Origin of the sequence: Shinella sp. WSC3-e (assembly GCF_945994535.1) — a bacterium.
Taxonomy (GTDB): Bacteria; Pseudomonadota; Alphaproteobacteria; order Rhizobiales; family Rhizobiaceae; genus Shinella; species Shinella yambaruensis.
Genome location: NZ_OZ000530.1, coordinates 1566766 through 1621164, shown reverse-complemented (window position 1 = coordinate 1621164; position 54399 = coordinate 1566766). Strand labels below are relative to the sequence as shown.

At 65.1% G+C, this 54399-nt stretch carries 57 protein-coding genes and 1 tRNA gene (2 of these 58 cut by a window edge); 34 read left to right on the top strand and 24 right to left on the bottom strand.

Annotated elements, in window-relative coordinates; translation table 11 throughout:
- From AABF56_RS08220 to AABF56_RS08200, 5 genes are all read left to right on the top strand, one after another.
- A protein-coding gene (locus tag AABF56_RS08220) for an ABC transporter ATP-binding protein (RefSeq protein WP_272805556.1) crosses the window boundary here: on the top strand, nucleotides 1-503 show its 3' end. The gene continues 1069 nt to the left of window position 1, outside the view; 503 of the gene's 1572 nt are visible here — the last part of the coding sequence; its start codon lies beyond the left edge, outside the window; its stop codon occupies nucleotides 501-503.
- A complete protein-coding gene (locus AABF56_RS08215) occupies nucleotides 493-1587 on the top strand; it encodes an ABC transporter permease (RefSeq protein ID WP_272805555.1) in 1095 nt (364 codons plus the stop codon). Before AABF56_RS08220 ends, AABF56_RS08215 begins: the two co-directional genes overlap by 11 nt.
- Nucleotides 1587-2507, top strand: coding sequence for an ABC transporter permease (locus AABF56_RS08210; protein WP_272805554.1), 921 nt, complete (start codon nucleotides 1587-1589; stop codon nucleotides 2505-2507). The genes AABF56_RS08215 and AABF56_RS08210 overlap by 1 nt, the downstream gene beginning before the upstream one ends.
- A 51-nt stretch (nucleotides 2508-2558) precedes the next feature.
- Nucleotides 2559-3629, top strand: coding sequence for a BMP family ABC transporter substrate-binding protein (locus AABF56_RS08205; RefSeq protein WP_244765362.1), 1071 nt, complete (start codon nucleotides 2559-2561; stop codon nucleotides 3627-3629).
- 302 nt (nucleotides 3630-3931) lie between these two features.
- Entirely contained in the window at nucleotides 3932-4639 is a 708-nt protein-coding gene (locus AABF56_RS08200) for a FadR/GntR family transcriptional regulator (RefSeq protein ID WP_348538647.1), read from the top strand.
- 39 nt (nucleotides 4640-4678) lie between these two features.
- Here the strand turns inward: AABF56_RS08200 and ybaL are convergent, their stop codons facing one another.
- The 5 genes from ybaL to AABF56_RS08175 all read right to left on the bottom strand — a co-directional run bounded on the left by ybaL (nucleotide 4679) and on the right by AABF56_RS08175 (nucleotide 8185).
- Nucleotides 4679-6463 carry a YbaL family putative K(+) efflux transporter gene (ybaL, locus tag AABF56_RS08195; protein ID WP_272805553.1) on the bottom strand — a complete coding sequence of 595 codons (1785 nt, stop codon included), beginning with the start codon at nucleotides 6461-6463 and terminating at the stop codon, nucleotides 4679-4681.
- Nucleotides 6464-6537: 74 nt separating this feature from the next.
- The gene (locus tag AABF56_RS08190) at nucleotides 6538-6885 is read right to left on the bottom strand and encodes a hypothetical protein (RefSeq protein ID WP_272805552.1); all 348 of its coding nucleotides are present in this window, start codon (nucleotides 6883-6885) and stop codon (nucleotides 6538-6540) included.
- A gap of 25 nt (nucleotides 6886-6910) precedes the next feature.
- Entirely contained in the window at nucleotides 6911-7174 is a 264-nt protein-coding gene (locus tag AABF56_RS08185; protein ID WP_272805551.1) for a hypothetical protein, read from the bottom strand.
- Between the two features lie 82 nt (nucleotides 7175-7256).
- Complete coding sequence (locus tag AABF56_RS08180; protein WP_244765367.1) at nucleotides 7257-7781, bottom strand: DUF992 domain-containing protein; 525 nt, start codon at nucleotides 7779-7781, stop codon at nucleotides 7257-7259.
- 191 nt (nucleotides 7782-7972) lie between these two features.
- Nucleotides 7973-8185, bottom strand: coding sequence for a hypothetical protein (locus AABF56_RS08175; protein ID WP_272805550.1), 213 nt, complete (start codon nucleotides 8183-8185; stop codon nucleotides 7973-7975).
- A gap of 392 nt (nucleotides 8186-8577) precedes the next feature.
- On the opposite strand from AABF56_RS08175, the gene AABF56_RS08170 reads away from it, so the two are divergent.
- A tRNA-Ser gene (locus AABF56_RS08170) sits at nucleotides 8578-8667 on the top strand.
- A gap of 188 nt (nucleotides 8668-8855) precedes the next feature.
- Here AABF56_RS08170 and katE read toward each other — a convergent pair.
- Entirely contained in the window at nucleotides 8856-10973 is a 2118-nt protein-coding gene (katE, locus tag AABF56_RS08165) for a catalase (RefSeq protein WP_272805549.1), read from the bottom strand.
- Nucleotides 10974-11303: 330 nt separating this feature from the next.
- Between katE and AABF56_RS08160 the strand changes: the two genes are divergently transcribed.
- Nucleotides 11304-12101, top strand: a complete 798-nt coding sequence (locus tag AABF56_RS08160; protein WP_272805548.1) for a hypothetical protein — start codon at nucleotides 11304-11306, stop codon at nucleotides 12099-12101.
- A 140-nt stretch (nucleotides 12102-12241) separates the two neighbouring features.
- Here the strand turns inward: AABF56_RS08160 and AABF56_RS08155 are convergent, their stop codons facing one another.
- On the bottom strand, nucleotides 12242-13327 hold the full coding sequence (locus AABF56_RS08155; RefSeq protein ID WP_272805547.1) for a sensor histidine kinase: 1086 nt from the start codon (nucleotides 13325-13327) through the stop codon (nucleotides 12242-12244).
- Between the two features lie 289 nt (nucleotides 13328-13616).
- Here AABF56_RS08155 and AABF56_RS08150 point away from each other — a divergent pair, with 289 nt between their 5' ends.
- From AABF56_RS08150 to AABF56_RS08135, 4 genes are all read left to right on the top strand, one after another.
- Nucleotides 13617-14582, top strand: a complete 966-nt coding sequence (locus AABF56_RS08150) for a YihY/virulence factor BrkB family protein (protein WP_272805546.1) — start codon at nucleotides 13617-13619, stop codon at nucleotides 14580-14582.
- Between the two features lie 339 nt (nucleotides 14583-14921).
- The gene (locus AABF56_RS08145) at nucleotides 14922-15134 is read left to right on the top strand and encodes a hypothetical protein (RefSeq protein WP_244765373.1); all 213 of its coding nucleotides are present in this window, start codon (nucleotides 14922-14924) and stop codon (nucleotides 15132-15134) included.
- A gap of 70 nt (nucleotides 15135-15204) precedes the next feature.
- On the top strand, nucleotides 15205-16182 hold the full coding sequence (locus AABF56_RS08140) for an HWE histidine kinase domain-containing protein (protein WP_272805545.1): 978 nt from the start codon (nucleotides 15205-15207) through the stop codon (nucleotides 16180-16182).
- An 8-nt stretch (nucleotides 16183-16190) separates the two neighbouring features.
- Entirely contained in the window at nucleotides 16191-16565 is a 375-nt protein-coding gene (locus AABF56_RS08135) for a response regulator (RefSeq protein WP_272805544.1), read from the top strand.
- 11 nt (nucleotides 16566-16576) lie between these two features.
- On the opposite strand, the gene AABF56_RS08130 is transcribed toward AABF56_RS08135, so the two are convergent.
- Entirely contained in the window at nucleotides 16577-16780 is a 204-nt protein-coding gene (locus AABF56_RS08130; protein WP_244765376.1) for a cold-shock protein, read from the bottom strand.
- A 233-nt stretch (nucleotides 16781-17013) separates the two neighbouring features.
- Here AABF56_RS08130 and AABF56_RS08125 point away from each other — a divergent pair, with 233 nt between their 5' ends.
- The 4 genes from AABF56_RS08125 to AABF56_RS08110 all read left to right on the top strand — a co-directional run bounded on the left by AABF56_RS08125 (nucleotide 17014) and on the right by AABF56_RS08110 (nucleotide 22569).
- The gene (locus AABF56_RS08125) at nucleotides 17014-17874 is read left to right on the top strand and encodes an endonuclease III domain-containing protein (protein ID WP_272805543.1); all 861 of its coding nucleotides are present in this window, start codon (nucleotides 17014-17016) and stop codon (nucleotides 17872-17874) included.
- A 176-nt stretch (nucleotides 17875-18050) separates the two neighbouring features.
- A complete protein-coding gene (locus AABF56_RS08120) occupies nucleotides 18051-21170 on the top strand; it encodes a UvrD-helicase domain-containing protein (protein ID WP_338341907.1) in 3120 nt (1039 codons plus the stop codon).
- Nucleotides 21171-21307: 137 nt separating this feature from the next.
- The gene (locus AABF56_RS08115) at nucleotides 21308-21649 is read left to right on the top strand and encodes an ArsR/SmtB family transcription factor (protein WP_272805541.1); all 342 of its coding nucleotides are present in this window, start codon (nucleotides 21308-21310) and stop codon (nucleotides 21647-21649) included.
- The gene (locus AABF56_RS08110; RefSeq protein WP_272805540.1) at nucleotides 21646-22569 is read left to right on the top strand and encodes an SRPBCC family protein; all 924 of its coding nucleotides are present in this window, start codon (nucleotides 21646-21648) and stop codon (nucleotides 22567-22569) included. The genes AABF56_RS08115 and AABF56_RS08110 overlap by 4 nt, the downstream gene beginning before the upstream one ends.
- Nucleotides 22570-22729: 160 nt before the next feature.
- Here AABF56_RS08110 and AABF56_RS08105 read toward each other — a convergent pair whose 3' ends face one another.
- Nucleotides 22730-23170 carry a BA14K family protein gene (locus AABF56_RS08105; RefSeq protein WP_244765381.1) on the bottom strand — a complete coding sequence of 147 codons (441 nt, stop codon included), beginning with the start codon at nucleotides 23168-23170 and terminating at the stop codon, nucleotides 22730-22732.
- On the opposite strand from AABF56_RS08105, the gene AABF56_RS08100 reads away from it, so the two are divergent.
- Nucleotides 23169-23426, top strand: coding sequence for a hypothetical protein (locus tag AABF56_RS08100; RefSeq protein WP_272805539.1), 258 nt, complete (start codon nucleotides 23169-23171; stop codon nucleotides 23424-23426). The genes AABF56_RS08105 and AABF56_RS08100 overlap by 2 nt on opposite strands.
- Nucleotides 23427-23457: 31 nt before the next feature.
- Nucleotides 23458-24432 carry a GlxA family transcriptional regulator gene (locus AABF56_RS08095; RefSeq protein WP_244765382.1) on the top strand — a complete coding sequence of 325 codons (975 nt, stop codon included), beginning with the start codon at nucleotides 23458-23460 and terminating at the stop codon, nucleotides 24430-24432.
- 141 nt (nucleotides 24433-24573) lie between these two features.
- Here AABF56_RS08095 and AABF56_RS08090 read toward each other — a convergent pair whose 3' ends face one another.
- The 3 genes from AABF56_RS08090 to AABF56_RS08080 form a co-directional block, all read right to left on the bottom strand.
- Entirely contained in the window at nucleotides 24574-25173 is a 600-nt protein-coding gene (locus tag AABF56_RS08090) for a transglutaminase-like cysteine peptidase (protein WP_244765383.1), read from the bottom strand.
- Between the two features lie 484 nt (nucleotides 25174-25657).
- Nucleotides 25658-26269 carry a PilZ domain-containing protein gene (locus tag AABF56_RS08085; protein WP_244765384.1) on the bottom strand — a complete coding sequence of 204 codons (612 nt, stop codon included), beginning with the start codon at nucleotides 26267-26269 and terminating at the stop codon, nucleotides 25658-25660.
- Between the two features lie 145 nt (nucleotides 26270-26414).
- Nucleotides 26415-27050: a PAS domain-containing protein gene (locus AABF56_RS08080; protein ID WP_272805538.1), complete on the bottom strand. Its 636-nt coding sequence runs from the start codon at nucleotides 27048-27050 to the stop codon at nucleotides 26415-26417.
- A 292-nt stretch (nucleotides 27051-27342) separates the two neighbouring features.
- On the opposite strand from AABF56_RS08080, the gene AABF56_RS08075 reads away from it, so the two are divergent.
- Both AABF56_RS08075 and AABF56_RS08070 read left to right on the top strand, forming a co-directional pair.
- A complete protein-coding gene (locus tag AABF56_RS08075; protein WP_272805537.1) occupies nucleotides 27343-28083 on the top strand; it encodes a rhomboid family intramembrane serine protease in 741 nt (246 codons plus the stop codon).
- Nucleotides 28084-28269: 186 nt separating this feature from the next.
- The gene (locus AABF56_RS08070) at nucleotides 28270-28698 is read left to right on the top strand and encodes a CBS domain-containing protein (RefSeq protein WP_244765387.1); all 429 of its coding nucleotides are present in this window, start codon (nucleotides 28270-28272) and stop codon (nucleotides 28696-28698) included.
- Nucleotides 28699-28777: 79 nt separating this feature from the next.
- Here the strand turns inward: AABF56_RS08070 and AABF56_RS08065 are convergent, their stop codons facing one another.
- The 3 genes from AABF56_RS08065 to folE form a co-directional block, all read right to left on the bottom strand.
- Nucleotides 28778-29740 (bottom strand): patatin-like phospholipase family protein, encoded by a 963-nt coding sequence (locus AABF56_RS08065; protein WP_244765388.1) that lies wholly within the window; start codon nucleotides 29738-29740, stop codon nucleotides 28778-28780.
- Nucleotides 29741-30101: 361 nt separating this feature from the next.
- Entirely contained in the window at nucleotides 30102-30554 is a 453-nt protein-coding gene (gene hisI / locus AABF56_RS08060; protein WP_336314378.1) for a phosphoribosyl-AMP cyclohydrolase, read from the bottom strand.
- A 139-nt stretch (nucleotides 30555-30693) separates the two neighbouring features.
- Entirely contained in the window at nucleotides 30694-31305 is a 612-nt protein-coding gene (gene folE / locus AABF56_RS08055; protein WP_272805536.1) for a GTP cyclohydrolase I FolE, read from the bottom strand.
- Between the two features lie 394 nt (nucleotides 31306-31699).
- On the opposite strand from folE, the gene AABF56_RS08050 reads away from it, so the two are divergent.
- Genes AABF56_RS08050 through AABF56_RS08035 form a run of 4 tightly spaced genes read left to right on the top strand, consistent with a single transcriptional unit; the run spans nucleotide 31700 to nucleotide 33466 of the window.
- Entirely contained in the window at nucleotides 31700-32146 is a 447-nt protein-coding gene (locus tag AABF56_RS08050; RefSeq protein ID WP_133035393.1) for an iron-sulfur cluster assembly scaffold protein, read from the top strand.
- Between the two features lie 6 nt (nucleotides 32147-32152).
- Complete coding sequence (yidD, locus tag AABF56_RS08045; protein WP_272805535.1) at nucleotides 32153-32518, top strand: membrane protein insertion efficiency factor YidD; 366 nt, start codon at nucleotides 32153-32155, stop codon at nucleotides 32516-32518.
- 4 nt (nucleotides 32519-32522) lie between these two features.
- The gene (locus AABF56_RS08040; protein ID WP_272805534.1) at nucleotides 32523-32942 is read left to right on the top strand and encodes a DUF2267 domain-containing protein; all 420 of its coding nucleotides are present in this window, start codon (nucleotides 32523-32525) and stop codon (nucleotides 32940-32942) included.
- The gene (locus tag AABF56_RS08035; RefSeq protein ID WP_272805533.1) at nucleotides 32939-33466 is read left to right on the top strand and encodes a DUF1697 domain-containing protein; all 528 of its coding nucleotides are present in this window, start codon (nucleotides 32939-32941) and stop codon (nucleotides 33464-33466) included. The genes AABF56_RS08040 and AABF56_RS08035 overlap by 4 nt, the downstream gene beginning before the upstream one ends.
- A 2-nt stretch (nucleotides 33467-33468) precedes the next feature.
- Here AABF56_RS08035 and AABF56_RS08030 read toward each other — a convergent pair whose 3' ends face one another.
- Nucleotides 33469-34053, bottom strand: a complete 585-nt coding sequence (locus AABF56_RS08030) for a methyltransferase family protein (protein WP_272805532.1) — start codon at nucleotides 34051-34053, stop codon at nucleotides 33469-33471.
- A 120-nt stretch (nucleotides 34054-34173) separates the two neighbouring features.
- Nucleotides 34174-35001, bottom strand: a complete 828-nt coding sequence (locus AABF56_RS08025) for a pseudouridine synthase (protein WP_272805531.1) — start codon at nucleotides 34999-35001, stop codon at nucleotides 34174-34176.
- 198 nt (nucleotides 35002-35199) lie between these two features.
- On the opposite strand from AABF56_RS08025, the gene prmB reads away from it, so the two are divergent.
- Entirely contained in the window at nucleotides 35200-36117 is a 918-nt protein-coding gene (gene prmB, locus AABF56_RS08020; RefSeq protein WP_272805530.1) for a 50S ribosomal protein L3 N(5)-glutamine methyltransferase, read from the top strand.
- Nucleotides 36118-36124: 7 nt separating this feature from the next.
- On the opposite strand, the gene AABF56_RS08015 is transcribed toward prmB, so the two are convergent.
- Entirely contained in the window at nucleotides 36125-36535 is a 411-nt protein-coding gene (locus AABF56_RS08015) for a hypothetical protein (RefSeq protein ID WP_272805529.1), read from the bottom strand.
- A 578-nt stretch (nucleotides 36536-37113) separates the two neighbouring features.
- Here AABF56_RS08015 and AABF56_RS08010 point away from each other — a divergent pair.
- The 3 genes from AABF56_RS08010 to AABF56_RS08000 all read left to right on the top strand — a co-directional run bounded on the left by AABF56_RS08010 (nucleotide 37114) and on the right by AABF56_RS08000 (nucleotide 41276).
- Complete coding sequence (locus AABF56_RS08010; protein ID WP_272805528.1) at nucleotides 37114-38106, top strand: exonuclease domain-containing protein; 993 nt, start codon at nucleotides 37114-37116, stop codon at nucleotides 38104-38106.
- Between the two features lie 121 nt (nucleotides 38107-38227).
- Entirely contained in the window at nucleotides 38228-40201 is a 1974-nt protein-coding gene (gene thrS, locus AABF56_RS08005; protein ID WP_272805527.1) for a threonine--tRNA ligase, read from the top strand.
- 238 nt (nucleotides 40202-40439) lie between these two features.
- Entirely contained in the window at nucleotides 40440-41276 is an 837-nt protein-coding gene (locus tag AABF56_RS08000) for a lysophospholipid acyltransferase family protein (protein ID WP_272805526.1), read from the top strand.
- Nucleotides 41277-41357: 81 nt separating this feature from the next.
- Here AABF56_RS08000 and AABF56_RS07995 read toward each other — a convergent pair whose 3' ends face one another.
- Complete coding sequence (locus tag AABF56_RS07995; protein ID WP_398430749.1) at nucleotides 41358-42320, bottom strand: hypothetical protein; 963 nt, start codon at nucleotides 42318-42320, stop codon at nucleotides 41358-41360.
- Nucleotides 42321-42451: 131 nt separating this feature from the next.
- Here AABF56_RS07995 and AABF56_RS07990 point away from each other — a divergent pair, with 131 nt between their 5' ends.
- Nucleotides 42452-43036 carry a nitroreductase family protein gene (locus tag AABF56_RS07990; protein ID WP_272805525.1) on the top strand — a complete coding sequence of 195 codons (585 nt, stop codon included), beginning with the start codon at nucleotides 42452-42454 and terminating at the stop codon, nucleotides 43034-43036.
- 4 nt (nucleotides 43037-43040) lie between these two features.
- Nucleotides 43041-43649, top strand: coding sequence for a flavin reductase family protein (locus tag AABF56_RS07985; protein ID WP_272807465.1), 609 nt, complete (start codon nucleotides 43041-43043; stop codon nucleotides 43647-43649).
- Nucleotides 43650-43687: 38 nt separating this feature from the next.
- Here the strand turns inward: AABF56_RS07985 and AABF56_RS07980 are convergent, their stop codons facing one another.
- Nucleotides 43688-44332 (bottom strand): hypothetical protein, encoded by a 645-nt coding sequence (locus AABF56_RS07980; RefSeq protein WP_272805524.1) that lies wholly within the window; start codon nucleotides 44330-44332, stop codon nucleotides 43688-43690.
- 128 nt (nucleotides 44333-44460) lie between these two features.
- Between AABF56_RS07980 and AABF56_RS07975 the strand changes: the two genes are divergently transcribed.
- The gene (locus tag AABF56_RS07975) at nucleotides 44461-45588 is read left to right on the top strand and encodes a DUF2336 domain-containing protein (RefSeq protein ID WP_272805523.1); all 1128 of its coding nucleotides are present in this window, start codon (nucleotides 44461-44463) and stop codon (nucleotides 45586-45588) included.
- Nucleotides 45589-45728: 140 nt separating this feature from the next.
- Here the strand turns inward: AABF56_RS07975 and AABF56_RS07970 are convergent, their stop codons facing one another.
- Complete coding sequence (locus AABF56_RS07970; protein WP_272805522.1) at nucleotides 45729-46154, bottom strand: hypothetical protein; 426 nt, start codon at nucleotides 46152-46154, stop codon at nucleotides 45729-45731.
- Between the two features lie 152 nt (nucleotides 46155-46306).
- On the bottom strand, nucleotides 46307-48364 hold the full coding sequence (gene parE, locus AABF56_RS07965; RefSeq protein WP_272805521.1) for a DNA topoisomerase IV subunit B: 2058 nt from the start codon (nucleotides 48362-48364) through the stop codon (nucleotides 46307-46309).
- Nucleotides 48365-48642: 278 nt separating this feature from the next.
- On the opposite strand from parE, the gene AABF56_RS07960 reads away from it, so the two are divergent.
- Nucleotides 48643-49527, top strand: coding sequence for an alpha/beta hydrolase (locus tag AABF56_RS07960; protein WP_272805520.1), 885 nt, complete (start codon nucleotides 48643-48645; stop codon nucleotides 49525-49527).
- A gap of 104 nt (nucleotides 49528-49631) precedes the next feature.
- Here AABF56_RS07960 and AABF56_RS07955 read toward each other — a convergent pair whose 3' ends face one another.
- Nucleotides 49632-50228 (bottom strand): hypothetical protein, encoded by a 597-nt coding sequence (locus AABF56_RS07955; protein WP_244765404.1) that lies wholly within the window; start codon nucleotides 50226-50228, stop codon nucleotides 49632-49634.
- 25 nt (nucleotides 50229-50253) lie between these two features.
- The gene (locus AABF56_RS07950) at nucleotides 50254-51840 is read right to left on the bottom strand and encodes a caspase family protein (protein ID WP_272805519.1); all 1587 of its coding nucleotides are present in this window, start codon (nucleotides 51838-51840) and stop codon (nucleotides 50254-50256) included.
- A gap of 150 nt (nucleotides 51841-51990) precedes the next feature.
- Between AABF56_RS07950 and tpiA the strand changes: the two genes are divergently transcribed.
- The 3 genes from tpiA to AABF56_RS07935 form a co-directional block, all read left to right on the top strand.
- Nucleotides 51991-52761 carry a triose-phosphate isomerase gene (gene tpiA, locus AABF56_RS07945; protein WP_272805518.1) on the top strand — a complete coding sequence of 257 codons (771 nt, stop codon included), beginning with the start codon at nucleotides 51991-51993 and terminating at the stop codon, nucleotides 52759-52761.
- Between the two features lie 265 nt (nucleotides 52762-53026).
- Nucleotides 53027-53512 carry a preprotein translocase subunit SecG gene (gene secG, locus AABF56_RS07940; protein ID WP_272805517.1) on the top strand — a complete coding sequence of 162 codons (486 nt, stop codon included), beginning with the start codon at nucleotides 53027-53029 and terminating at the stop codon, nucleotides 53510-53512.
- A gap of 147 nt (nucleotides 53513-53659) precedes the next feature.
- On the top strand, nucleotides 53660-54399 hold the start of the coding sequence (locus tag AABF56_RS07935; protein WP_244765408.1) for a CTP synthase. It continues 889 nt past the right edge of the window; only the first 740 of its 1629 coding nucleotides appear in the window; its start codon is at nucleotides 53660-53662; its stop codon lies off the right edge, out of view.

Here is a 54399-nt window from a genome sequence, read left to right as displayed (position 1 = left end):
CGCTCTCCGACAATCTCGTCCTGGCGCGCAACCAGTCGGACCGCAAGACGTTCCTTGCCGGCGGCGTGCTCGGCGTCATCCGCCATGCGGTCGTGCGCATCGCCTCGAAGCGCATTTCCGAGACGATGGACGTGCGCAAGAGCGGCGAGAACCCGGCGGCCGGCTCGCTCTCCGGCGGTAACCTTCAGAAATACATCGTCGGGCGCGAACTCGACCGCCAGCCGGCCGTGCTGATCGTCAACCAGCCGACCTGGGGCGTCGATGCGGGCGCGGCAAGCCGCATCCGCCAGGCGCTCGTCGATCTCGCGAAGGCGGGCTCGGCCGTGCTGGTCATCAGCCAGGACCTCGACGAGATCTTCGAGGTCGCGACCGAGATCGCGGTCATCAGCGAGGGGCGGCTGTCCGATGCCTATCCGGCGCACGAACTGACCCGCGAGAAGATCGGCCTCCTGATGGGCGGCATGTACGGCAAGACGGACGGCGAGGTGGCCCATGCGCATTGAACTGGAAAAGCGCGCCAATCCCTCGACGCTCTACTCCATCCTCTCGCCCTTCCTTGCGCTCGGCCTGACGGTGATCGCCGGCGGCATCATGTTCGCGCTGATCGGCAAGGATCCGGTTTCGGCGCTCTACAGCTTCTTCATCGAGCCGCTGCTCGACATCTGGTCGCTGCACGAGATCGCCATCAAGGCCGCACCGCTGATCCTCATCGGCGCCGGCCTTTCGATCTGCTACCGCTCGAACAACTGGAACATCGGCGCCGAGGGCCAGTTCATCATGGGCGCCATTGCCGGCGCCATCGTGCCCGTCGTCTTCCATGACTGGCATTCGCCGCTCGTCCTGCCGCTGATGCTGGTCTTCGGCATGATCGGCGGTGCGCTCTATGCCGCCATTCCCGCCTTCCTCAAGGCGCATATGAACACCAACGAGATCCTGACGAGCCTGATGCTGGTCTATATCGCCCAGCTCTTCCTCGACTGGCTGGTGCGCGGCCCCTGGCGCAGCCCGGACGCCTACAATTTCCCGGTGACGCGCGATTTCGCGCCGGAAGCGATCCTTCCCGAGCTCATCGCCTCGGGAAGAGCCAATCTCGGCTTTGCCTTCGCCATCATTGCGGCCGTCGGCCTCTGGCTCATGATGCGCTACACGCTGAAGGGGTTCGAGATCACCGTGCTCGGCCAGTCGGAGCGGGCAGGGCGCTTCGCCGGCTTCTCGTCGAAGCGCATGATCTGGTTCTCGATGCTGCTGTCCGGCGCGCTCGCCGGTCTTGCCGGCATTTCCGAGGTCAGCGGCACGATCGGCAAGCTGCAGCCGATCATCTCGCCCGGCTACGGCTTCACCGCGATCATCGTCGCCTTCCTCGGCCGCCTCAATCCGCTCGGCATCATCGCCGCCGGCCTCTTCCTGGCGCTCACCTATGTGGGCGGCGAGGCGGTGCAGCTCACGCTCAGCGTCTCCGACAAGGTGACGCGCGTCTTCCAGGGGCTGCTCCTGTTCTTCGTGCTCTCCTGCGACACGCTCATCCAGTACAAGATCCGGCTGGTCTTCTCCCGGCTTGGGCAGTCCAGCGAAGGGGGAGCGCACTGATGGGTATCATCGAAGCGATCCTTCTCACCGTCATCACCGCGGCAACGCCGCTGGTGCTGGCCTCCCTCGGCGAGCTCGTCAGCGAGCGGGCGGGCGTGCTCAATCTCGGCGTCGAGGGCATGATGGTCATGGGGGCGGTGCTCGCCTTCGCCGTGACGCAGGCGACCGGCTCGCCCTATATCGGCGTCCTCGCCGGCATTGCCTGCGGCGCGCTGTTCTCGCTGCTCTTCGGCTTCCTCACTTTGACGCTCGTCGCCAACCAGGTGGCGACCGGCCTTGCGCTCACCATTCTCGGCCTCGGCATTTCCGGCCAGATCGGCGAGCCCTATGTCGGCATGTCGGGCATCAAGCTCCAGCCGATCGCGATCCCGCTGCTGTCCGACATTCCCTTTTTCGGTCCGCTGCTCTTCAAGCAGGACATCATCTTCTACCTGTCGATCGCGCTCGTCTTCGGCGTCAACTGGTTCCTGTTCCGCAGCCGCGCCGGCCTGAAGGTGCGGGCGATCGGCGACAGCCACGCCTCCGCCCATGCGCTCGGCATCCATGTCATCCGCACGCGCTACCTCGCCGTCATGGTCGGGGGCGCCTGCGCGGGCCTTGCCGGCGCGCAGCTCTCGCTGGTCTATACGCCGCAATGGGTGGAGAACATGTCCGCCGGGCGCGGCTGGATCGCGCTCGCGCTCGTCGTCTTCGCCTCCTGGCGGCCCTGGCGGCTGCTGGCGGGCGGCTATCTCTTCGGCGCGGTCTCGATCAGCCAGCTGCACGCCCAGGCGCTCGGCATCGGCATCCCCTCGCAGTTCCTGTCGGCGCTTCCCTACATCGCCACGGTTGTCGTCCTCATCCTGATATCGCACAATCGGCGGATGACGCTGATCAATACGCCTGCCTCGCTCGGAAAACCGTTCGTGCCCGACCGGTGAGCAAGAACAAGAAGACGGGAAAACCACTCCTGATAACCTACAGAGGATAAAATGAAGAAAATCATTCTCGCTCTCGCAACCTCGGCAGCCGTCCTCGGCTTTGCCGCTGCCGCCAGCGCCCAGGACAAGACGAAGATCTGCTTCATCTATGTCGGCTCCAAGACCGATGGCGGCTGGACCCAGGCGCACGATATCGGCCGCCAGGCGCTCCAGGACCATTTCGGCGACAAGATCGAAACGCCCTTCCTCGAAAACGTGCCGGAAGGCCCGGACGCCGAGCGTGCGATCGAGCGCATGGCCCGTTCCGGCTGCGCGCTGGTCTTCACCACCTCGTTCGGCTTCATGGACGCCACGGTCAAGGTCGCCGCAAAGTTCCCGGACGTGAAGTTCGAGCATGCGACCGGCTTCAAGTCGGCCGAAAACGTCGCCACCTACAATGCGCGCTTCTATGAAGGCCGCTACATCCAGGGCCTGATCGCCGCGAAGATCTCGGAAAAGGGCGTCGCCGGCTACATCGCCTCCTTCCCGATCCCGGAAGTGGTGATGGGCATCAATTCCTTCGTGCACGGCGCGCAGTCGATCAACCCGGACTTCAAGGTCAAGGTCATCTGGGCCAACACCTGGTTCGACCCGGGCAAGGAAGCCGACGCCGCCAAGGCGCTGATCGACCAGGGCGTCGACATCCTGACGCAGCACACGGACACGACCGCGCCGATGCAGGTCGCCTCCGAGCGCGGCATCAAGGCCTTCGGCCAGGCCTCCGACATGATCGCCGCCGGCCCGAACACCCAACTCACCGCCATCGTCGACACCTGGGGCGCCTACTACATCAAGCGCACCCAGGCGGTTCTTGACGGCACCTGGAAGTCGGAGCAGGTCTGGGACGGCCTCAAGGACGGCATCCTCACCATGGCGCCCTACACCAACATGCCCGACGACGTGAAGAAGCTGGCGGAAGAGGCGGAAGCCAAGATCCGCTCCGGCGAGCTGCACCCCTTCACCGGCCCGATCAAGAAGCAGGACGGTTCGGACTGGCTGGCGGACGGCGCCGTTTCCGACGACGGCACGCTGCTCGGCATGAACTTCTACATCGCCGGCGTCGACGACCAGCTGCCGAAGTAAGCCGGCAAGAGCAATTCCGGCAAAAGCGCGCAGCGGTTTTGCGTTCGCAATTGCGGCAAGACGAAAGGTGGGAGCGTTTTCGCTATTCGGAGAAAAACGGAGACCCTCCGGCCCATGACGGCACGAAAGGCGCCCCGCAAGGGGCGCCTTTTCGTTTGTGAAGACGTGATGACACGATCGGCCTTTGCGGAATCGGCGGCGCGCTCTATACCTGCCGGATGGCTTTGGACCAGAATGGGTGGTCCTTGGCGGAGGAGGGGACGTCGTTGCGCAGGGGTTTGCTTGAAACCGTCATCAGCGGGATGAACACGCGTACCAGCCACGCGCAGGTCGTCAACGAGCTGGGAAGGGCGATCATCGCGGGCGAGTATCCCGTCGGCGCCACCTTGCCGGGCGACGCCGAGCTTGCCGCCCGCTTCAAGGTCTCCCGCACGGTGCTGCGCGAGGCGATGAAGACGCTCGCCGCCAAGGGCCTTGTCGTGCCGCGCGCGCGCATCGGCACGCGCGTGACGCCGAACACCCAGTGGAACCTCTTCGACAGCGATATCCTCACCTGGTACTTCGCCGTCGGCGTCAACGAGGATTTCCTGCTGCACCTGTCCGAGGTGCGCCTTGCCTTCGAGCCGCAGGCGGCGGCGCTGGCGGCGCGTCATGCGACGGAGGCCGATATCAGCCAGATGATGCGCCTTGCCGTCGCCATGGGCGATCCGGAGCACACGGCGGAGACGCTGGCCATGGCCGATCTGAAGTTCCATCTCTCCGTGCTCGAGGCCTCCCGCAATCCCTTCCTGCGCACGCTGGGCAGCCTCATCGAGGCGGGCCTCGTGGGCGCCTTCAAGCTCTCGTCCCCGGCCGCCGACCGCGGCAAGATCGGCGATGTCTCGACGAGCCACATCCGCATCGTCGAGGAGATCGACAAGCGGGACGAGGACGGCGCGCGCCGGGCGATGGAGAATGTCATCAAGGTCGGGCGCGAGCGCGTCGTGCAGGCGCTGCGCGAGGGGAAATAGCGCCGTTCCAGCAGGGTGCTTCGTGAAGGCGTGCGCCCGTCAGATCGGCGATGGCGTGGCGAGGTTGAGCTCGCCTTGCGCGCCGTCCTCGTCCGGCGCCTTGCGCGCCTCCCCGGCGAGCAGCCGGTCGGCCATGGCCGCGGCGACCTCCTCCTTGGCGATGACGATGTGGTTGGCGCCGAACTGGCGAAGGTGCTCGGCCTCGGCCTCGGACGTCGCGCGCGCCACGATGCGGATCGCGCCATTGGCCGAGCGCGCCTGCTCGATCAGCGTGCCGGCCGCAAAGGCATCCGGTATGGCCGTCACGAACCAGCGCGCGCCGGTGATGTTTGCCTGCGCCAGCACGCCGCGCCCGCCCGCCGGTTCGCCGATCGCCTCGGCGCCGCTTTCCCGCAGGGCGGCGGCCACCCCGGCCCGCTCCTCGATGACCAGCACCGGCATGCCGGCGGCGCGCAGCCGCTCGACGATGCGTCTGCCGACCCGGCCGTAGCCGACGACGATCGCATGGTCGGTGAGTGTCGTCGGCTCCGGCCCGTCCTCGGCGGGATCCTCCGGCTGGGGCGCCGCATCGGGGCTGCCCTCCGGTTCCTGTGTTTCTGCGGCATCGAGCTTGGCGCCGTAGTGATCGACCGCCATGAAGAGCAGCGGATTGACCAGGATCGAGAACAGCGCGCCCGCCACGACGAGATCCTGCGCCACCGCCGGCAGGAGATCGAGGCCGACCCCGAGCACGACGAGGATGAAGGAGAATTCGCCGATCTGCGCGAGGCTTGCGGCAATGGCCAGCGCGATGGTGCGCGGATAGCCGAAGGCCTTGACGATGAGATAGGCGGCGGCCGACTTGATGAAGACGATGGTGACGAAGGTCGCGAGGATCGCCAGCGGCCGCTCGATCAGGTTGACCGGGTTGAACAGCATGCCGACGGAGACGAAGAAGAGCACCGCGAAGGCATCGCGCAGCGGCAGCGTCTCGCGCGCCGCCTGCTGGCTGAGCTGCGATTCGGCCAGCACCATGCCGGCAAAGAAGGCGCCGAGCGCGAAGGACACGCCGAACAGCTTGGCCGAGCCGTAGGCGACGCCGAGCGCGATGGCGAGCACGGACAGGCGGAACAGCTCGCGCGAGCCCGTATGCGCCACGTAATGAAGGATCATCGGAATGACCTTGCGGCCGACGACGAGCATCAGCGCGATGAAGGCCGAGACCTTCAGCGCCGTCACGCCCACCGCGGTCCAGACCGCGCCGATGCCGAGCGCCCGCGTCAAGTCCGGGTCGACATCGGCCGTCTGCGCCGTGCCGCCCAGCACGCCGGCGAGCGGCGGCAACAGCACGAGGGTGAGCACCATGACGAGATCCTCGACGATCAGCCAGCCGACCGCGATCCGGCCCCTTTCCGTCTCCACCATGCGGCGCTCCTGCAGGGCGCGCAGCAGCACCACGGTGCTGGCGACGGAGAGCGACAGGCCGAAGACGAAGCCGCTGCCGGCAGACCACCCCATGGCCAGCGCGACCAGCAGGCCGAACACGGTCGCAACGGCGATCTGGCCGATGGCGCCCGGTATGGCGATCGCCCGCACCGACAGGAGGTCCTTCAGCGAGAAATGCAGGCCCACGCCGAACATCAGCAGGATGACGCCGATTTCCGCCAGTTCGTTCGCCAGTTTCTGGTCGGCGACGAATCCGGGGGTGAAGGGGCCGATGAACACGCCGGCGAGGAGATAGCCGGCGATCGGCGGCAGACGGAAACGATGTGCGACCAGGCCCGCCAGGAAGGCGAGGGAGATACCGGCAACGAGGGTTGCGATCAGCGGCGTCGCATGGGGCAAGCGCGTCCATCCTTAATCCATGGGAATTCAAGAGGATAGGGTAGCCGGCCCCGTCGCGCAAGGCGGGAAAACTGTCAATCGTCGTTGCTGGCGTTCAGCTCTTCCGGCCGCTTGCCCTCGTCCGCCGCGCGGGTGGCAAGCTGGGCCGCCCCCATCGACTGGTAGAGGTTGAACAGGGCCTCGCTCGCGCGGGCGGCGAGGCGGAACCATTCGTCATTGCCGGCGATGGCGGGGTGATGGAGAAGCTGGTCGTCGACGAGGTCGAGCACGATGGACGCGGTATGCACCGCCTCATGGAAGCCGAAGGAGTCGGACGAATAGTGCGACAGAAGCTCCGCCGGCGTCATGGCGCGCTCCTGCGCCAGGATGTCGAGTTGCCTCAGCCGTTCGTCTTCCAGTTCGATATCGGTGCTTTCCAGCATTGTCGTCTCCATGGCCTGCGTCACCTCAGAAATACTCGATTCGCGTGTAGCGGTGGATGAGGAGGAGCGAGCGATCCGGCTGGATGCGGTAGGTCTCCACCACGGGGCGGCCATACCGGTCGATGAACGTGTGTTCGAACGTGCTGCCGATCGGCGCCTTGGTGAGTTTCGTGCGCGGCTGGCCGCCATAGGTGATGCTGCCGGGAATGGGTTCGACGGCCCGCGGCGTGCCGGTCGTGCAGGCGGCAAGGAAGAGCGCTGTGAAAGAGGCGAGGGCGATGCGGATCATGGAAGACTCCTCCCGTGCAATTCTAGCAGAAGGCCGGAACGGGGCAAAAGAAAAGGGCGGCCGAAGCCGCCCGTTTCCCGGATCAGCCTTGCGGCGTGAGGGTCACTGACGTGCCGGTGGCTGCAAGGTTCAGGCCGATCTGGCCGCTGACGCTGACCGTCTGCAGGTGGATCGAGCCGGAGGTGCCGCCGACGAGCACATTGGTGCCGACGCCGAAGCCGAGCGTCGCCTCCGCCGTCGCGCCCTGGTAGAGGCCGCCGAGCGAGCCCTGATGGTAGCCGGCCGTCGGTGCGAAGACCGCCCAGACGATGCGGCCCTGCGTGGTGAAGCCGACATCGACGCCCATCTTGCGGATGACGCCGCTATAGGCATCCTGCTCGCCGCGCGTGGAGGAGAAGACGCAATCGACGCTCTTGGCCGAGCCGAGCACATAGCCGACGCCGCCGCCGACATCGCAGGTCAGCATGCCGATCTTCACGCCATCGCGATCGCCGCGCTCGACATAGGCCGGCGCCTCCTCGCGGATAACCATGTCTGCCGCGCCAGCGGTCGTTGCAAAAGCCTGCGCAAGGCCCAGCGCAAGGACAGTTCCAAGCTTCTTGTTCATCTGTGCACTCCTTCTAACTGGCACGATAATGGCGAATCCGGTGCATTGGTTCCCGGCCGCAGGCCATCTCATGGAGAAGATCGTGGCGGAGTGTGGGCAGGTAACGGTTTGATAACACATTGCGCCGGCCGGCCCGCACGGTGCGCGCCGGGCGCGGCTTTTCGATCACAGGCAGGAGGGATGCAGGCGATCTATACGCGATTGATCGTCGGCAGGTGGGTGATCACCTCGTCGCGGCGCCTTTCGTCCAGCGGGGCGATATGTTCGTTCCAGAACGCTTCGGCTGCCGGCGTATCGTGTGTCCACTGACGCGTGCCGACGAGGTTGTCGTCGATCTTTGCGCGCCGGCCGCCGCCGAGGCGCAGATATTCGGCTGCCAGCCTTGCGGTGGGTGTCTGTTCCATGGCCAGTCTCCTCTGGTGTCGGAACGAAACCTCTCCCGCCGGGTATTGTTCCGGCAACAAAAAAGGCCGGGGCGAAAACGCACCGACCTTCCTCATCATCACCCTTTTCACCAGTGCCAGTACATCCGTGGTCAAAGGCATCAGGTGATGGCGGCAATTGCGAGCGGCAGAAGCTTTCCAGCGCTCATCAGCAATGCCGATGAGGGGTATATAGGCAGGCATTGTGTTCAAAACAAGGTGCCGTGACGAAGTCTTTTTCCGACCGCATGCTCGCACGTTGACGATGCGTCCAAAGCTGCTAAAAAGCCGGCATCGCCTGCAGGGGTGGCGAACCGGCTGAAAACCGGCTTTCGCAGCTTTTCCGACACCGGAAGGGCATCGCCGTTTCAGATGGAAGAGTGTCCGAGTGGTTTAAGGAACCGGTCTTGAAAACCGGCGTAGGTGAAAGCCTACCGTGGGTTCGAATCCCACCTCTTCCGCCAAGGCGCTTTGTTTTCATTGAGAATTTTTGATTTTCTATGCTGCCCTTCTCATGCGACCGTCGGTTATTTCCATCGCAGCGGCCACGGACACTAGCGCAAAGGCATAGGACAGACGATCGCGCGGCTACGTTTGTCGCCGCTGCCAGCAGATGAGAGAAGCCCCGGCAAAACCGGGGCTTCCTTCGCTTTCAGGGAAGCTTGACCGAAGGCTCTCTTGCCCAGACGCGCAGCGCGCCGAGACCTTTCAGGAAGCCGGCGACGGCATCGGCACCATCGATCTCGACAGTTCCTTCATCCGGCAAGTCGGCAGCGCCGGCCATTTCAAGGAGCGGAAAGGCGGCCTTGGTGTAGCCGATGAACTTGCAATGGGCGAAGGCGTCCGCAACGAAATCGCGTGCTGCCGCCTCCTTGAGGAGATCGCCTGCGCCTTCCTCCGATGCCAGCACGACCACCGCGTCGTAGAGCACGGAGGGACCGCCATCGATCATTTGCTGAGCGGCCAGCGGCTTGCCATCGGACAATGTAACGCCGCCGACCTTCGGGGCGATCACTTCGATCACCGCCTTCTCTTTCTCGATGCCCGCCTTGAGAGCCTGGAAAAGCGTGCTGTCCGCGCCATCGGTGACGAGCACGCCGAGCTTGCGACCCTCGAAGCGCTGAGGTCCGCGCTGGATGATGCTGAGGGCGGGAGAGGGCTCCAGGTCCTGGCGCGTCTCGACCGCCGCCGCGGCCGGCTTCGGCAGGGCGTCGATGCCGAGGGCGACCGCGACCTTGTTCGCCAGCGTCTCGTCGATGTTCAGGAGATGGGAGACCACGCGCTCGCGGATAACAGGCGTTTCGACCTTGCTCAGCTCGAAGGTCAGCGCCATGGCGATGTGCCGCTGTTCGGGCGGCGTCTGGCTGATGTAGAACTGGCGCGCCTGACTGTAGTGATCGGCAAAGCTCTCCGGCCGCAGGCGCACTTTCTCACCGCTCTCCTGCGCGTTGAAATGCCGGTATCCGGCGCGGGGAGATTCGCGCGGCCCTTCGCCAAAGGAGTTCGGCTGATAATTCACCCGGCCGACAGGATTGCGCATCGCCATGTGCCCGTCCTGCTGGAAATGCGCGAAGGGACACTTCGGCGCATTGATCGGCAGATGGGTGAAATTCGTGCTGCCGAGCCGCTTCAGCTGCGTGTCGAGATAGGAGAAGTTGCGGCCCTGGAGCAGCGGATCGTTGCTGAAGTCGATGCCGGGCGGCACGTTCTGCGTCATGAAGGCGACCTGCTCGGTTTCGGCGAAGAAGTTGTCGGGCATGCGGTCGAGAACGAGACGGCCGACGGGTTTCGGCGGAAGGACCTCTTCCGGAATGAGCTTGGTCGGGTCGAGCACGTCGAAATCGAAGCTGTCGGCGAAATCCTGATCGAAAAGCTGGACCTGCAATTCCCATTCCGGGAAGTTGCCGGACTGGATGGCCTGCCAGAGATCGCGCCGATGGAAGTCGGGGTCAGCGCCGTTGATCTTCACCGCCTCGTTCCAGGCGACGGACTGGAGGCCGAGCTTCGGCTTCCAGTGGAACTTCACGAAGGTCGACTCGTCCTTGGCGTTGACGAAGCGGAACGTGTGCACGCCGAACCCTTCCATGAAACGGAAGGAGCGGGGAATGGCCCGGTCCGACATGACCCACATGATCATGTGCATGCTTTCGGGCGTCAGGCTGATGAAGTCCCAGAAATTGTCATGCGCGGACTGGGCCTGCGGAAAGCCGCGGTCGGGCTCGGGTTTCACGGCATGGATGATGTCGGGGAACTTGATCGCATCCTGAATGAAGAAAACCGGGATGTTGTTGCCGACGAGGTCCCAGTTACCCTCCTTCGTATAGATCTTCACGGCAAAACCGCGCACGTCACGGGCAAGGTCGAATGATCCCTTGCTGCCGGCGACGGTGGAGAAGCGCACGAAGGCGGGCGTCTTCTCGCCGGCGCGCTGGAAGAGGTCGGCACGTGTATAGGCCGCGAGGGACTCATAGGTCTCGAAATAGCCGTGGGCGCCGTAGCCGCGGGCATGCACGACCCGCTCGGGAATGCGCTCGTGGTCGAAATGGAAGATCTTTTCGCGAAAGTGGAAGTCTTCGATGAGGGCGGGGCCGCGTGCGCCGACCCGAAGCGTGTTCTGGTCGTCCGCGACGGGGGCGCCCTGCGCCGTCGTCAGGACGGGATGACCGTCTTCGGCAATCTGATGCAGTTCGCCACCGTTGCCGCGCCGGAGCTTTTGATCATGCACGGAAGCCTCTTCCATCTTCGTGATGGGGCTCGCTTTCTTGGCCATGGAAATCTCCTGGGAAGTGTTGCAGTCCCCTAACCTGAAATATCCCGCCTTGTTCCGGGGCAGCGGCATGGAACATCCGATCGTAGCGGAAGTTGTTGTTTCCACGCGCTCGACGCGTTCACGACATGAAGGAGATTTCAAATGGGTCGCGGTATTCTTCTCTGGCTCCTGGGCATTCCCCTGCCGATCGTCATCCTGCTCGTCCTGTTCATGCGATAGGGGGCGGCGATGGCCAATTACACGACGGGCGTTTCCGACGTCGGCATCGAATCCAATGTTCCTGCACTGGCATGAGGCCCGGTCATCGGCGGCGCGACAGCGGCATGCGCGATGAGCCTCATTCTCCTTCTTCTCGGTTCCGGCGTCGGGCTCACCATGGTTTCGCCGTGGTCGGGAGAGAGCGCCTCGTTCACGACGGTCAGCGTGACGGCCGCCATCTGGTTCGTCGTCGTGCAGTGGCTGTCCTCGGCGCTGGGCGGCTATCTCACCGGACGGCTTCGCACGAAATGGGCAGGCATCCATACCGACGAAGTGTTCTTCCGGGATACCGCGCATGGGCTCCTGAGTTGGGCGCTGGCGACCGTCGTCGTCGCCGGGCTTGCCGGCTCGGCCTTCACTTCGCTGGTCGGAAGCGGTGTGCAGGCGGCATCGTCGGTTGCAACGACCGCGGCCGTCGGCGCCACGGCGACGGCAGCTGGAAGCAATGATACTCCCGATCTTGCGACAGGGTATTTCACGGACCTGCTTCTTCGTCCCCAGGATGCGGCGGCCAGAGCGCAGTCGGACGATGCGGCGGCGACCGCCGAGGTGTCGCGCATCCTGATGCAGGGTGCGGCAAACGGTGAAATTCCGGAAGCTGATCGCGCCTATGTCGCGACCATCGTCGCTGCCCGCGCCGGGATTCCCCAGGAAGAGGCCCGTGTGCGTGTCGACCAGGTGCTGCAGCAGGTTGAGGACGCGAAGAACGCAGCCCTTCAGGCCGCTGATGAGGCACGAAAGTCAGCCGCCACGGTGGCGTTGCTCGGTGCCCTGTCCTTGCTGGTCGGCGCCTTCGTCGCTTCCGCTGCTGCCGCCCTTGGCGGACGGCAACGCGACGACGAAGAGGCGGCTCTGATCGTGCGGGCTTAGGCCCGGCCGGTAACCAAGGGCTTCTGCAACCTTTCTCAAGGAACAACAGGCGCTGCATGGCGCCTGTTGTTCTGTCGTCCGAAGCTTGCCCGCGGGCATGTCTCGGTTCCCAATGGGGCATCGTTCTTGAAGGAACGTCGTCAGCGGTCTCCAGCGCCGCCGCTTGCGACCGATGGATCGCTCTGGGACGGGGTGCCGCCGATATGCCGCATCTCGGTTTGCAACTCGAACCGAATGCCGAGGGGATCGTGCGAAAGCACTGCCTTGCCGCCGAAATCGTGCGGCAATACCATTTGGATAATCCTTGAGCCGAACCCCCTGCGGGCTGGCGAGCGCACCGCCGGACCACCCTCTTCAACCCAGCGGAACACAAACGTCTCACCAGTCTCGGGCCGGCCGGCGGTCCATTCGACGCGAACTTTTCCCGCTTCGTTTGAAAGGGCGCCATACTTCACGGCATTCGTCGCCAGTTCGTGCAGCGCCAGGCTGAGGCTCAGCGCCTGCCTGGACGACAGCATGATCGGCGGACCACCGATGTGAAATCGTTCGTTGGTGGTCTCGAATGGCGCCATCGCCTGAAAGACGACATCGACCACACTGGCCTCCGTGGCGCCGGCGCGCGTCAGCAACGACTGTGCCTGTGCCATCGCCTGAATGCGCTCCAGCAGGCTCGATCGCGCCTCCGCATCGTTATCGTCGCCTCGCAATGTCTGGCTGACGATCGCCGCGACCACCGCAAGCGTGTTTTTTATGCGGTGTTCGAGTTCTGCGTTGAGCAGGTTCGCCTGCCGTCGGGCGTCGACCGTGGCCGTTGTCTCGATCACCGTGTCGATCATTCCCCGGACCACGCCGGTCTCGTCGCGGATCGGGCTGTAGCAAAAGGTAAAATGGGCTTTCTCGGGATAGCCATGCCGGTTGATCACGAGCGGGAAGTCCTCGATGAACGTCGCCTCGCCAGCGAACGCCCGCTCCGCGACCGGTCCGATCTCGTCCCAAGCCTCATGCCACACCTCGCTGAACGGCCTGCCGAGCGCGGGCGGTTTCTCGCCAAGGATGGGAAGGAACGCGTCGTTATGGATGGTGATGAGGTCCGGCCCCCAGACGATGCATTTGGGAAACTTCGAATTCACCATCATGCCGACGGCGATCTTGAGAGAGGAAGGCCAGCGTTCGAGGCCGCCAAGGACGGTGGAAGACCAGTCGTATGCCCGGATGGCGTCGGCCATCCTTCCCCCGCCATCGAGGAAATGCGCGGACTCACGCAATTTGACGCCCCTTTGCGGTTTTCACGGAGATCGATGCCAATCCGTGCTCCAGCCCTCGTTTCCGATGGTAACGAACATTCGATAACATGGTGTTTCCCAAGGCCTTTGCAACTTTGATCCTCCAATTGCAATGAACACGCAAGTGGTCAGCCGGTTGCGAACCGGCTGGCGCGGCGTCTTTCGCAAAACCGGCTGAACTCCTTTCGCTTCCATGCATTGTTGCTGCGTGGCGACAAGGAGAGGGAGAGGCATGGAGGGATTTTCTGCGACTTCGGATCCGAAGGGCCGGCGCGCGGACTCGCCGGGCGAGATTCCGGCGCTCGGCCTGCGGGATGTGGCGTGGCGCCTCTATGACAGCCTGACCACCGATCGCATCCTGCTCATCGCGGCGGGCGTCACCTTCTATCTTCTCCTGTCGATCTTTCCCGCCATCAGCGTGTTCGTGTCGCTCTACGGGCTCGTCGCCGATCCATCCTCGGTCGTCGACCGTCTCGCCTTCTTCGGTTCGGCGATGCCGGAACAGGCATTCGAGCTGATCCTCGGCCAGCTGCGCAGCCTCACATCCGCGCCGCAAGCGAGCCTTTCCGTCACACTGCTCGGCAGCCTGGCTATTGCGCTCTGGTCGGCCAATGCCGGCATGAAGGCGCTGTTCGAGGCGATGAACGTCGCCTATGGCGAGACCGAAAAGCGTGGTTTCATCCGGCTGAATCTGACCTCTCTTTCGTTCACCTTCGCCAGTCTGGTGCTGGTCGTGCTGATCATCACCCTGGCGGGGATCGTTCCGGCAATGCTGGATTATCTCTGGCTCGGCCGCTGGACGGAGCTGATCATCCGCCTGGCGCGTTGGCCGCTGCTGCTGGCGCTGATCGCGGTGGCGATCATGTCGCTCTACCGGCTCGGACCAAGCCGGGAGCCGGCGAAGCTGCGCTGGCTCAGTTGGGGCGCGGTCTTCTCCACCGGTGCGTGGCTTGCTGCGGCGCTGGCGATCACTTTCTATCTCGGTCACATCGCGGACTACAACGCGACCTACGGCGCGCTCGGCGCGTCGATCGGCTTCATGGTGTGGGTCTGGGTCTCCGTCATCATCGTCATCCTCGGCGCGGAACTGAACGCCGAGCTCGAACATCAGACGGCGCGCGACAGCACGACGGGACCACCGGAAGAGATGGGCCGCAGGGGAGCGTACATGGCCGACACGATCGGTGCGGACGCGTGACGTCCGCACCCGCGCATGGGCGATCGGTCGTGCTGCCACTGGCGCGGATGCGTGAAGGAAAGGTTTTGCCTGGAGGCGAAGAGGTCGCCGAGCGTCGGCCGTCCGTCAGGATACTTGTCGCATCCGGCCGGACGCTCCCGCAGCCCGCACAGCTGCCAGAGGGCGCGGTATTCATCCGGAAGCCTTTCAGCGCGACGGTGGTTTACCAGCGCCTGCTGAACGAACGTCCACGCAGATGGCGCAGCCATCCTGCCTTCTACGCAAGCGCGTACCGCTCATAACGGAACGGAACATTGCCGGGTCGGGGTCGTTGATTATTTTGAACCGTGAGATCGTCCAATGCCAGCGCTCGTACACTACATTCTGAGCCGCCTTTGCATCGGCTTTGCACTCGGTGCCCTAAGCGCCGTGGCGGTTCTGCAACTCGAACCGCCCGCATTCGGTGCGTCGCCCGGTCCCCTGGAAGCTTTGCTCGTGATCTATGGCATCGGTTCTGCCTTTGCCCTCGGCTACCTCGCGACCGCGCTCGGCTGGGAGAATATGGAAGTGTAGCAGTCGACGTCTCCGCCCGGTCGTATCGTCCGTTCGGCGGTCCCCTCAAACGGTCGCAGGAAGGCGAACGATGATCCTTGAAGATTTATATCGCCTGCTGCGCGCCGGTCACGTTCAGGCGCAAGGGATCGTCGATACGCTGACACAGCCCCTCGTCGTGCTCGACCAGGTCTTTTGTGTCACCAACGCCAACAACGCCTTCATCGACGCGTTCAAGGTGGACCGGGACGATATTCTCGGTCGCAGCCTGTTTTCGCTGGGCAACGGCGAATGGGATATCGCGGATCTGCGAACGTTGATGGCGGAGATCATTCCGAAGACAGCAGCGGTCGTCGGCTATGAGGTCACGCACAATTTTCAAACCATCGGAAAGCGCACATTCCTTGTCGATGCCCGGCGTCTTGTCCATCCCGACAACAACAGCACCAGCATTCTCGTCGTCTTCGAGGACGTCACCGAGAGCAATCGGGAGCGGGTGGAGAGCGATATCATTCTTGCCGAAACCCGCCATCGCATGAAGAACCTGTTTTCGGTGATCCGCGCACTCGCCATGCAGACGCAGACGGAGGGCTACACGGCGAAGGAGTATCGCGACGCCTTTCTGGGGCGTATCGACCTTGCCTTGCGCGCGCAGGAGATCGCGCCGGGAGAAACGAGCGCGGATCTCTCCGCGCTTCTCGACGCTGCGGTCACCGCCACGGGCGGTAACCGTATCCACATCGAAGCGGGACCCTCCACCACCCTTCCATCGTCGAAGGTCCTGCCAGTCAGCATGATGTTCCACGAGCTGACGACGAACGCGCTGAAATACGGCGCGCTCTCGGTTCCGGAGGGGCGGGTCCGGCTGTCGTGGCGGATCGAAGAGAGCGATGGCCTGACCATGCTGGTCTGCGAGTGGCGGGAGGAGCATGGGCCGACGGTTCGACCGCCTGTCCATCGCGGATACGGCACGGAGTTGATCACCGCGACCGCGAAACATCTCGGGGGATCGGCGGAACAAAGGTTCGATGCCCGCGGTTTGATCGCCAACATCAAACTGCCGGTATAGGGATGCGCATGTCTTCCGATGACGGACATAATCAAGCCGTAGCGCGCATCCTGGTCGTCGAGGATGAAATCTTCATCGCCATGGAGATCGAGCGAGCACTCACGAGCGGCGGTTTCGAGGTTCTGGGCCCGGTCGGAAGCATCGAGGATGCCTTGCAACTCCTCCATCGCGAGAAGCCGGACGCCGCGGTCCTCGATGTCACCCTGAGGGACGGCAGGGTGACTGCCGTGGCTGCGCTGCTCAGATCGCGAGGCGTGCCCTTCCTCCTGGCGTCCGCCGAAGGACGCCAGCTCACGGAATCCGGTTTTTTCCAGGGCGTTACCAATCTCGGCAAGCCGACCGACATGTCCCGGATGATTGGAGAGATCCGCCGCTTGCTCTAGACGCTGCCCTATCAGATGGCGCGAACGTCTTCCGCTTTCGACTTTCCGGTCTTGCGGTCCTGGCCGATCTCGTAACTGACCTTCGTGCCGTCCTTCAAAGGTCCACCCGACAGCACGGCGGAGACATGGACAAACACATCCTGCCCGCCATTGTCGGGCGTGATGAAACCAAAGCCCTTGTCCTGATTGAAAAACTTGACCGTACCGGTTGCCATGTCGACCTCGTGAACTACTGGGCGGCATAGGCGCCGCCGGCAGACCTTATTGATTGTCGGCGGTTCCCGCAACCATTCGTCCGCGCCGGCGCGGCTTCAGGGCAACAAACGTTGTGCACACGGGTTCTTCATCCCGACTGCAGCAAGGGATTTCACGATGAAGACGACCGTTTTCGTGCATGGCAGAACCCGAAGAGCTGGGAAAACTGGATCCGGTCCTTCAGCGAGCCAAGATGACCACGAGCCTGAGGGGAGGGCGCATCTTCTTCGACGGGTCGTCCAGCCTTGTATTGTTCCCTTTTTGTTCCTATAATAACAAAATGCAGATGGTATTCGATTTTGGCGCCGTCGCGGACATGGCGTGGGTGCGGGAACAACTGAGGTTCTTTTTCGGTCGCCCCGACCGGATCTGCGCGCGAACGCCGATCGGCCAGCTTGTGAAGTCGTCGATCAGCAACCGCACGCTGGACGAAGTCTCTCTGGCCGCCTATCAGCGGCTCGTGGAGGCCTATCCGGAATGGCCCGCTCTCGCAGCGGCGTCGACCGGCGATGTCGAGGCCCTGATCGGCGACGTCGCCTTTCCCGATGTCAAGGCGCGGCATCTCGGCGATTCGCTTCGCGTCATAGGAGCCTGTCATCCGGATTTCGACCTGGACTTCCTCGGCCGCCTCAGCGTTGCCGAGGCGCTCGCGTGGCTGGAGCGCCTGCCCGGCGTCGGCCGCAAGGTCTCGGCCTCCACGCTCAACTTCAGCACGTTGGACATGCCGGCATTCGTCGTGGACATGTACGTCTTGCGCGTGTTGGGCCGATACGGCTTCGTCCGGAACACGGCCGACACGCGGACCGCTTATGACGCGGTGATGGCGGCGGCGCCTCGATGGAGCGCGGCCGAACTGGCCGAGCTTCACATTCTGATGAAACGTCTTGGTCAGACCATCTGCCGGCACGGCCGTGCCCGCTGCCCCGATTGTCCGATCCGCCGGCGCTGCAAGGCGGCCGCAACCTCTGACCGAAAGCCGGTGGGCTTGAGAGGGCGTAATATGGATCATCGGCGAGGACCTGCGCGGGAACAGCGTGGCGGCTGGAAGGAATGAATCGGTGCGATCCGGACTTGGAAACCGAAGGATACGGGTCCGCCCATCGGCGACTTTCTTCCGCGTCGGCTGCATCAAACAACATATCGGCTCGAATGCTGTGATTTGTGCCGTTTATCCGTGATCCGCCTTGTCTGCGCGTGCTATCAAGCCGTGCCGGATGTATGCCCCACAAGATGAGTGCGCCTGTCATGACGTTCCTTGCCGATCTGCACATCCACTCGAAATATTCCCGGGCCACGAGCCGGGATCTCGATCTTGAGCGCTTGTTCTGGTGGGCGGCGCGCAAGGGGGTGCGGGTGGTCGGCACCGGCGACTGCGTGCATCCGGTGTGGCTCGCCGAGATCAAGGACAAGCTGGTGCCCGAGGGCAACGGGCTCTTTCGCCTGCGGCCCGAAATCGAGGCGGCGCTGTGGGAGACACTTCCGCCGGCTTGCCGGCGGCCGGTCTCCTTCATGATCTGCACCGAGATTTCGACCATCTACAAGAAGGGCGACAAGACCCGGAAGATCCATCACCTGATCTATGCGGCCGATCTCGACGCCACCGACCGGCTGGCGGCAAGCCTTGCGCGCATCGGCAACATCGCCTCGGACGGCCGCCCGATCCTCGGCCTCGATTCGCGCGATCTGCTGGAGATCGCGCTGGAGTCCGGACCGGATTCCTATCTCGTCCCCGCCCATATCTGGACGCCATGGTTCGCCGCGCTCGGCTCGCAATCGGGCTTCGATTCCATCGAGGAATGTTATAGCGACCTTGCCGGGCATATCTTCGCGGTGGAGACGGGCCTCTCGTCCGACCCGGCCATGAACTGGCGCATCTCCTCACTCGACCGCTTCCGCCTCACCTCCAATTCCGACGCCCATTCGCCCGGCAAGCTCGGCCGCGAGGCGACGCGCTTTTCCTGCGAGCCGGACTATTTCGCCATCCGTCGCGCGCTCGAAACCGGCGACGGCTATGTCGGCACGGTCGAGTTCTTCCCGGAGGAAGGCAAATATCACATGGACGGGCACCGCGCCTGCGGCGTGCGGCTCGACCCCAAAGAGACGATCGAGCTCGGCGGCCGATGCCCGGTCTGCGGACGGCCCGTCACCGTCGGTGTGGCGCATCGCGTCGAGGCGCTCGCCGACCGCAAGGAGGGCGCGGCGGTTCCTGCGACGGCGGGAAAGGTCGCAAGCCTCGTGCCCCTGCCGGAAATCCTCTCGGAGATCGTCGGCAGCGGCGTCGCCTCGAAAGCCGTGAGCCACACCTATGACCGCGCCATTGCCGCGCTCGGGCCGGAGCTTGCCGTGCTGGAGGAAATGCCGGCCGAGGATATCGCCAGGGTCGACCCGCTGCTCGGCGAGGCCGTGACGCGCCTGCGCTCCGGAGAGGTGATCCGGCAGGCGGGTTATGACGGGGAATACGGCGTCATCCGGCTGTTTCAGGACGGGGAGCTGGACCGTCTTGCCGGAAACCAGCTGCTGTTCGACGCGCCGTTGTCCAGCCGCGCGCGCCGGGCAAAACCGGCAGCGAAAGACAAGGCATCGGGCGATGCCCCGGCATCTCCTGAAGCCGCGCCGGCGATGCAGCCGTCGGGCCGCAGCGGCGTCCTGGCCGGGCTCGACCCCGATCAGGCGCGCGCCGCCGAGGTTGTCGACGGACCGCTGATGGTGATCGCCGGGCCTGGCTCCGGCAAGACGCGCATGCTCACCCACCGCATCGCCCATCTGGTGCTGGAATGCGGCGTGCCGGCCGGCTCGTGCCTCGCCGTCACCTTCACGCGCAAGGCGACGGAGGAGCTGCGCACCCGCCTCACGGGGCTTCTCGGCAGGAAGGCGGATGCCGTGGCGGTGCACAGCTTCCATTCGCTGGGCCTGGCGATCCTGCACGCGCATGCCGGCCGGGCCGGTCTCGCGGAGGACTTCCGCATCGCCCGCGAGGCGGAGCGCAAGGCGGCGCTGGCCGAAGCGCTCGGCGTCAGCGATACGCGCGCCGCCCGCCTCGTCAAGGCGGTCTCGGTGCTCAAGCGCAGCGGCGGGAAGGGTGCGGGTGAGGAAGCGGAGGCCCGCATCGTCCTCGACCGGATCGGACGCGCGCAGGGCTGGGTCGATTTCGACGATCTGGTTCTCCTGCCGGCCGATCTTCTCGATAAGGACGCGGAGATCGCGGCCGCGTGGCGAACGCGCTTCCCGCACATCGTCGCCGACGAGTTTCAGGACGTGGACGAGCAGCAATATCGCCTGCTGCGGCTGTTGGCCGGGGACAACGGCAATCTCTGCGTCATCGGCGATCCCGATCAGGCAATCTACGGCTTTCGCGGGGCGGACGCCGCCTGCTTCGCGCGTTTCGGCCGGGACTTCCCGGCAGCCAGAACCCTTCGGCTTCAACGCAACTATCGCTTGACCGGCACCATCGTGAAAGCGGCGTCTGGCTTCATCGGTGCGCCTTCGTCAGGCCTGACACGCCCGATGGGCGAGCCGATCATTGCCCATGCGGCAGCGAACGAGGCAGCGGAAGCGGAGTTCGTCGCGGCGACCATCGAAAGCCTGCTGGGCGGCCATGACCTGCTCGCGGCCAATCGCGCGGGTGGCGTGACGTCATCCGGCCGGCCGCTCGGCTTTGCCGATTGCGCCGTGCTCTACCGCACCGACGCGCAGGCAGCGGCGCTGCGGACCGCCTTCGACCGCGCCGGCATTCCGTTCATGAAAAGCTCGCCTGCTCCCATCGCCGGCCATCCCGGCGTGGCCGCGATCCTCGACGGGCTGGACGGGGCGGAGGGGCAGGACCTTGCCGCGCGCATCGGGCAGGCGGCGGAAGACGCCCGCAGGGCGCGGAGGACCGACGCCGCCGCGCTCGCGGAGGCGAGAGGCTGGCTCACCGCGCTCTCCGGCTCGGTTCAGGTGGCCGGCGATCCCGTCCTGCTTGGCGAAGCGGTGGCGCTTTCCTCCGAGGCCGATTTCCGCGATGAGCGTGCCGCGCGCGTCACGCTCATGACCATGCACGCGGCCAAGGGTCTGGAGTTTCCAGTCGTGTTCGTGGTGGGTATGGAAGCCGGACTGGTGCCGTTTTCATGGGGGACGGCGACGCCGGATGAGGAGGCGACGCAGGACGAGGAGCGGCGGCTGTTCTATGTCTCGATGACCCGCGCAAAGGACAGGCTGTTCCTGACCCGCGCCAGGGAGCGGTTCTGGCGCGGTGCAGTGCGCGCGCTACCGGCTTCGCCTTTCCTCGGACAGATCGCCGCGGACCTGATCGTCAGCGAGAGTGCCAGCGGACGAAAAAGCAGGCAGTCACAACAGCTCAACCTTTTTTGAAACCCCGCGCCAGACCAGCGCCACAGACCGTTTCCGCTCGCCGGGGAAGGTGCCGGCTGCTTCGGCGGCTCGATAATACTTAGCAAGTTGGCGAAGTTTCTCTTGCGTGCCGGGCGCATCGCATGATAGTTAGCATTATGACTAAGCATGATCCCGACCTCTCGCTGCTTTTCCACGCTCTGGCCGATCCGACCCGTCGATCGATCCTGACACGTCTGGCGGAGGGGCCGGCGGGGGTTACGGATTTGTCCGAACCCACGGGGCTGCGTCTGCCCACGGTGATGCGGCACCTTTCCGTGCTGGAGGAGGCAGGGCTGATCGTCACGTCCAAGGACGGGCGGATACGCACCTGCGCCATCGTGCCGGCGGCACTGGAGCCGGTTCGCACATGGCTCGATGAACAGCGGGCCATATGGGACGCCCGGCTGGATAGGCTGGAAGCCTTCGCGACGAGGGCGATCAAGGAGCGCAAGCAATGATATCGAAACGCAACCCCGAGCGCCTGTCTGCGGCACCCGATCCTGCGGACGACCGCTTTGCGACGCTGACCTTCGAGCGGACCGTGGCCGTGCCCTTACCGGTGCTGTGGCAGGCATGGACGGCTCCGGCCGCGCGGGCGGTCTGGTCTGCCCCGACGCCCTCCGTCACCGTGGAGTTCCTGGAGGCCGACACCCAGGTGGGCGGGCGCGAAATCTCGCTTTGCAAGGTCGAGGGCCAGCCGGACATTCGTTGCGAGTGTGGTTGGCTCGAATTGCAGCCGGGGCTGCGCAGCGTGAACTACGAGACGGTCTCCTGCGGCGGCGTGACACAGTCGGCGGCTCTCGTGACGGCGGATTTCTCCGGCACGGACGAAGGCAGCCGACTGACCGTGACGGTGCAGCTTTCCTCGCTTGCCGAAAACATGGAGGCCGGCTACCGACAGGGCTTCAATGCCGGACTGGACAATCTCTCCGCGACGGCCAGGCGAACCATGGTCCTGCAACGGGTGATCCAGGCGCCGCGAAGCATCGTCTGGGACAACTGGATGAATGCCGAGACGCTGCCGCAATGGTGGGGGCCTGACGGGTTTTCCTGCCGCACGAAGCGGATTGATCTCAGAGCGGGCGGCGAGTGGGTCTTCGACATGATCGCGCCGGATGGCAAGATCTTCCCGAACCACCACCTCTATACCACGGTTCAACCCGAGGAGAGGATCGCCTATACGCTGCTATGGGGCGAGAATGGCCCGAAGCATGCCGACGCCTGGGCATCGTTCGAGGATCAGGGCGAAGGAACAAGGGTGACGCTGGGCATGGTGTTCAGCACGGAAGCCGAGTTCCAGGCGGCGAAGGGCTTCGGCGCAGTCGAACTGGGCCTGCAGACGCTGGGCAAGCTGGAAGTCTTTATCAAATCACGATGAGATGCCGCGGCTCGGCAGCCGGTTTCAAGGATCGTTTTGAAGGGGGTTTTCGGCCTGTGGCGCAGTCTTCAAGCGCATTCAAACCGAAGATTTTTGCTAATCTACTGCAGCGAAAAGGGCAGCCGAATGGCTGCCCTTCCTTGCTTCTACGCCATACGCATCACGAATAGGGCGATACGCACTGCTGGCGCGGGCCGTTATAGGGCTGGAACGTGTTGTCATACGCCCGGTACGAGCGATAACGGTTGGCACACCAGCTCTGGTGCGATCCGCTGCCGGCCTGCGGCTGGTTGGCGATAGCGCCGCCGATTGCGGCACCGAGGCCGAAGGCGGCGAGCGGATACCACCAGCCATCCGAATGGCGGCGATAACCCGGGCGATAGTCGCGGTAGCCGCGATGGCCGTGCCAGCGGCGCTCGGCGCGCCGGTCGTAGCGATCGCGACGGTCGCGGCGATCGTAACGATACTGCACCTTCTCGACGGCGGAGGCTTCCGGCACGGGCACCCTTGCAAAGGTCACGGCCTGGGCCGGGATGACGGAGGTCAGAGCCAGGGCAAGGGAGAGCGCGCCCGCGGCAAGACCAGTCTTGAGATTCAACATGGCAAAAACCTTTCCTGCTTTTTTCGAGAATGAAACGCGGGATGGGCCCGGGTGGTTCCCGTCGCTGTCGATGACGGCCGCGATCCCGCGGGAAAAGGTCAAAAAAAACGGGTTGGTCCGCCTTGCCGGCTCGCCAACCCGTTCCGGTAAAATGCGGATCAGGGTGTTCGGGGTACAGGGGCTCTCACCACAATCCGGCTGCATCTCCAGATCTCCTGTGCGGCCGATCATGCCCGAACGCGATTTTCTCGATTGACATAACGCGCATATTTTTTGACGATTTCCACATGAGCAAAAAAGCGCCGCGGCAGGGGCCGCTCGATATCACGATCGTCCTTCTGCCCGAGTCGTCGATCATGTCGCTCGCCTCGGCACTCGACCCGATGCGCGCGGCAAACCGCGTCGTGCCGGAGCCGGTGTTCCGCTGGACGATCCTGTCGCCGCTCGGCAAGCCGGTGCTCCTGACCTGCGGCGTGGAGATCCGCGTGGACGGCGCCTTTGCCGACGTGACGAGCGGCGACGCGCTGCTCGTCATCGCGGGCTTCAACCAGGAGCGCCACGCCGATCGGTCCTTCGTGTCGCGGCTGAAGAAGGTGGCACGGCGGTTCGACGTGGTGGCCGGCATCGAATCGGGCTGCTGGCTGCTGGCGCGCTCGGGCCTGCTCGACGGGCGCGATGCGACGGCGCATTGGGAGGAACTGGAGGATTTCGCGGCCGCCTTTCCGGCGCTCAACGTGCGGGCCGACCGCTTCGTCACCGATGGGCCGCTCTGGACCTCGGGCGGTGCCTCGCCGACTTTCGACATGATGCTGCATCTGGTGCGCGCGCGGTTCGGCTCGGCGGTGGCGCTCGATGTGGCGAGCGTCTTCGTCTATGACGAGACCCACGCCGCGACGGATGCGCAGCCGCTCGTCTCGCTCGGCCGGCTGGGCGAGCACCAGCCGGACCTGGCCGCGGCGATCCGCCTCATGGAGCGCACCATCGACAGGCCGCTGACCATTGCCGCGCTCGCCCGGCGGCTCGGCTTTTCCACGCGCAAGCTGGAGACGCTGTTTGCCGCCGGCCTCGGCATCGGGCCGGGAAAATATTACCTGCGCCTGCGGCTGACGGCCGCCCAGCGGCTGGTGCGCGATACGTCGCTTTCGATCCAGGACGTGGCGTTGCGCAGCGGCTTCGACAGCCTTTCCGCCTTTTCACGCGCCTTTCGCAATCATTTCGGCGCAAGCCCGCTCAAACTTCGGGCCGAGCAGCGGGCCAAATAGAGCGCGGCCGGTTCCGGGACAGCAGAACCGGCCGCAGGGCCATGGTCGGGGACGGGGATTGGGGGACTGACCGGGCCCTTTCTCGCGCCCGGCGGTCTCGCCGGGCAGTCTCGTCATGCGGCGCCTTGCGGCGGCCGGATGTTACTTGACGCTACCGACGGCGTCGGCACGACCGTCCTGAAGCTTCACCCACTTGCCGGCATTCACCGAGGACTGGCGCTTCAGGTAGCGGTATTCGGTCTGCGACCAGAGCAGGACCTTGTTGCGCATGTTGTCGAGCACGAAGTCGCCGCGGTCGGTGCGCACGGTCAGCACGGCATGGCCTTCGCCGTTCGGCTGCAGCACGACGGTGATCAGCAGGTTGGAGGGCGAGATGCCGGCCTCCATCAGGCGCTTGCGCTTGATGAGCACGTAGTCCTCGCAATCCGCCGCGGTGTCGGGATAGGTCCACTGTTCCTCGACGCCATAGATTTCCATGTCCGTCAGCGGCATGAACTCGGTGTTGGCGGTGTAGTTGACCTTGAGGATCGTCTTCCAGTTTTCCTGCGTCAGCTTGAGCGGGCCGGTGTCCTTGCCGGTCGGACCGCACTCGTCGCTGTACTGCTTGCAGAATTCATAGTGCCCGATGGGCTGGTTTGTTGCGCCGGCCAGCGGAATGTTGGCGGGCAGGGCCATCGCGGCGCCTGCGGCGGCGAGAGAGAAGAGGAATGCGAACGTCCCTGTCTTGATCGTTTTTGTCATTGTGTCTGTCCCCGTTTGATGGGGTCACAATGACAGCTATGTTTTGATCTTGCGCGAAAAACAGAAGTATAACTTAGCTCAAATCAAGGGAGCATAAGAATAAAATAAGAATAGAATTCGACGTTGTTTTGATCTGTATTTGAAGCGTATTTGATTAAAATTTGAACGAAATCCCGCCTGCGCCAAGATCGCGGCAGATGGCGTAATTCGCTGATTATAAAAGGGATATTTCGTTGTGCGCCGCGCTCTTCGGGAGGCGGCTGGCGGGCTGGGCGCGCCGATGGGGAACGCAAGCCGCGAGCCGCGGCACCGGACGGGCGGCCGGAAAACCGAGGAAATCGCCAGAAGGGACAGCAAAACGCCTTGGCGGGCCGAAAATTTTTTTGCGTTTATTTTCGCGAAGAGCAGCCTGTGCCGTCCTGAAACAGCAAAGGGCCCCGCAGGGCCCTCTTGGAACAGGTCGGCGCCGTGGCGTCCCGGAATGTTACAGGAACGCGGTCAGGGCTTCCTTCGACTGCACGGAGGAGAACTCGATGGCGACGCCCTCCTGGAAATGGCGCACGACGCGGCCCTTCATGTTGCCGAGCTGTATGGGCGTGCCGAGGGCCGGCCGCACCTCGATATCCACGGCAGCGCCGGAGAGCGACAGGTCGATGATGCGGCAGGGATAGCGCCGTCCGTCGTCGAGCGTCAGTTCGGTGCGGGTGTTGCGCGGCGCCAGGCGGTTGTGGCGGCGGTCTTCCGGCAGGCCGAGTTCATGCTTGTTGGCGATCCAGGTCAGCTGCGCGGCGAGCTTCTCGCGCTTGCGGTCCGTGGCGGTCAGGAGAATGGCGAAGCCGTTGTCGTTGAGGACGGCGACGCTGCCTTCGATGCGGCCGAGATGGTCGACATAGGCGATGATGCGCTCGCCCATGCGCGGGCGGGCGGCGCAGACGAAGCTGGCGTCGCCGGGCGACATGTCGAGCACGGTGCACTCGTATTCGTCGTGGTTGGGCAGCATCAGCCGGCCCGGCAGGTTCACCGAGACGCGCTGGAAGCTGCGCTGCTCGGGCTGCGGCTTGCGGGCGGCGGGCGATGCTTGCTGGAATGAGTACATGTGCGCGCGGGCCTGATGATCCTATCTCTTTCCAACTCTTAATCTTTCGAGGTTAACAGAAGGTTTGCCAACCCGTTGAAAAGCGATCACGGTCGCGTGTTTTGACAACTCAGGGGCGTTTTCGGTTGCGGCTGCGCCTTCGACCTCACGCATCGTCAGCCGGACGGCCGCCTTCGAAGATGCGAAGGTGCAGCACGCGGCTCACCGTCTGGCCGAGGCCGGCCGGCCGCATGGCCATGACGGAGGTGGGCATGGGGATGGCCGGCCGGTTGCCCTCGAGGCTGCGCGCGCGGCTCGGATCGATGACCGAGAGCGCGCCGAGCGTCGCATAGCGAAAGGCGCACAGCGGCGGCTGCTGGCCGGGCAGGGGGGCGAAGGCGCCGATGATGCGATCCGCCGCCTTGCCCTTGCTGGCAAGCGGCAGCAGCACGATCTCGGCCTCCGTGGTCTCCAGCCGGCCGTCGACGAGCGCGACCTGCAGGATGGCGGGCGCCGCATGGGCCATCACATTCTCCGTGATCCGCGCGATGCGGGTGCGCTGGTCGGGGGCAAAGAGCGCGTCGAATGCCGTTCCCTTCAATTCCCGGCCGAACTGCGCGCAGAGGCGCGTGCCCGCCAGGCGGAAGCGCGGATCGTGCAGCCGGCCGTGCTCCAGGATGAAGACGTCGGGCAGGATCGGCGCGATGTCGGCGGGCTCGATGGCGCTCCGCAACGGAACACGGCGCTCGCCGCGCTGGCGCGTCCAGTAGTCGTAAAGGGCCGTGATGGCCTTCGTCTGCATGCTCATTCCAATCGATTCTGTTCCGTTTCGGCACGAAGGGCCGGGCATCCGGTGGTCTTGCCGGGGAAGGAGCGAGTTTCGTGCCAGCGCGGCGTTAAGGTTAATATTTGGTTTCGATTGCGCTGCCGGCCGGCTTGGGGGAACATCCGGGCATCCCTCCATGAGGGACTGGTTTACTGCACATCGATTTCAGCCCCGGGGATTGGGGGCGCCGGCCGTCAGCGAAAGCTGCACGGCCTTTCTTTTCTCTGTATAAGCGCGATTCGTATTTTATGAGTTTGGTGGATCGGTCATGAGTAACGACGGCGTTGACGTGCAGGGTGGCAGTGTGGATATCCGCAAGCGGGAGCCGGCCTTCAACCTGCCGGGCAGCCTCGTCGCGGTCCTGGCGCTCCTGACCGCCATCCACGTGATCCGCACCTATCTTCTCTCGGCTTCGGCGGACGAGTTCGTGCTCCTGCATTTCGCCTTCATTCCCGGCCGCTATGCCATTCCCTTCGCCGAGCAGGATCTTGGCTGGCTCTGGGGGCCGGTCACCTATTCGCTGCTGCATGGCAGCTGGGAGCACCTGATCTTCAATGCCTTCTGGATGGTCGCCTTCGGAGCGCCGGTGGTGCGCCGCATCGGCCTTGCGCGCTTCTTCCTGTTCTGGTGCCTTTCGGCCGTTGCCGCGGTCGCCTTTCACACCGCGCTGCACTGGGGGGCGATGATCCTCGTCGTCGGCGCCTCCGGCGTCGTCTCGGGCCTGATGGGGGCCGCGGCCCGCTTCGTCTTTTCGCCGAGCGGGCGCATCAGCCGGCAGTTCGCCCATCTCAACCGCCGCCTGACGATACCGGAAGCGCTGTCCAACCGCTCCGTGCTGGTCTTTTCCGGCATCTGGTTCCTGACGAACTTCCTGATCGGCTTCGGCCAGATCTTCGGCTCGGATGCCGGCGGGGTGATCGCCTGGGAGGCCCATATCGGCGGCTTCCTGTTCGGCTTCCTCTTCTTCCCGCTCTTCGATGTCGGGTCGCCGGAAAGCCGCCGGGATTAACGATAGTCCATTAGCGGTCTTGCAATCGCCTCTTTCGTGGCGCACCATGGATGTGTTCCGGTTCGCACATGCACACCGGAACGGGAGCGGCATGTCGCGGGAGGAAGCGGATGCCGCCGGTACTGGCAGGGCAATCCCAATCGGGTGTCCCGCCTCTCTGCGTCATGATGCACACGGGAGGTACGCATGTATGTGAAGTCGATACTGGACGAGAAGGGCCGCAACGTCGTTACCGGCGGCCCGCAGCTCACCGTCAGGCAGGCTGCCGTCTATCTGCATGAAAACCACATCGGCGCCATCGTCATCCTCGACCGCAACGACCGCATCGCCGGCATTGCGACCGAGCGCGACATCGTTGCCGCCGTCGCCCGCAACGGGGCCGAATGCCTGGACAAGCCCATTTCCTCCATCATGTGGGGCAATGTCCATCGTTGCGGCGAGAACCAGACCGTCGACGAGCTCATGGAAATGATGAGCACGCTGCGCGCCCGCCATATCCCTGTGGAGAAGGACGGCCGGCTCGTCGGCATCATCTCGATCGGCGACGTGGTGAAATCCCATATCCGGGCGATCCAGCACGAGGCGGATGCCATCAAGGCCTATATCGCCAGCTGACCTCCGGTCCCCCGAACGGTTTCGGGCGGAGCGACAATCCTCGCTCCGCCCGCTCCGGTATCTGCATGCAGTCTCTTCGTCAGCGCATCAGCACGACTTCCTGCATGCGCTTGATCTCGGTGATGCGGGTCTTGGCTTCGAGATAACCGCGATCGATCGCTTCGCCGGCGCGGTGGAACTCCGACAGGCCGATATCCGAAAGCTTGGGATGCAGCGCGAGATCCGGCGGGTCGCCGGCAAGGCGTGCGCGGGAAATGCGGTCCTGGATGATGTTGAAGGATTGCACCATCACGCTCGTCAGGCCGAGCCGCGCGGCGCTGTCCTCCTGCCTCGGCTCGTCGATCTTCTGTTCGCTGGCGCTGTGCTTGATCACCGCCGAGCGGCCATAGAGGTCGTAGTTGAGGTTGACGGCGACGACCAGCGGCTCCTCATGGGCGCGGCAGACCGAGACCGGCACCGGATTGACCAGCGCCCCGTCGACCAGCGTGCGATTGTTGCACTTGATCGGCTCGAAGATGCCGGGCAGCGCGTAGGAGGCGCGGATGGCGGTGATCAGCGCGCCGCTGTTGATCCAGACCTCGTGGCCGCTGTTGACCTCCGTGGCGACGGCGACGAAGGGTCGGTCGAGGCTCTCGATCGAGAGGTTTTCCAGATGCTCCTGCATGCGCTTGGTCAGCCGCATGCCGCCGAAAAGGCCGGAACCGCGAATGGTGAAGTCGAGCAGGCTCGCGATGCGCCGCATGGTGAGCGAGCGGGCGAAGGCTTCCAGCTCGTCCAGCTTGCCGGCGAGGTAACAGCCGCCGACCAGGGCGCCGATGGAGGTGCCGGCGATCATCGAGACCTCTATGCCCTCCTCGTCCAGCGCCCTCAGCACGCCGATATGAGCCCAGCCACGGGCGGCACCGCCGCCGAGCGCCAGAGCGATCTTCGATTTGCGCGGCGGGGCCGGCGCGGGAATATGGGACATGTCGTTCATGGAAGGACCGCCGGGGTCGGATGCATCGGCTGTTACAAGACTACGATTGAAACTCCAGTTCAACATTCCCGACCTCCGTTACCAAGAGGAATTCGCAGCGAAGCAATCGGTTCCGGCATCGCGGCATCCTCGGCAACACAATAGATGACAGGATAGATGCATTCTGTGACGCGGGGAACTTTGCGGGCGAAAACCTGCCGGGCTGTCCCGTGTGCGTCCTGTTTCGGCTGGAGGAGGGCGCGTGCCCGCAGGATCGTCGCCCCGGTGGGGGCGGCCTTGGAAACCTGTCGTGACGCACGAGAGCGATGGGGTTCCATGTCCTGATCCGCATGGCGGGGATAGAAGCCGCCATGCAGGACATTAAGCGTCGGGATCGGTTGCCAATTGGTGAATCCGTGCCGAAACCGGACGGAATTCGCCGGGATGCTTAATTTTTGCCGTAGATCGCCGCCGGGTCGAACTGCGGCGCGCCGCCCGTGATGGTCAGCACGGCGCCATCGGGACCGTTCGAGACCGTGCGGTAGAAGCAGGATCTGCGGCCGGTGTGGCAGGTCGCATCATGGCCGGCGACCGCGACCTTCAGCCACACGGCGTCCTGGTCGCAATCCGTCCGCAGCTCCACGACGGTCTGCAGGTTGCCGGAGGTCTCGCCCTTCTTCCACAGCGCCTTGCGCGAGCGGCTCCAGTAATGCGCGATGCCGGTCTCGATGGTCAGCGCCAGCGACTCGGCGTTCATGTGGGCGACCATCAGCAACTCGCCGTCCTTCGCATCCGTCACCACGGCCGTCACCAGGCCGTGCTCGTCGAAGCGCGGCGTGAAGGCCAGGCCCGTTTCGAGCTCGGCCTTGTCCTTGGGCGGGGTCTCGAAGATGATCGGCATCGCGGTCGATTGCTCCATCTTTCTGTTTGACGCAATCCCGGACGCAAAATCGCTGCGCACTTTTGCTGGAAATACTCCAGACTCTTGCTTTTGCCGCATTATCCGACGCCGAAGCGAGATCGCTTCGGCTGGAAATGCTCTAGCTCCGGATCATTGTCATGAACCGGACCTGCTCGGCCGGTTCGGTCTTGAAGGCACCGGTAAAGGTGGTGGTGAGCGTTGTCGAGCCCTGCTTCTGGATGCCGCGCATCGCCATGCACATATGCTCCGCCTCGATCATCACGGCGACGCCGCGCGGGTTCAGCGTCTCGTCGATCGATCTGGCGATCTGCGCCGTCATCGTCTCCTGCGTCTGCAGGCGGCGGCCGTAGATCTCCACCACGCGGGCGATCTTGGAGAGGCCCAGCACGCGGCCGTTCGGCAGATAGGCGACATGCGCCTTGCCGATGATCGGCACCATGTGATGCTCGCAATGCGAGAAGAACGGGATGTCCTTCACCAGCACCATGTCGTCGTAGCCGGCCACTTCCTCGAAGGTGCGGCCCAGCACGTCCTCGGCGGCGAGATCATAACCCGAGAAGAGCTCGCGATAGGCTTTCGCAACGCGCGCCGGGGTGTCGAGCAGCCCCTCGCGCTCCGGATCGTCGCCCGCCCAGCGGAGCAGGACGCGAACGGCATCCTCCGCCTCTTTTTGCGAAGGACGGCCGGCCGGATCGTCGACACGCGGGAAATTGGTGACTATGGCGTCCATGGACCCATTGACCTTTCTGCAGGTTACCTGACGTGTTTATCGGACTCGCCACTGGCCATTCGCCTAACCCTGCAGGCTTGGGTTCCGTTGGCGGGCTCCGGGGCTTTCGGGTCTTCGCTTCTCAGTGCGCATGACCGTCCGGCACGGTTTCCCAAACAACAGGTGAACGACTTGCTCCTTGCCTTCGCAGTTCCGGACGGAAAACCGTTTCGCACGTTTCCGGGAATTGCTCCAGCGTCTTGCAAAACGCTCACCCCAATACGAGTTATCATATAGTATCGGGCGAGGCCTGCGAAAGAGGCTTGAGACGACACGCCGTGCTTTTTTACCGACGAGGCCGGAATAATCTCCTCGGATCATTGAAGATTCCGCAAAAAATGCGGAAAACGGGACCATGATGGACGATATCTACAACAGCCGTATCCTCGAATTTGCCGGCAACATCCCGCGCATCGGCACGCTTGCCGATGCGGACGGCGAGGCCGGCGCCCATTCCAAGCTGTGCGGCTCGCGCGTCAAGGTCTACCTGAAGCTCGACGGCGACCGGGTCACGGATTTCGCCCATGAGGTAAAGGCCTGCGCGCTCGGCCAGGCCTCGTCCTCGATCATGGCGCGCCATGTCATCGGCGCGACGACGGCGGAAATCCGCGACGCGCGCGACAAGATGCTGGCCATGCTCAAGGCCGACGGCGAGGGGCCGGACGGCCGCTTCGAGGACATGCGGTTCCTGCGGCCGGTCAAGGACTACAAGGCCCGCCACGCCTCCACCATGCTGACCTTCGACGCCGTGGTGGACGCCATCGGCCAGATCGAAGCGAAGCGGCTGGAAAAGGCCGGGTGAGGGGCGATGTGCGATGCGCCCGACTGCCGGCATGCCGGTGCGCGGCCTGTCCATAGGGGGCGCAACTGGCAGGGGCCGTTCCGCCGGACGCCGGGCCGCCTCCTCGGCATGGGGTTCATCCGGCTCTACCAGCTGACGCTTTCCGGTTTCATCGGCAACGGTTGCCGCCACCTGCCGACCTGCTCGGAATATGGCTATGAGGCCGTCGCCCGCCACGGTCTGTGGCGGGGCGGCTTCCTGGCGCTGTTCCGCGTCGCCCGCTGCGGCCCCGGCGGCACCCATGGTTTCGATCCCGTGCCGGAGGCGCTGGCGCCGCGCTTTCACTGGTGGGCGCCCTGGCGGCTGTGGCGCGTCGCGGAAAAGAGGCGGTGACGCCATGACCGTGCCGATGGAATACCGCCAGGCCTCGCGCGATTTCGACGCCTTCCTCGTCGATGCCCGCGACACGGCCATGCTGCAGACCACCAACCAGGCCTTCACCATGGCGGAGGCCGTTCTGACGGTGTTCCGCCGCCGGCTTTCTGTGGCGGACGCGCTTGCCTTCGCCGCGGTCCTGCCGCCGGTATTGCGCGCGCTCTTCGTGTCGGGCTGGGATATCGCCGAACCGGTCCGGCCCTTTGCGGAACGGGACGTGCTGACCCGCGAGGTGCAGGCGTTTCGCGGCGACCACAATGTCTCGCCGCAGACGGCCATCGCCGATGTTGCCGCCGCCCTCGGCCGGCATGTCGATCCGGCGGCCTTCGCGCGCGTCCTCGACCGGCTGCCGCCCGCCGCACGGGCGTTCTGGCGCCCATGACGGTCTATGTCGCTCTTCTGCATTCCATCGTGCTCGGCCCCGGACGGCGGCTCGTGATGGCCGACCTCAGGGCCATGGCCGAAGGCCTCGGCTTTCGCGGCACGCGCACCCTGGTCGCCACCGGCAACCTGATCTTCGAGGGAGAGGACGAACCGCTTTGCGCCATCGAGGACCGGCTGGAAGCGGCGTTTCGCGCGCGCTTCGAAAAGCATGCCGACATCATCCTGCGCACGGCGGAGGCCTGGCGGCGGCTTGCGGCCGGCAATCCTTTTCCGAGTGGCAACGGCGCGGATGTGGGCATCCGCGTCATGCGGACGCCGCTGGGGCCGGAGGTTCTGCCGAGGCTCGAAAGGATCGCCAGGCCCGGCATCCGCCTCGCCGTCGTCGACGGCGATCTCTGGGTGGATTTCTCGCAGAAGCCGAGCGAGACGAAGCTCCTGTCGCACCTGACGACGAAGAAGCTCGGCATCGGCACCCTGCGCAATGCCAACACCGTCAACGGCCTTGCGACCATGCTCGGCTGAGCTCACAGCCACCGGGGCACCCGCTGCCGGTAGGCGCGATAGGCCGTGCCGAGATCCTGGACCAGCACCGCCTCCTCCACCCGAACCTGCAGCCGGACCGCGAGCACGAGCGCGGCCGTGAGTGCGAGCTGGACCGCATCCGGCCGCGCGACGAGAAGGCCGGCGAAGAGCGCGACCTGCCCGACGAAGACCGGATTGCGCGACAGGCGGAAAGGCCCCGTTTCGACGATGGCGCCGGAATGCCCCGCCGCCGAGCCGATGCGCCAGGACAGGCCCATGCAGCGCTGGGCATGGATGGCGAAGAGGCCGCCGGAAAGCGCCAGCAGCAGGCCGGCGATACGGACCGGCGGGGGCGGATCGAGAAACGCCGGCGCCGGCTCGACGCCGGTGGCGAGAAGCACGGGGTAGAGCAGGCCGCCGGCAAAGCTCAGGCGGAAGAGCAGGGCGGGCAGGCCCTGCCGGCCGCCGAGGCCGAACAGCCAGGCCGGCCGTCCCGCCGCCCGCGCCGAAACCGCCGTCAGGGTGAGGAAGGCGGCGAGATAGGCGCCCATGAGGGCCGCGGAAAGAACGGGCAGGGAGGGCATCATCGGGTCTCCGGTCTGGGTCGCGGCCAGTCTGCAACCTCCAGTGACTGGAGAGTCAAGGCTCGCGCCGTGCGACCCAGTATGCGGCCGGCCGGTAGTGCGGGGAAAACGCAGTCGCGGTGCTCAGCGGCGGACGAGCCGGCGAAGCCTCTTGACTTCCGCCTCCGTCAGCGGGCGGACGGCGCCCTTTTCGAGATCCCCAAGCACGAGATCGCCGATGGCGACGCGCACGAGGCGAAGGCATGCGATATCGAGCGCTTCCAGCATGCGGCGGATCTGGCGGTTGCGGCCCTCGTCGAGCACGATCTCGAGCCAGGAATTCCGTTCGCCGTCGCGCAGCCTGCCTACGGACCTTGCGCGCAGGAACTCGCCGTCGTGGTGGACGCCCTTCTCCAGCGCGTCGAGGACCAGCCGGTCGGCGATGCGGTCGATCTGGACATGGTAGGTCTTGGCGACATGGGTCTTCGGATCGAGCAGGGCGTTGGCGAATTCCGTGTCGTTGGAGAAGAGGAGCAGGCCCTCGCTCGCCTTGTCGAGCCGGCCGACGGGCGAGAGATGCGCGGGATCGAGGTGCTTCAGGCATTCGAACACCGTCGGCCGGCCCTCCGGATCGTGCCGGGTGGTGACGAGGCCGCGGGGCTTGTTGAGCATGAGATAGACGGGTTTTTCCGCGACGACCGCCGCGCCGTCCACCGTGATGCGCGCGTCGGCAAGGTCGATCCAGGTCTCGGGATCGGTGACGATACGGCCGGCGACGGCGACGCGGCCGGCCGAAATCAGCGCTTCCGCCTCCGTGCGCGAGCAGAAGCCGAGCTTGGAGAGGGCGCGGGGCAGGGTGGCGCGCTTGCCTGCGGGGGCGGCCTCGGGCCGCGCGGCGGCGCGGGCCTTCGGGGCGGCCGCTGTCCTGCCGGCAGGCGTCGGTTTTTGCCGTTTGCCTCTGTCTTTCGCCATGCTGCCCGTAAAACCCCTGATCGCCGCGGTTGACCGGCCAGCCCATGCCATTCTAAAGCCGGGTCCGTCCAGAGCCTTTCCGCTCGCCTGCGGCTGGTGGAAAGGCCCTGTCCGTCTTTTGCGCAATTCCCGATGCAAGACCGCTGCACGGTTCTGCCGGAATTGCGCCCGTCCACTATAGCCGAAGCGAGGCCGCCGTTGACCCAGGACGACATCACAACCGAACTCGTCACGCTGCGCGACTACTGGCGCTATGCGATCTCCCGCTTCAACGCGGCCGACCTCAGCTACGGCCACGGCACGACGACGGCCGGCGACGATGCGGCCTTCCTCCTGCTCGACACGCTCGACCTGCCGATCGACACGCTCGATCCCTTCCTCGACGCCCGCCTGCTGCCGGCCGAGCGGCAGCTGCTCGCGGCACGCATCGAGGCGCGCGTCACGACGCGAAAACCCTCGGCTTACCTCACCGGCCGGTCCTATATCCAGGGCGTGCGCTTTTTTGTCGACGAGCGGGTGATCGTGCCGCGCTCGCATATCGGCGAGATCCTGTTCTCCGAATATCTCGGCGGGCACGGCTCGTCCTTCCTGCCCGATCCGATGCTGGTGGAAAGCGCCGTCGACATCTGCACGGGCTCGGGCTGCCTTGCGGTGCTGGCGGCAAAGTTCTTCCCGCAGGCGAGCGTGGACGCGGTGGACCTGTCGGCCGACGCGCTGGAGGTCGCCAGGCTCAATCTTGCCGAACACGACGTGGAGGACCAGGTGACGCTCCTTCAGGGCGATCTCTTCGCCCCGCTTGCCGGCCGCACCTACGACCTCATCATCACCAATCCGCCCTATGTCGACCATGCGGCGCTCGCCGGCTACCCGCCGGAATTCCGCGCCGAGCCGGAAATGGCGCATGACGGCGGGGAAGACGGGCTCGACCTCGTTCGAAAAATCCTCGCCGAGGCGGCCGATCACCTCAATCCGGGCGGCGGCATGATCTGCGAGATCGGCTCGGGCCGCGAGATCCTGGAGGAGGAATTCCCGCATCTGGACTTCGTCTGGCTGGAGACGGAGCAGTCGCAGGACGCCGTTTTCTGGATCTCGGCGGAGGCGCTGGGCGTTTCCTGACCCGGCCTCACGCGACGGCATTGCGGGGCGGCGGACAGAGGGGATCCTCCGGCCAGTCGTCGTCCTCCTCCATCGCGCGGCACCACTCTTCGTCCAGCCGGTCCAGCGTTTCCGGCGTATAGCCGGCGGCAAGCCATGCCTGTTCGTCGCGGTCGCAGAGCGCCTTCCAGCCGGCAAGCAGGCTCGCCTGCGTGGCGTCGTCGTGCACGCAGGGCGGGAAGGTCTTGAAGTGCGTCGTGGCGATCTCGTCGGCGGGATGGCAGCCGCTGCAGCGCTTCGCGCGGCGGCATTGCGGCAGGCGGCACGTCCGGTGGTGGCCGGCTTCCGTCGCCGCCTTGCGAAGCTCCGGCTGCATGCGCCGGATGTGGCGGCGCTCCAGCGCGCTCATCGTGGTCGCTACGTCCTTCACCTCGTCCATCGTTCCTGCCTTCCAGCTGCCTTGCCTGCGGGCGTGCGAAAACGCCCCGCAGGCGCTCCATCGGGTTTGCTCATGTCCGGAGAACCGCGCGAAAGCGTTGCCTCTGGGGTATGGGATATGTGGCATCGCTTTCGCGCGGCCCAAGGCGTTCTTCGGAGACGGTCCGGTCTCCTTCAGGCGCAAAACTGCTTCGCTGCGCAGTTTGTTGGCGCATATACCTTTTCCGAAAACCGCGTTCCGCGCTTTTCGGGGACGTGCGCCGCCATCCTGCTTGCATGGCGGACCCAAACCGACCCCGCAAGACCCGGGGAAGGGGGAAGCCTGTCACAACGGAAATTCGCATTCCCGCAGCGTTCTGCGCCTCTTCCGCCCCTGCCGTACGTTTCGGCAGAAAGCGAAAGCGCCTCCTCCCGCCCGCATCGACACGTTACGCGATCCGTCCGGCGGCGGAAGGAGGTTCAGGATAGCGCGGGTTTTGGGGGTGGGGAAAATGCGGATGGAATTTTTTAGAGGAGATCTATGATTGGAAACCGGTAACAGGGTGTCGAGATACTGACAGTGTGAGCTCAAGGTGAAATATGAGAAGAGTTGTTTTGTCACTTAATTCAACAGATCGCGATTGCGAAAATGCATCAAGAATTGTTGAAATCGGCTGTGTCGAATTAGACGATATGCTGCCATCAGGAAGAGTTTTTCATTCATATTTTAGCCCACAGCAGAGTGTCAATTCTACCTATCTATATTCCCACGGTATTACGGATGAATTCCTTTCTGGTTACCCATATTTTTCGAATTATTCTCAAGGATTTTTCGATTTTATTTCGGATGCGAAAATTGTTACGCACAATGCTGACATCATCATGCGCTGCCTAAATGACGAGATTGAGCGCTGTGGTCTGCCGCGATTCCAACACGACCGTATCATAGATACTCTTTCAATAGCCCGTGAGGTTTTCCCCTTTTTAGGAGAATCTATAGATGAATTGCGGGAGGCCTTGGATGTCCATCGGGATTTAGAAAATAGGGAAAGCGCGCTGAACACGGCGGAAATACTGTCAGAGATTTTTCAAAAGTTACGGCGAAGAAACAGTGATAGTGGCCGATTGTCAGCACAGATAGCTGTTGTTCTAAGAAACTCAAATATCTCCAGAATTTCAGCTTTGGAGACAGCCAACCTTCTTGATTCTGTGACAGATAGCTTTCTCAATGCTTCGCGTCTGAACGCTTTGCCTGATGAGGTTGTCGTTTTTAAGCAGCTGTCTGCGGTATTCAGGAGATTGTCTTTAAAAGATAATTACCCTACTGAGATGAGTAATGAGAATGTGGAATCTCTAAAGGAAGAGATTATAAAACTAAGAAAGATAATAGATATTTTTGTGGAAACTGAAACTTCAAGCAACAAATCATCTGTTTCGGATAGTTTTTTGTTAAATTTCTATGGGTCCCTTGGGAAAAGCTCTGCATTGATAGTGTTGGGTACCGTAGGTTATTTTATAAGCACCTATGCACCTAAATCCTTGGACGGTTTTGCTGGGGTTCTTTTGAAGTTTTGCGGGGACACAGGTTCTTAGAGGGCTCTTCCAATCCCCCCAAATTCCCCGTATACCGCCCACCGCAACGCGCCGGCGCATCCGGCCATTCCCCCCGCATACCACCCGCATTCGTTGGCGGGACTGGATAGGAGATTCTTTCATGTCTGCACCTGTTTCCCTGACTTTTCCCGATGGCTCCGTCCGCGATTATCCCGCGGGCTCGACGGGGCGTGACGTGGCCGAGGCGATTTCCAAGTCGCTGGCCAAGAAGGCGGTCGCGATTGCGCTCGATGGCGAGCTGCGCGATCTCTCCGATACCGTTTCGAACGGGCGGATCGAGATCGTCACGCGCGACGACGACCGGGCGCTGGAGCTGATCCGGCACGATGCCGCGCATGTGATGGCGGAGGCGGTGCAGGAGCTCTGGCCGGGCACGCAGGTGACCATCGGGCCGGTCATCGACAACGGTTTTTACTACGATTTCGCCAAGGACGAGCCTTTCACGCCGGACGATCTGCCGAAGATCGAAAAGCGCATGAAGGAGATCATCCAGCGCAACAAGCCCTTCACCAAGGAAGTGTGGTCGCGCGACAAGGCGAAGGAGGTCTTTGCCGGGAAGGGCGAGACGTACAAGGTCGAGCTGGTCGATGCGATCCCCGAGGGGCAGGACCTCAAGATCTACTACCAGGGCGACTGGTTCGACCTGTGTCGCGGGCCGCACATGGCCGCGACCGGCCAGATCGGCACGGCCTTCAAGCTGATGAAGGTCGCGGGCGCCTATTGGCGCGGCGATTCGAACAATCCGATGCTGACACGCATCTACGGCACCGCCTGGCGCACGCAGGAGGAGCTCGACACCTATCTCAACATCCTCGCCGAGGCCGAAAAGCGCGACCATCGCCGGCTCGGGCGCGAAATGGACCTGTTCCATTTCCAGGAGGAAGGGCCGGGCGTCGTCTTCTGGCACGGCAAGGGCTGGCGCATGTTCCAGACGCTCGTCGCCTATATGCGCCGTCGTCTCGCGGGCACCTATGAGGAGGTGAACGCGCCGCAGGTGCTCGACAAGTCGCTCTGGGAAACCTCCGGCCACTGGGGCTGGTATCGCGACAACATGTTCAAGGTGACCGTCGCCGGCGACGAGACCGATGACGAGCGCGTCTTCGCGCTGAAGCCGATGAACTGCCCGGGGCATGTGCAGATCTTCAAGCACGGCCTGAAGTCCTACCGCGAACTGCCTGTGCGGCTTGCGGAATTCGGCAATGTGCATCGCTACGAGCCTTCCGGCGCGCTGCACGGCTTGATGCGCGTGCGCGGCTTCACGCAGGACGATGCGCATGTCTTCTGCACCGACGAGCAGATGGCGGCCGAATGCCTGCGCATCAACGACCTCATCCTCTCGGTCTACAAGGATTTCGGCTTCGAGGAGGTGGTCGTGAAGCTTTCGACCCGGCCGGAAAAGCGCGTCGGCTCCGATGCGCTGTGGGACCGGGCGGAGAGCGTCATGATGGACGTTCTCAAGCAGATCGAGGCGCAGTCCGGCGGGCGCATCAAGACCGGCATCCTGCCGGGCGAGGGCGCGTTCTACGGGCCGAAGTTCGAATATACGCTGAAGGACGCCATCGGCCGCGAATGGCAGTGCGGCACCACGCAGGTCGACTTCAACCTGCCGGAACGGTTCGGCGCATTCTATATCGACCAGGCGTCGGAAAAGCGCCAGCCGGTGATGATCCACCGCGCCATCTGCGGCTCGATGGAGCGCTTCCTCGGCATCCTCATCGAGAACTTCGCCGGCCACATGCCGCTGTGGATCGCACCACAGCAGGTGGTGGTCGCGACCATCACCTCCGAGGCGGACGACTATGCCCGCGAGGTGGCGGAGAAGCTGCGCGATGCCGGCCTGACCGTCGAGACCGATCTTCGCAACGAGAAGATCAACTACAAGGTCCGCGAGCATTCGGTGACCAAGGTGCCGGTCATCATCGTCTGCGGCCGGCGCGAGGCGGAGGAACGCTCCGTCAACATCCGCCGCCTGGGCTCGCAGAACCAGACGGCGATGTCGCTTGACGAGGCGATCGAGACGCTGTCGCTGGAGGCGATGCCGCCGGACCTGAAGCGCAAGCTCGGCAAGGCGTGAGCCTTCGCCGCAACTGTCGGAAAACTGCAATAATCCCGTGCTAGCCAGTGCGGGATCAGGCTGGCGACAGGCCGTGCTCCGCCTCCTCCGTCATCCTCGGGCTTGACCCGAGGATCCACCTTCGTTCGAGGGTTTGGATCCTCGGGTCAAGCCCGAGGATGACGGAGGAGAGGGCGCCGCAGGTCGAGAGTCGAAGGTCTCGTGCACCCGGCACGGGATTTCTTTTTTGGGGAACACCGTGCGGTTCAAGGAACTGTCCTACGCCAACGAGAACGATCCGCGCCTCAAACGATGGTTCATCCGCTCCATGGAAGGCCTTGCCGGCCGTAACCGCTACGCCCGGCTCTACCATGTCTGGCGCAGCTCCGTCGTCGGGCGGAGCGCGCGGGTCTTCGGCGACATGCTCGACCTCATCGATGTCGGGCTGCGCGTCGAGGGCGCCTGGCCGCCGCCGGACCTGCCCGAGGGGCCGGTCGTCATCGTCGCCAACCATCCCTTCGGCATCGGCGACGGCATCGCGGTGCTGGCGCTCGCCGAGCAGCTCGGCCGGCCGTTCAGGGTGATGATCCACAACGACCTGCTGAAAGTGCCGGAAATGCAGCCCTATGCGCTGCCGGTCTCCTTCGAGGAGACGAAGGAGGCGCTGGCGCTCAACATGAAGACGCGGGCGGAGGCGGTGCGGCTTCTGAAAGAGGGCACGACGGTGATCGTGTTTCCGGCGGGGGGCGTCGCGACGGCGAGGAAGGTGTTCGGGCGGGCGGAGGACCTGCCGTGGAAGATGTTCCCGGCAAAGCTCATCCAGTCGGCCAAGGCGAATGTCATCCCCGTCTATTTCGAGGGGCAGAACGGCCGGCTCTTCCATCTCGCCAGCAAGGTCTCGCTGACGCTGCGCCTGTCGCTGCTGATCCGCGAGTTCCGCAAGCTCTCGGGCGCGACGATCGCCGCGCGCATCGGCGGCGTCATTGCCTGGGCGGAGCTGGATGCGGGCGACCGCCGGAACATCACGGCGCGGCTCCACGAGGCCGTCTTCGCGATGGCGCCCCGGCCGCGGCCGTTCCTGCGGCGCGCCGGCTGAGAGCCGGTCGGCACGGACGCTGTATCTGTTTGAATCCGGAGCTTTTTCCGGCCTTCAGGCGATCGCGCCTGGATGCGGCTTTCAGTCCACCACGTCCTCGGCGCCGGCCTTCTCCCCGTTGGCGTTCTCGTCGAGCAGCACCTCGACATCGGTGTTGACGCCGGCCTTCACGGTGAAGTCGCGCTGGTAGATCTTGTTCTTGTTGCGGGCGACGGCGATGTAGCTACCCTCGGCCAGCACCAGCGTCGGGAAGGCGCCGACGCTTTCGCTGACCGTGTCGCCCGAGGAGGTGAGGATCGACCAGGCCGTATCGGCGATCGCCTCGCCGCCGGGCTCGGAGACGAGCTTCAGCGTGAGCTTTGCGGCACGGTGCTGGATCGTCGCGCGCGTCAGCTTGCCGGCCTCGACCTGGATGTCGGCGCGGATGACGGCGTTGACCGTGCCGTAATCGGAGACGACGTGGTAGGTGCCGGCATTGAGGCGCACGACGGAGTTCGGCTTCACGTCGTCGACGACGAGGTTGCGCTCGCCGTCCTCGCGCACGTCGGCGGCGAAGATCGAGAAGGAGAGCTCCTTCGGGGGGATGCGCACGTCCGAGCCGGAGACGGCGTTCAGCATGATGCCGCCGGCATCGAGCACCATGACCTGCTTGTCGACATCGCCGGTATCGGGAACGACCAGCTTCTTGGTGGCGCCCGCGCGGCCGAAGGCGACGTTGACGAAATATTCGCCGGGCACAAGCTGGAAGGCGGCGGAGCCGCCCTCGGAGGAAGCCAGCAGCGGCAGCTTGCCGTCGGCGCCCGGAATGGGCGAGAAGACGCGCCAGGTCAGCCCGTGCTGCATGGGGCTGCCGTCCTTCGTCAGGAGCGCCTCGCAGGTCACGTCCCTGAGGTTCGCCGGCGTCGCCTCGCCCGTCACGATCGGGTTGAACGAGGTGAGCTTGCTGCCCTTCAGCGGCGTGGTGATCTGGGAGAAACTGTCCAGCGCCTCCTGCGCGCGGGCCGGGACGGGCGACGCGACGAGGCTCGCCACGGCAAGGCTCATGGCAACGGCGGGAGGGATGGGCATGCGCATGGGGGCGGTTGACTTCCTGACTGTAAGGCTCCACTTGAAGACCCGGCTAATGGCATTTTCAAGGCCGCGTCCGCGCGCCAAGGTATTGGAACTCCCGCCCGATGAAAACCGAAATCAAGCTGATCGACTATCTTTCGACCCGCCGGTCGATCCCCGCCTTCCAGATGAGCGAACCCGGCCCCTCGAAGGGCGAGGTGGAGGAGATGCTGACGCTCGCTTCGCGCGTGCCCGACCACGGCAAGCTCGCGCCCTGGCGCTTCATCGTCTATCGCGGCGAGGAGCGCCGGCGGATCAGCGAGGCGCTGGCCGCCATCGCCATGGGCGACAAGCCGGACCTTTCGGACGAGATGGTCAAGGTGGAGAACACCCGGCTCACCCGCGCGCCCGTGGTGATCGCCGTCGTCAGCCGCGCGGCGCCGCATTTCAAGATTCCGGAATGGGAGCAGGTGATGTCGGCGGGCGCCGTCTGCCTCAACCTGGCGATGGCCGCCAATGCGCACGGTTTTGCCTCGAACTGGCTGACCGAATGGTACGCCTTCGACGAACGCGCCTATCCGATCCTCGGCGTGAGGCCGGGCGAGCGGATCGCCGGCTTCATCCATATCGGCACGCCCACCGTGCCGCCGACCGAGCGGCCGCGGCCGGAGCTTGCCGAGATCGTCACATGGGTCGGCGATGAGGCCTGACGCGCTGTTCTACGAGACCGCGGAGAACGCCCACGGCCTGAGGCACGACCCGTTCAAGGCGATCGTCGCGCCGCGGCCGATCGGCTGGATCGGCACGAAGGCGGCGGACGGGCGGCGCAACCTTGCGCCCTATTCGTTCTTCAACGCGGTGAGCGACAGGCCGAAGCTGGTGATGTTCTCCTCGAGCGGCCACAAGGACAGCGTGACCAATATCGAGGAAACCGGCGTCTTCACCTGCTCGCTGGCCGGCCGGCATCTCGCCGAGGCGATGAATGCCAGCTCCGCCGCCGTGCCGCGCGGCGTCGACGAGTTCGCGCTCGCCGGCCTCACGCCGGTCGCCGGCCGTCTCGTCGATGCGCCCTATGTGGGCGAGGCCCATGCGGTGCTGGAATGCCGGATGACGCAGGCCTTCCGCCCGGTCGACATCAACGGGCGGGAATCGGACAACTGGGTGGTCTTCGGCCAGGTGGTCGGCATCCATATCAGCCCGGAGATCCTGCGCGACGGCATGATCGACATGGGCGTCGCACGCCCGCTGGGGCGCATGGGCTACATGGACTACTGCGACGGCGGGGCGGAGGTTTTCGCCATGATGCGGCCGAAGGCGGGGTGAGGGCGCGGGCGGTCATCGCCCGGGCCGATCCTCTCCGGTCAGTCGCCTTCCCAGACGGTTCGGATCGGCTTTATCTGCGCCGCATGCGCGGCAAGGCCGCCGAAGAAGCCGTTGTCCCGCGAGCGTTCGCACGCCGTTACCAAGGCCGCTCCCGTCACGTCCGGCAACGAATCGTAGGCCGGTATGCCGGCTGCTGCGGCGGCAAGGAGGGCCGCGCTGCGGGCTGCGGCGAAGGCAGCGGTCCATTCGCCGGTTTGCGTGAGCGTGCGGCTTGCGCCGAGGGTCTGCTTCAAGAGCCCCTGATCCCAGATGAGGGCGGCGAGCCGCCTGGACTTGCCGGCAAGGCCCTGCGGCGAGAGGGGGGCGGGCAGGATGCCGTCCGTGATCGCGAGGATTCCCGTGCCGCCGTCTTCCCGGCCTTCCTCGGCCTCGGCGACGGACAGGAGGGTGGCGAGGCGCTGGAGGTCCGCGCCGGTGCGCCAGCCGGACAGGGCAATTCCCGCGGCGCCGCCGCCGATGGCGCGGCGGAGGGTTTCGGCCTCGACCGTCCCGTCGACGATGACGAAGCTCCCTTTCACCTGTGCGTCGCCGGCGGTGCCGGCGCGTACCAGCACGCCGCAGCCCTGGGGAAGGGCGGGGGCGGTGTCGGTCGCTTCGAAAAGGGCGCGGGGCAGCGGTCTCATGGCCCTTCATAGGCGCAGGCCGGCGGGAATGGCAATGACGATCCGGTTAACGGATATGGTGAACCAATCTTAAACACTTTGGCGCTAACGTGTTTCCAGTAGCGTTTTGCAGGCGTTTGGGGCGTCCATTGATCGTTCATGCTTTTCTTCGTTGGGTCGAGACCGCGCGGGCAGCGGACCGGGCGAAGGCGGCCAGTGTGTTGGCGCGGGCTTACGCACGGGCGCGCATTTCGGCCGTCGACCGCCGCGCCGCGGAAATGGCGATGATCTTCCTGCTCGACGATCCGGCGCCGAAGGTGCGGCTGGCGCTTGCCGAAGCGCTCGCCGATTGCGAGGACGCGCCGCGCGCCGTCATCCTGCCGCTGGCGGAAGACCAGCCGGAAATCGCCGCCCACATCATCCTGCGTTCGTCGCTGCTGACGGATGGCGACCTTGTCGATCTCGCCGCCAAAGGCAGCGCGACGACACGCATGCTGATCGCCCATCGCGCCTTCGTCTCGCGCCCGGTTTCGGCGGCGCTGGCGGAGATCGGCGACGTGGCGGATGTGTCGGCATTGCTGGGGAACGAAGGCGCCGTCCTTTCCCGGCGCAGCCTGTCGCGCATTGCCGACCGGCTCGGCGACGATGCGGAAATCCGCGCATTGCTGCTCGACCGCGACGACCTGCCGAGCGATGCGCGCCATGCGCTGGTGGAGAAGATCGGCACGGCGCTGGCCGGCTACGGGCTGATCCAGGCGGCTGTGGGCGCGAACCGCGTCGAACGCATCACGCGCGAAGCCTGCGATGTCGCGACGATCGGCATGGTGGGGGAGGTTTGCGCCGCCGAAATGCCCGCGCTCGTCGAGCACCTGCGGCTGACCGGCCGGCTGACGCCGGTCTTCCTCATGCATGCGCTGTGCACCGGCCGGGTCGAGTTCTTTGCGGCCGCCATCACCGATCTCTCCGGCCAAGCGGAGCGGCGTGTCCGCTCCATCCTTTCCGACGGGCGCGAGGCGGCGGTGCGCGCGCTCTACGAGGCCGCCGGCCTCGGCCGGGACATCAGCGCGCTCTTTGCCGAGGCGACGATGCTCTGGCGGCAGGAGGCGAAGGCCGGGGACGACGGGTTCTCGGTCTCCGAGCGCCTGCTTTCCCGGGCCCGCGCGGCCGGCGATGCCTCCTGCCAGTCCATGCTGGAACTCGTCGAGCGGCTGGCCATCGCCGAACGGCGCCAGACCGCGCGCAGCTACGCCCTCATCGCCGCGCGCGATGCGGCGTGAGCCCGGGCGTATCGATCCCGTAAGGTTTTTCAGGCGCTCTTAGAGCATTTCCGCTTTTCTCCGGATCGCGAAAACGCCCCAACCCTTTGTTTGGCGCATTTCCGGACGCAAAACCGCTTCGCACTTTTGCTGGAAATGCTCTAATCGGCGAAGCGCTTGACCACCCAGGAATAACCGTCCTCGGCATAGCGCACCGGCGTGGTGACGGCGGCCTTCAGGGCGGCCTTGTCGGGGATGGCCTTCTTCACGAAATTCAGCGCACGGGTTGCAAGGCCCTGCCGGGCCTCGGCGGTCTCGGCCGGCACCGGGACTTCGGCCTTGGTCCCGGCCGGCATCTCCTCGGGGGTCGGCTTGGCGATGTCGGCGGTGATGCGGTCGCCGGCGCTCTCGCAGACCGCCACGATGACCGGGTAGTTCTTGTCCTGATGGCGGTTGATGTAGGTCTCGGCCTGTGCATCGCACAGCGCGACGGTCTGCCAGCTCCTGCCGACCGTATCGATATAGTGGCACTGGGTTGCGCTGTCGTCGCAGCCCATGATCGTCATGACGATGAGCGCAGCTTTCATGGCCGTCCTTTCCGCCGTTTGGAAAATGCCCCTCATCCGCCTGCCGCCATCTTCTCCCCACCGGGGAGAAGGGACCCGGAGGGCGGGATGACGGGGGAATACCTTGCGCCGGTTAGAGGCCGGGATTGCCACGAAAATAAGGCGGGAAGACCTCAGATATCAAGGTTGTCGGCGAAGACGGCGCGCTCCTGGATGAAGCGGAAGCGGGCTTCCGGCTTGGTGCCCATCAGGTCGTCGACCGCCGTGCGCGTGCCCTCGAAGTCGACGTCGTCGATCGCGACCTTCAGGAGCGTGCGCTTCTTCGGATCCATCGTGGTTTCCTTGAGCTGCGCCGGCAGCATCTCGCCGAGGCCCTTGAAGCGGCCGATCTCCACCTTGCCGCGGCCGTTGAACTCGGTGCGCATCAGCTCCTCGCGGTGCGGGTCGTCGCGCGCATAGAGCGTCTTGCCGCCCTGGCTGATGCGGTAGAGCGGCGGCACGGCGAGATAGAGATGGCCGCCGCGGATGAGGTCGGGCATCTCCTGGTAGAAGAAGGTGATGAGGAGCGAGGCGATGTGGGCACCGTCGACGTCGGCATCGGTCATGACGATGACGCGCTCGTAGCGCAGGTCGTCCTCGCGGTATTTCGAGCGCGTGCCGCAGCCGAGCGCCTGCACGAGATCGGAGATCTGCTGGTTGGCGCCGAGCTTTTCCCGGCCGGCGCTGGCGACGTTGAGGATCTTTCCGCGGAGCGGCAGGATGGCCTGGTTGGCGCGGTTGCGCGCCTGCTTGGCCGAGCCGCCGGCCGAATCGCCCTCGACGATGAAGAGCTCGGCGCCCTCGGCGGAATTCTGCGCGCAGTCGGCGAGCTTGCCGGGCAGGCGCAGCTTGCGCACGGCGGTCTTGCGGCTGACTTCCTTTTCCTTGCGGCGGCGCAGGCGCTCCTCGGCGCGCTCGATCACCCAGTCGAGCAGCTTGGCGGCTTCCCCCGGATTGTCGGCGAGATAATGGTCGAACGGGTCGCGCAGCGCGTTCTCGACGATGCGCTGGGCCTCGACGGTGGCGAGCTTGTCCTTCGTCTGGCCGACGAATTCCGGCTCGCGGATGAAGACGGAGAGCATGCCGACGGCCGAGATCATCACGTCGTCGGTGGTGATGGCGGCGGCGCGCTTGTTCTGCGTCAGCTCGGCATAGTTCTTCAGGCCCTTGGTCAGCGCGATGCGCAGGCCAGCCTCGTGCGTGCCGCCGTCGGCCGTCGGGATGGTGTTGCAGTAGGAGTGGATCAGCGAATCGCCGCCGTACCAGGTGACGGCCCATTCCAGCGAGCCGTGGCCGCCGGATTTCTCGCTCTTGCCGGCGAAGATCTCGCGGGTGACGGTGTGCTCCTTGCCGAGCGTCGCCTGGAGGTAGTCCTTGAGGCCGCCCGGGAAGTGGAAGACGGCCTTTTCCGGCGTTTCGGAGCCTTCCGGCAGCAGCGCGGGGTCGCAGCTCCAGCGGATCTCGACGCCGCCGAAGAGATAGGCCTTCGAGCGGGCCATGCGGAAGACGCGTCCCGGATCGAAATGCGCGTGCGCGCCGAAAATCTCCGGGTCCGGATGGAAGCGCACCTTCGTGCCGCGCCGGTTGTGCACGTCGCCGAGCTCTTCGAGCGGGCCGAGCGGCTTGCCGCGGGAAAAGCGCTGGCGGTAGAGCTTCTTGTTGCGCGCCACCTCCACTTCGAGAAGGTCGGAGAGGGCGTTGACGACGGAGACGCCGACGCCGTGCAGGCCGCCCGAGGTCTCGTAGGCCTTGCCGTCGAACTTGCCGCCGGCATGCAGCACGGTGAGGATGACCTCCAGCGTGGATTTTCCCGGCATCTGCGGATGGTTTTCCACCGGAATGCCGCGGCCGTTGTCGGTGACGGTCAGAAAGCCCTCGGCGTCGAGATTGACCTCGATGAAATTGGCGTGGCCGGCGACGGCCTCGTCCATCGAGTTGTCGATGACTTCGGCGAAGAGGTGGTGCAGCGCCTTCTCGTCCGTGCCGCCGATATACATGCCGGGGCGCATGCGGACCGGTTCGAGGCCTTCCAGCACGCGGATCGCCGAGGCGTCATAGCCGCCGGTGCCTTCGCTCGGCGGGGCGGGGCGTGCCTCGCGGGTAGGGGCGGCCGCCGCGACCGGCTTTTCGACCGGCGGCGCTGCGGGCTGGGAGGGCATGTTGGCGAAGAGGTCGTTGCTGTCGTCTTGCATGGGCCGTTCAGATTTTGTTCCGTTTGCCAGCTTTCCCGCCGGTCCATGGCGGACCGGGGTCTGGCGCAAAAGAGGTCATTGCGCGAATCACCTGCGACTCTGCCAGATTCCGCGGGCTTTCGCGATGCCGGGGCGGCGTGTCGTCCCGTCCGTCGCGTGCGCCGCGGGGTGGCGTCACCCGGCCTGCAGGATGCGCCAAGCCGCGCCAACCGCCGGCGGAGGATTGCGTTGCGGGCGGGCGGATGGCAAGTATCGCTGCCTCCAGGGAGCCACAGTTCATGCGTCAGTCCACAGTTCATTGCCTTTCCCGGCTGGTTTTGGCCGCCTTGTTCGCCGGCTCCCTTGCCGGCGAGGCGGCGGCGCTGAGCCTGAAACCCTGGAAGGACGACCTGTTCGGCTACGGCACGGTGGTGGAGACGGGCGACGACGGCGCGCTGAGGGTCGTCGACTACCAGGAACTGCGCGACATCAACGGCCGCGACCAGGTGCCGGAGCGCCGGGTGAAGGCGGCCTATGTCTCGACGGCGGTGAAGAAGGCGCAAAAGAACGCGACGATCGCCACGCCCGCCGGGCCGATCGATGTCGCGATGACCGGCAAGGCGGAGGGTGCGGCCTTTACCGTCATCTTCATCCACGGCCGCGGCGGCGACCGGCGGCTCGGCAACAACGACTGGAATTTCGGCGGCAACTTCAACCGGCTGAAGAACCTCGCCGCGCAGAACGGCGGGGTCTATTACGCGCCGAGCGTGCCCTCCTTCGACGACAAGGGTGCGGCGCGGGTCTCCGGCCTCATCCTGACGGCCAAGGCGCTGTCGCCGGAGGCGCCGGTCATCCTCGCCTGCGCCTCGATGGGCAGCTTTATCTGCGCCCGCGTGGCGCGCGATCCGGCGGCGGTGAAGAGCCTTGCCGGCATGGTGCTGATGGGCGGGGCGGCCGATGGCGACTACGGCAGGACGCCGGCCTTCAGGGCGAAGCTGCCGGTCTTCTTCACCCATGGCGACAGCGACAGCGTCTATGCCGCGAACGACCAGATCGCGGTGTTCCGGCGCCTGCGCAAGGCCGGCGTGCCGGCGCGCTTCGTGCTGTTCCAGACCGGCGGCCACGGCACCCCCGTGCGCATGACCGACTGGCGCGAGACGCTCAACTGGCTGTTTGCGCAATAGGCATTTCCGCCTTTCGCCGAACCGCGAGATGCCCGGTCCTTTTGTCGACCCGCAATTCCGGACGCAAAACCGCTGCGTACTTTTGCTGGAATTTCTCCGGAAATTCAGGCCGAGCGCAGCAGGACCTTGGTCGAGCCGACGGCGGCGGCGATCTTCTGGTAGTGGGCGGAGCGCTTTTCCGAGTTCTCGCCGGCGCGCAGCAGTTGCGTCGCGGCTTCCTCGATGACGCGGCTCGCCTGCTGCATCGCCTGGTTCAGCTTCTCCCGCTTGATGGCGGTATAGACCTTGGCCTCGCGCAGCCGGGGATTGCGCCGCGAACGCTGCTTCGGCACGCGGGTGTCGGCATTGGCGGACTGGATGCTGCCCAGCCGGCTCGCCGCGCGGCCGACGATCTGCCGCGCCTGCCCATAGGCCGGGCCTTCGGGAATGCGGCGGGAGATGTCGAGCAGCCGATGGCGCAGACAGTCGACGCGGTAGATCCGGTCGTAGCTGCCGCATTCGGACCGCGCGGCGGCGAGATTGGCGAGAATGGCGTTGGTGATGAAATCGCTGGGCGTTGCCGCCCCCTCGGCCTGCGAATTGCTCGATCCCCGGGGCGAAGGGTCGGTGGACTGGCCGTAGCCGTCGGAAACGCCGGTCACGGCGAGCGCGGCGGTGAGCACCGCGGCGTAAAGGGGATGCAGTCGTCCGCTCGAAACCATGAAACCCTCCTCCTGTTTCGTCCGGCTATTCCGTCTGGCCGAAGGCGATGCGCATGCTGCGCTGCGTGCCCGCGCCGATGGCCCCGTCGATGGCGCCGGCATAGAACCGGTTGCGCTGCAGCTCCGCCTGGAGCGCGCGCCGCGTCGCAGGCTTGAACATGGTCGGGCGGGTGGTGAGCTGCTCCAGCACGTCGTTCACGCCGGAGCGCAGCGCGCTGTAGAGATAGGCGGCGGCATCCTCCGGCGTCCTGCCCGGCACCAGCCCGTCGTCGATCAGCGCCGCGACGTTGAACATGGCCTGCGGGTGGCGCAGGTCCGCCGCGCGGATGAAGAGCTCCACCGCCTTCTTCGGATCGCGCGCCAGCCCGTCCGCGCCCTGATAGTAGAGGAAGCCGAGATCGTTGATGGCATCGGCGAAGCCGAGATCGGCGGCGCGCCGGTAGAGCCTGATGGCCTCGGGCACGTTCTGCGCGGTGCCGATGCCCTTCTCGTGGAGTTTCGCCAGCTCGAACATCGCCTCGGCATCGCCCGCCTCGGCCGCCCTGCTGAAAAGGCCGAACGCCTTTTCCGGCTGGAACTTCTGCGTGTCCGGCGTCAGCGCCATGTAGCCGAGGCCGATCATGGCGCGGGTGTCGCCTTCGCCGGCGAGCGCTGCGAGCTGCTGCTCCTGGTCCGGCTTGAGCGCCTGCCACTGCGCGGCCTTGTCGGCAAGGCCGGCGACGGCGGCGTCCTCGCCGGCGAGGAAATAGGGCGCGCCCGAGAGCGAGCCGTAGAAATGCGGCTGCTGGCGGTTGGCGGTGAGCGCCATCACCCGGTCGCGGACCTGGCGGAAGACGAGGCCGATCTCGACATTCTTCCGCGGCAGGCTTTCGAGGATGGCGGTGGCGAAGGGGCTGTGCGCGCCGTCGCCGTCGAGCGCCACCTTGCCGCCCTCCGCGGCGTAGACGACCATCATGCCCTGGGCGGGATCGGGCGCCGATAGGCCGGCGCCGCCGAGCGTCACCCCGTTTGCCGCCGCCGCGCCGACGAGCGTCGGGAACGGGTTGTCGCGGCAGGAATCGAGGATGACGATGCGCAGTTTGCGCGCGCTTTCCACGCTGGCGAGGACGGAGGCGAGGCTGACGGCCTGCTGCGGGATCGTCGCCGGGTCGTCGACCTTGACGTCGACGGGCACGAGATAGTTCTCCCCCGCCGCCTCGACGCCGTGGCCGGCATAATAGACGAGGGCGACTTCCGCGGTCTCGGTCTTGCGCGCGAAGGCGACGATGGTGTCCTGCATGCGGGCGAGGGGGGCATCGACCACGAGATCGACGGAGAAATCGAGCCGCTGCAGCATGTCGGCAACGGCCTGCGCGTCGGCCCCGGTGTTGCGCAGCGGCGATATGGCCGTATAGGCCGACATGCCGATGACCAGCGCGACGCGTCTTGCCGCGGCGGCGGGGACGGCCTGCGCCGCCTCGGCGGTCGTGCCGGCCTCGACCCTGGTCTTGATGCCCATCAGGCCGCGCGTCTTCTCCTCGGCGGTCGGAGCCTGCGCGACGGCGCCGCCGGCGAGGAAAAGCCCCGCCAGAAGCACGAGGAAAAAACCTGTCGAGGAACCTGTGCGCCGCATCTTCGCCTTCCCCTCGGCGCCCGCTGCGCCTTGGATGTTACGTCCGACGGGGGCGGCCTATTCGCCTTCACCCGGAACTATCCGGCTTTCCTTGCGGCCTTCGATTTGCTACGCCGCAAGCCACGCGAATTTCAAGGACAGGGAGGCCCCATGACACCGGATGTAACCCCGCTCGTTGCCGGGAACTGGAAGATGAACGGCACGCGCGCATCGCTCGACCAGATCAAGGCGATGGCCGAAGGCGTGAAGGGGCCGCTTTCCGACAAGGTCGAGACGCTGATCTGCCCGCCGGCGACGCTGCTCTATGTCGCCACCGCGCTCTGCGACGACAGCCCGCTGATGATCGGCGCGCAGGACTGCCACGAGAAGGCCTCCGGCGCCCATACCGGCGACGTCTCGGCGGAAATGATCGCCGACTGCTTCGGCACCCATGTCATCGTCGGCCATTCCGAGCGCCGCACGGACCACAAGGAAAGCGACGCGCTGGTGCGCGCCAAGGCGGAGATCGCCCATGCGAACGACCTCGTCGCGATCATCTGCATCGGCGAGACCGGCGACGAGCGCAAGGCGGGCAAGACGCTCGACGTGCTGAAGGCGCAGCTCGCGGCCTCCGTGCCGGACGGCGCGACGGCGGAAAACACCGTCATCGCCTACGAGCCCGTCTGGGCGATCGGCACGGGGCTTACGCCGACGGCGGCCGATGTCGAGGAGGCGCACGCCTTCATGCGCGCGCAGCTGACCGGCCGCTTTGCCGGCGAGGGCGCGAAGATGCGCATCCTCTACGGCGGCTCGGTGAAGCCGGGCAATGCGCAGGAGCTGATGGGCGTCGCCAATGTCGACGGCGCGCTGATCGGCGGGGCGAGCTTGAAATCGGACGACTTCCTTGCCATCTACCGCGCATACGAAGCGCTGACCGCCTGACTTTCATAATGCCCGTTTCGGGTCGCCCCCTCATCCGCCTGCCGGCACCTTCTCCCCGCGGGGGAGAAGGGGAGAGCCGCAAGCGCCCCGTTTCCTTCTCCCCCGCGGGGAGAAGGTGGCCCGAAGGGCCGGATGAGGGGGGGACCCTGACCCGCTTCGGCCAAAAGGGCGGGCGGATCGACAGCTAGGGCTTGGAATGGTGCGCGGCTTGGTATATTGAGCCGCAAACCTGACATTTGGGCCATCTGGCCGGGATACCGAAAACATGCAGACCATCTTGCTCGTCATCTATCTCATGGTCGTCGTCGCGCTGATCGGCGTCGTGCTGATCCAGCGGTCTGAAGGCGGCGGCCTCGGCATCGGTGGCGGCTCCGGCTTCATGTCGGCGCGCGGCACGGCCAATGCCCTGACGCGCACCACGGCGATTCTCGCCACGCTGTTCTTCGTGCTGGCGCTCGGCATGGGCATCCTTGCCCGCTACGAGACGCAGCCGACCGACATCCTCGACCGTATCCCCGGCACGACCGGCACCGGCGGCGTGCTCGACGCGCTCGGCGGCGCATCGCAGGGCGAAGGCACCCAGAACAACAACAACAACACGACCAACCAGACGCCCGCGACGACCGGCACCGACGCCGTTCCGACCGATGGCGGCACGGCGACCGGCACCGGCGACACGCCCGCGACGGGCACCGGCACGGGCGCTGCAACGGGCACGGAGCAGAACTCCGGCGTCCCGAGCGGCCAGTAAGCCGCAAGGACCGAAAACGAACCGGCCGGTTGGCGAAATCCAACCGGCCTTCTTCTTGTGTAAAACGCCGATTGCGACTTCCGAAATCACGCCCAAGGTGATTTTTCGGTGGCGGAATCGATTTTGAAAAGGTATCCGGTGACTCCCATGGCGCGATATGTATTCATCACAGGCGGCGTGGTCTCCTCCCTCGGAAAAGGCATTGCCGCCGCTGCACTCGGAGCTCTCCTTCAGGCCCGCGGCTACCGCGTCCGCCTCAGGAAGCTGGACCCCTATCTCAATGTCGACCCGGGCACGATGAGCCCGACCCAGCACGGCGAGGTGTTCGTTACCGACGACGGTGCGGAAACCGACCTCGACCTCGGCCACTACGAGCGCTTCACCGGCCGCTCGGCCACCAAGACCGACAACATCACCACCGGTCGCATCTACAAGAACATCATCGACAAGGAACGCCGCGGCGACTATCTCGGCGCGACCGTGCAGGTCATTCCGCACGTCACCAACGAGATCAAGAACTTCGTCATCGAAGGCAACGAGGACTACGATTTCGTCATCTGCGAGATCGGCGGCACGGTGGGCGACATCGAGGCCATGCCCTTCATGGAGGCGATCCGCCAGCTCGGCAACGACCTGCCGCGCGGCACCGCGGTTTATGTGCACCTGACGCTGATGCCCTACATTCCGGCGGCGGGCGAACTGAAGACCAAGCCGACGCAGCATTCCGTCAAGGAGCTGCAGGCGATGGGCATCCATCCCGACATCCTGCTCGTGCGTGCCGACCGGGAAATCCCGGAAGCCGAGCGCAGGAAGCTCTCCTTGTTCTGCAACGTGCGCCCGACGGCGGTCATCCAGGCGCTCGATGTCGCGTCGATCTACGACGTGCC

What these genes read in the sequence shown, in the direction of transcription:
- AABF56_RS08215 (WP_272805555.1), top strand. Translation starts at nt 493, where the DNA reads ATGCGCATTGAACTGGAAAAGCGCGCCAATCCCTCGACGCTCTACTCC.
- AABF56_RS08210 (WP_272805554.1), top strand. Translation starts at nt 1,587, where the DNA reads ATGGGTATCATCGAAGCGATCCTTCTCACCGTCATCACCGCGGCAACG.
- AABF56_RS08205 (WP_244765362.1), top strand. Translation starts at nt 2,559, where the DNA reads ATGAAGAAAATCATTCTCGCTCTCGCAACCTCGGCAGCCGTCCTCGGC.
- AABF56_RS08200 (WP_348538647.1), top strand. Translation starts at nt 3,932, where the DNA reads ATGAACACGCGTACCAGCCACGCGCAGGTCGTCAACGAGCTGGGAAGG.
- AABF56_RS08190 (WP_272805552.1), bottom strand. Translation starts at nt 6,885, where the DNA reads ATGCTGGAAAGCACCGATATCGAACTGGAAGACGAACGGCTGAGGCAA.
- AABF56_RS08185 (WP_272805551.1), bottom strand. Translation starts at nt 7,174, where the DNA reads ATGATCCGCATCGCCCTCGCCTCTTTCACAGCGCTCTTCCTTGCCGCC.
- AABF56_RS08180 (WP_244765367.1), bottom strand. Translation starts at nt 7,781, where the DNA reads ATGAACAAGAAGCTTGGAACTGTCCTTGCGCTGGGCCTTGCGCAGGCT.
- AABF56_RS08175 (WP_272805550.1), bottom strand. Translation starts at nt 8,185, where the DNA reads ATGGAACAGACACCCACCGCAAGGCTGGCAGCCGAATATCTGCGCCTC.
- katE (WP_272805549.1), bottom strand. Translation starts at nt 10,973, where the DNA reads ATGGCCAAGAAAGCGAGCCCCATCACGAAGATGGAAGAGGCTTCCGTG.
- AABF56_RS08160 (WP_272805548.1), top strand. Translation starts at nt 11,304, where the DNA reads ATGAGCCTCATTCTCCTTCTTCTCGGTTCCGGCGTCGGGCTCACCATG.
- AABF56_RS08155 (WP_272805547.1), bottom strand. Translation starts at nt 13,327, where the DNA reads ATGGCCGACGCCATCCGGGCATACGACTGGTCTTCCACCGTCCTTGGC.
- AABF56_RS08150 (WP_272805546.1), top strand. Translation starts at nt 13,617, where the DNA reads ATGGAGGGATTTTCTGCGACTTCGGATCCGAAGGGCCGGCGCGCGGAC.
- AABF56_RS08145 (WP_244765373.1), top strand. Translation starts at nt 14,922, where the DNA reads ATGCCAGCGCTCGTACACTACATTCTGAGCCGCCTTTGCATCGGCTTT.
- AABF56_RS08140 (WP_272805545.1), top strand. Translation starts at nt 15,205, where the DNA reads ATGATCCTTGAAGATTTATATCGCCTGCTGCGCGCCGGTCACGTTCAG.
- AABF56_RS08135 (WP_272805544.1), top strand. Translation starts at nt 16,191, where the DNA reads ATGTCTTCCGATGACGGACATAATCAAGCCGTAGCGCGCATCCTGGTC.
- AABF56_RS08130 (WP_244765376.1), bottom strand. Translation starts at nt 16,780, where the DNA reads ATGGCAACCGGTACGGTCAAGTTTTTCAATCAGGACAAGGGCTTTGGT.
- AABF56_RS08125 (WP_272805543.1), top strand. Translation starts at nt 17,014, where the DNA reads ATGACCACGAGCCTGAGGGGAGGGCGCATCTTCTTCGACGGGTCGTCC.
- AABF56_RS08120 (WP_338341907.1), top strand. Translation starts at nt 18,051, where the DNA reads ATGAGTGCGCCTGTCATGACGTTCCTTGCCGATCTGCACATCCACTCG.
- AABF56_RS08115 (WP_272805541.1), top strand. Translation starts at nt 21,308, where the DNA reads ATGACTAAGCATGATCCCGACCTCTCGCTGCTTTTCCACGCTCTGGCC.
- AABF56_RS08110 (WP_272805540.1), top strand. Translation starts at nt 21,646, where the DNA reads ATGATATCGAAACGCAACCCCGAGCGCCTGTCTGCGGCACCCGATCCT.
- AABF56_RS08100 (WP_272805539.1), top strand. Translation starts at nt 23,169, where the DNA reads ATGGCAAAAACCTTTCCTGCTTTTTTCGAGAATGAAACGCGGGATGGG.
- AABF56_RS08105 (WP_244765381.1), bottom strand. Translation starts at nt 23,170, where the DNA reads ATGTTGAATCTCAAGACTGGTCTTGCCGCGGGCGCGCTCTCCCTTGCC.
- AABF56_RS08095 (WP_244765382.1), top strand. Translation starts at nt 23,458, where the DNA reads ATGAGCAAAAAAGCGCCGCGGCAGGGGCCGCTCGATATCACGATCGTC.
- AABF56_RS08090 (WP_244765383.1), bottom strand. Translation starts at nt 25,173, where the DNA reads ATGACAAAAACGATCAAGACAGGGACGTTCGCATTCCTCTTCTCTCTC.
- AABF56_RS08085 (WP_244765384.1), bottom strand. Translation starts at nt 26,269, where the DNA reads ATGTACTCATTCCAGCAAGCATCGCCCGCCGCCCGCAAGCCGCAGCCC.
- AABF56_RS08080 (WP_272805538.1), bottom strand. Translation starts at nt 27,050, where the DNA reads ATGCAGACGAAGGCCATCACGGCCCTTTACGACTACTGGACGCGCCAG.
- AABF56_RS08075 (WP_272805537.1), top strand. Translation starts at nt 27,343, where the DNA reads ATGAGTAACGACGGCGTTGACGTGCAGGGTGGCAGTGTGGATATCCGC.
- AABF56_RS08070 (WP_244765387.1), top strand. Translation starts at nt 28,270, where the DNA reads ATGTATGTGAAGTCGATACTGGACGAGAAGGGCCGCAACGTCGTTACC.
- AABF56_RS08065 (WP_244765388.1), bottom strand. Translation starts at nt 29,740, where the DNA reads ATGTTGAACTGGAGTTTCAATCGTAGTCTTGTAACAGCCGATGCATCC.
- hisI (WP_336314378.1), bottom strand. Translation starts at nt 30,554, where the DNA reads ATGCCGATCATCTTCGAGACCCCGCCCAAGGACAAGGCCGAGCTCGAA.
- folE (WP_272805536.1), bottom strand. Translation starts at nt 31,305, where the DNA reads ATGGACGCCATAGTCACCAATTTCCCGCGTGTCGACGATCCGGCCGGC.
- AABF56_RS08050 (WP_133035393.1), top strand. Translation starts at nt 31,700, where the DNA reads ATGATGGACGATATCTACAACAGCCGTATCCTCGAATTTGCCGGCAAC.
- yidD (WP_272805535.1), top strand. Translation starts at nt 32,153, where the DNA reads ATGTGCGATGCGCCCGACTGCCGGCATGCCGGTGCGCGGCCTGTCCAT.
- AABF56_RS08040 (WP_272805534.1), top strand. Translation starts at nt 32,523, where the DNA reads ATGACCGTGCCGATGGAATACCGCCAGGCCTCGCGCGATTTCGACGCC.
- AABF56_RS08035 (WP_272805533.1), top strand. Translation starts at nt 32,939, where the DNA reads ATGACGGTCTATGTCGCTCTTCTGCATTCCATCGTGCTCGGCCCCGGA.
- AABF56_RS08030 (WP_272805532.1), bottom strand. Translation starts at nt 34,053, where the DNA reads ATGATGCCCTCCCTGCCCGTTCTTTCCGCGGCCCTCATGGGCGCCTAT.
- AABF56_RS08025 (WP_272805531.1), bottom strand. Translation starts at nt 35,001, where the DNA reads ATGGCGAAAGACAGAGGCAAACGGCAAAAACCGACGCCTGCCGGCAGG.
- AABF56_RS08015 (WP_272805529.1), bottom strand. Translation starts at nt 36,535, where the DNA reads ATGGACGAGGTGAAGGACGTAGCGACCACGATGAGCGCGCTGGAGCGC.
- AABF56_RS08010 (WP_272805528.1), top strand. Translation starts at nt 37,114, where the DNA reads ATGAGAAGAGTTGTTTTGTCACTTAATTCAACAGATCGCGATTGCGAA.
- thrS (WP_272805527.1), top strand. Translation starts at nt 38,228, where the DNA reads ATGTCTGCACCTGTTTCCCTGACTTTTCCCGATGGCTCCGTCCGCGAT.
- AABF56_RS07995 (WP_398430749.1), bottom strand. Translation starts at nt 42,320, where the DNA reads ATGAGCCTTGCCGTGGCGAGCCTCGTCGCGTCGCCCGTCCCGGCCCGC.
- AABF56_RS07990 (WP_272805525.1), top strand. Translation starts at nt 42,452, where the DNA reads ATGAAAACCGAAATCAAGCTGATCGACTATCTTTCGACCCGCCGGTCG.
- AABF56_RS07980 (WP_272805524.1), bottom strand. Translation starts at nt 44,332, where the DNA reads ATGAGACCGCTGCCCCGCGCCCTTTTCGAAGCGACCGACACCGCCCCC.
- AABF56_RS07970 (WP_272805522.1), bottom strand. Translation starts at nt 46,154, where the DNA reads ATGAAAGCTGCGCTCATCGTCATGACGATCATGGGCTGCGACGACAGC.
- parE (WP_272805521.1), bottom strand. Translation starts at nt 48,364, where the DNA reads ATGCAAGACGACAGCAACGACCTCTTCGCCAACATGCCCTCCCAGCCC.
- AABF56_RS07960 (WP_272805520.1), top strand. Translation starts at nt 48,643, where the DNA reads ATGCGTCAGTCCACAGTTCATTGCCTTTCCCGGCTGGTTTTGGCCGCC.
- AABF56_RS07955 (WP_244765404.1), bottom strand. Translation starts at nt 50,228, where the DNA reads ATGGTTTCGAGCGGACGACTGCATCCCCTTTACGCCGCGGTGCTCACC.
- AABF56_RS07950 (WP_272805519.1), bottom strand. Translation starts at nt 51,840, where the DNA reads ATGCGGCGCACAGGTTCCTCGACAGGTTTTTTCCTCGTGCTTCTGGCG.
- tpiA (WP_272805518.1), top strand. Translation starts at nt 51,991, where the DNA reads ATGACACCGGATGTAACCCCGCTCGTTGCCGGGAACTGGAAGATGAAC.
- secG (WP_272805517.1), top strand. Translation starts at nt 53,027, where the DNA reads ATGCAGACCATCTTGCTCGTCATCTATCTCATGGTCGTCGTCGCGCTG.